Genomic DNA, 57,671 nt, shown 5'->3' on the forward strand with positions numbered 1-57,671 from the left:
GACGTCGTGTCGAACAACTTCGGCCCCGGCGCGATGGACCGCTTCGGCTTCAGCTACGACGCGCTGCGCGAAATCAAGCCGGACATCATCTATCTGTCGATGCCGATGTACGGCCAGGACGGCCCGCGCGCGGACCTGCTCGGCGTCGGCATGACGATCAGCGCGGTCACCAGCATCATGTGGCAGACCGCGTATGGTCCCGACGATCCCGTCGGCCCCGGCACGCACTATCCGGATCACGCGGCGAATCCGTATCACGCGGCGTTCGCGGTGCTCGCCGCGCTCGCGCACCGGCGCAAGACCGGCCGCGGCATGAAGATCGATCTGTCGCAGGTCGAATCGACGATCAACTTCGTCGGTCCGTCGATCGTCGAGGCGAGCGCGACCGGCCGCGAGCCGCCGCAGATCGGCAACCGCAGCCGCAGCCATGCGCCGCACAACATCTTCCGCGCGCGCGGCGACGACGCGTGGGTCGCGATCGCCGTGACGGACGACGCGCAATGGCGCGCGCTCGCGGCGATCATCGGCCGGCCCGACCTCGCCGCCGACGCATCGCTCGCGACCGCGGCCGGCCGCCTTGCCGCGCTCGATCGCATCGAGCCGGCGGTCGCCGACTGGAGCGCGACGCAGACACCCGACGACATCGTGAACGCGCTGCGCGCGCAGAACATCGCGGTGGCCGAGGTCGCGCATTCGCGCCGGCTGATCGAAGCCGATCCGCAGCTCGCGCACCGCGACTACTGGCAGCACGTGCAGCACCCGGAAATCGGCGCGGTGCTGCTCAATTCGCCGCCGTATCTGATCGACGGCGAACGGGTCGAACTCGAACGCCCGCCGCTGCTCGGCGAGCACACGCGCGAGGTGCTCGGACGCCTGCTCGGCATGTCGGCGAAGCAACTGGACGAACTGAACGATCAAGGAGTGTTCTCGTGAGCGAGTGGAAGGCAGCAAGCCCGTCGAAGGCGTTGCGCCGGGCGGCGGCGGTGGTCGGCGTCGGCAATTCGGACTGGGTCGGCGACTGGAAGCGCGTGCGCAACGGCGAAAAGCCGACGGACAGCTACGGTTATGGCGCGATTGCGTTTCGCGAGGCGCTGGCCGACGCGGGGATCGACAAGAGCGAAATCGACGGGCTGATCGTCGGGCCGACGACCGCGTACGAGCGGATGTCCGAAGTGCTCGGCATCGATCCGCGCTGGGGCGACCAGGCGGACGCGGTGCTGTCGGTCGCGCAGGCGGTGACGGCGGTGCAGGCCGGCCTCGCGGAAACGATCGCGCTCGTGTACGGCAACGACCAGCGTTCCGCGCAGATCCAGTACGGCGGCCCGCAGGCAATGGGCGGCGACGCGTTCCTGTCGTACGTGTATCACTCGCCGTGGGGGCTCACGTCGCAGGGCGCGCTGTATGCGCTGACGTTCCGCGCCTACTGCGAGGCGCGCGGCTTCGATCCGCTCGATCTCGGGCACGTCGCGGTCGCGCAGCGCGCATGGTCGTCGATGAACCCGAACGCGGTGATGCGCAAGACGATCACGCTCGACGAGTATCGCGAGTCGCGCTACATCTGCGAGCCGCTGCGCCTGTACGACTACTGCATGATCAACGACGGCGGCGTCGCGCTGATCGTGACGACCGCCGAGCGCGCGGCGCGCTTCAAGAAGCCGCCGGTGTACATCGAGGCGCTCGGCCGGCGCGACCTGAATCGCGGCGCGACGAGCCTCGAACCGCGGCTCACCGACTTCTATCTGTCCGCGCAGCAGGACTGCGCGCGCCAGGCGTACGAGATGGCGGGATTCGGCCCGCAGGACATGGACCTGTTCCAGGTGTACGACAGCTTCTCCGTGCACGTGCCGCTCGCGCTCGAAGGCTACGGCTACTGCGAGGTCGGCGAGGCCGGCCGTTTCCTGCGCGAAGCAGGGATCGGGCCGGGCGGCAAGCTGCCGACCAACACCGGCGGCGGCCACCTGTCCGAAAGCTACATGCAGGGCTGGGCGCACCAGCTCGAATGCGTGCGCCAGCTGCGCGGCGAATGCGGCGAGCGCCAGGTGCCGGACTGCCGCCATGCTCACTACACGTCGGACGTGGCCGGCAAGGCCGTTTCGATCATCTATAGCCGATAGGAATTCAACATGACTGAAACACGAGCCGAAGCGCCGCGCACGCCGCAGCCGGTGATGGGTCTGTACGACACGATGATGTGGCAGACCATTCGCGACGGCGCATTGCAGTTGCAGCACTGCGAGTCGTGCGGCACGACGCTTTATCCGCCCGCGCCGGTCTGCCCGCACTGTCTGTCGGACAAGCTCGAATGGCGCGCGGTGTCAGGGCGCGGCACGGTGCTGTCGTGGGTCGTTTTCCACAAGAGCTACCTCGACGCGTACCCCGCGCCGTACAACGTGATCGCGGTGCGTCTCGACGAAGGCGCGGTGATCGTGTCGAACCTCGAACCGCCGCTGCCGGACGCCGGCAGCTGGATCGGCAGGAAGGTGAAGATGATCTACAAGACGATGCCCGACGGCCTGGTGCTGCCGAAGTTCGTGCTCGACACGGACGGCGGCGCATAAGCTGGCGCGCTCGCCAGCGTGGCGCATGGTTTACCCCCATTGAAACGGTTCATCGAACCCCGGAGGCCAGCCGGTCGGACGGCCATATATTTTATTCCCCGTACAATGTCGTGCTCGCCGGGGCGGTGGTTTCGTCCCGGCGGACTGGACATCGTGCTCCGGCCCACGCCGCCAGCGACTGGCGGCGCGGCGCGCGAGTGGAATGCAGGCTGGAAATTCTGGGGTTCATATGGTGTTTCGGACGAAGCTGGATCAGGTGGCCGAGCGGCTGCGCGAGCGGATCATCTCGGGCGAGTACCAGCGTGGGGAGAAGCTGAAGCAGGCGGAGATCGCCGAGGAGTTCGGCGTCTCGATCACGCCGGTGCGCGAGGCGCTGAAAGCGCTGGAAATGGAAGGGTTCGTGCTCAGCATCCCGCACAAGGGGCTGGTCGTGCCGGAGATCGACCTGAAGAGCGTGCGCGAGATTTTCGAACTGCGCGTGCTGCTGGAGCGCCAGTTGACCGAGCGGGCGCTCGCGAAGATCACGGAGGCGGAGATCGCCGAGTTGCGGGCGATCCACCGCGAGCTGACCACGCTGACGAAGTCGCGCGAGCCGTACCCGGTGCGCGCGGCGAACGTGCGCTTTCACTTCCGCATTTACGAAATCGCCGATTGCCCGCAGACGTTGCAGTTCGTCCGCGTGTTATGGGCGAAGTATCCGTTCAACTTCCACGACGATCAGGCTGCGCGCTTCCGGCAACTGCTGATCGAGCACGGCGAGATCGTGCGGCGCCTCGAAACCGGCGACCGCGCGGGCGCGCTCGCGGCGATGGTCGAGCATATCGAGGCGGGCTGGCACCGGGTCGAGAACAACGTCACGGAGCCGGCCGGCGATTAGCGCGGCCGCGGCGGGAAGCTGGACCTTTCTTTCTACCCACGTTCAGATGACCCCTTCCCGTCTTTCTTCCTCGCCCGCCGACGCGGGCGTTCGCCGCACGCTGATCGTCACCGGCGGTTCGCGCGGCATCGGCGCGGCGGTTGCCCAGGGCGCTGCCCGGCGCGGCTATCGCGTCTGCGTGAACTACCTGAGCGACGCGCATACCGCGCAGCGCGTCGTCGATGAAATCGTTTCTTCCGGCGGCGACGCGTTCGCATGGCAGGCGAACACCGCGGACGAAACCGCCATCGCCGCGATGTTCGGCGAGACCGCGCGGCGCTACGGCCCGGTCACGGACCTCGTGAACAACGCGGGCGTCAGCGGCGGATCGACCCGCGTCGCCGATCTCGACGTCGCGGTGCTGAACCAGACCTTCGCCGTCAACGTGATCGGCTATTTCCTGTGCTGCCGCGAGGCCGTGCGGCGCATGTCCACGCAGCGCGGCGGCGCGGGCGGCCGGATCGTGAACGTGTCGTCGGTCGCGGCCACCAACGGATCGGCCGGGCGGCGCGTGCATTACGCGGCGTCGAAAGGCGCGATCAACTCGATGACGGTCGGACTCGCGCACGAGGTCGCGCGCGAGGGCATCCGCGTGAACGCGGTGTCGCCCGGCCTCGTGTTCACCGACTTCAACGAGCCCGGCCGCGTCGAGCGGCTTCAGGACGACGTGCCGATCGGGCGCGGCGCATCGCCGGACGAGATCGCGGACGCGATCCTGTGGATGCTGGGCGACGAGGCCGGCTACGTGCTCGGCACGAATCTCATCGTCTCCGGCGGCCGGTAGGCGCGCGGCACACGCCCGCGACCGCGCCTGTCCGGCGCGGGCACGCCGGCTGTCTGCTTCGGATCGCGAATATTCTCCCCGTGGCAAGACGCGGGCACGATTTCCAGACGACTCAGTGCAAACCCTGGATCGGGGCGAACGCCTGTTGTTCGGTGCAAAAATATAAATTATATTCTCATAAGGTTTTACGAAATCGGTCGCCGGCCGGGATGCCCGGCGACCTCATAAGGAGACAAATGTGCGCTGGAAATCTCGCTACTGGGTGTATCTGATGCTGTTCGCGCTGGCCGCGATCAATTATCTGGATCGGGTCGCGCTGTCGGTATCGGCGGGCCGCATCCAGACGGCGCTCGACATCGACAAGGTGCAGCTCGGTTATCTGTTCTCGTCGTTCCTGTGGGGTTATACGCTGTGCCTGATCCCGATCGGCCTGCTCGTCGACCGCTTCGGCTCGCGCACGGTGACGGCGGCCAGCATGGCGCTGTGGTCGGCGGCGACGGCGCTGACCGGCGCGGCCGTGTCGATGGGCGGCATCATCGCGGCGCGCGTCGTGATGGGAATCGGCGAATCGAGCTGCTACCCGGCGGCGTCGCGGATCATCCGCGAATGGGTGCCGAGCGGCGAGCGCGGCACGGCGATGACGCTGTTCAACTCGGGCGCGTACTTCGGTCCGGCGCTCGGCGCGGTCGGTCTGTCGTGGCTCGTGTCGGTGCTCGACTGGCGCTGGTCGTTCGTGATCTGCGGCGTGATCGGCTTCGTGTGGCTCGGACTGTGGCTCGCGTTCTTCCGCCAGCCGGAGCATACGACGTGGCTGTCCACCGAGGAGCGCGACACGATCCGCCGCGAGCGCGAGACCTCGTCGCAGTCGGAGGCCGCGGCGGCGAACCCGGTCGGCCTCGGCCGCCTGATCGCGAGCCGCACGATGTGGGGGCTCATGCTCACGCAGGGCGCCGGCGCGTACACGCAATACCTGTTCCTCACGTGGCTGCCGAACTACCTGCAGGCAGAGCGCGGGATGACGCTGCTGAAGAGCGGCACCGTGATGGCGCTGCCGTACCTCGGCTCGATCGTCGTGTCGGTTGCGCTCGGCATGTTCAGCGACCGCCTGCTGACCGCGCGCGCGGTGGAAGCGGGCCGCCGGCGGCTCGTGCTCGGCGCGGTCGTGCTCGGCGGCGCGGTGATCCTGTTCGTGCCCTGGGTCACGAGCATCGAGGCGATCCTGCTGCTGATCACGGTGGCGCTCGGCAGCGTCGCGACCGGCAACGCGCTGAACATCACGCTGCTCGGCGACCTGCTGCGCTCGAAGGCGGACCTCGGCCGCGCGACGGGGCTGCTGCTGATCGGCGGCAACGTGTTCGGTTTTCTCGCGCCGATCGTCACCGGTTATGTCGTGCAGGCGACCGGGAGGTTCGATACCGCCTTCGCGGCGGCGGGCGGCCTGCTCGTAATGGGCGCGCTGTCGTCGTGGTTCCTGACCCGTTCGCCGATCGGCGAGCGGACCGGCGTGACGCTGCGTGGCGACATGACCGAACAGATCGAGGGTTGAGATGAGCACGACTGCTACCGAACAGAAACACGCGGTTCCGCACATTCCGGTGCGGCCCGAATGGCTCGCGCAGCGCGCCGAGGCCGCGCTGGAGCCGGGATTGCCGATCATCGACGCGCACCACCATCTGTGGGAGTTCCCGGATAAGCGCTACCGCACGCGCGATCTGCTCGACGACCTCGCGAGCGGCCACAACATTCGCGCGACGGTGTTCGTCGAATGCAAGACGCACTACGACACGGACGCGCCGGTCGAACTGGCGTCGGCGGGGGAGATGCGCTTCGCGCTGGCCGAAGCGCGCGAAGCGAAGGCATTGGGCGCGACCGCCGACGTCGGCGCGGCGTTCGTCGGCAACGCGGACCTGTTGCGCGGCGACGCGGTCGGGCCGGTGCTCGATCACCTGATCGAAGCATCGGAAGGGCGGCTGCGCAGCATCCGCAACATCGCGGTGTGGCACGCGGACCCGGACGTGCGTCCGTCCGCGGCGACGCCGCCGGCGCGGCTGCTGCTCGACCCGGCGTTCCGCGCGGGCGTCGCGCAGCTCGCGCCGCGCAAGCTCGCGTTCGACGCATGGCTGATCCACACGCAACTGCCGGAACTGTGCGGCCTCGCGGAAGCGGCCAGCGATACGCCGATCGTGCTGAACCACATCGGCGGCCCGCTCGCGCTCGGCCGTTATCGCGGGCAGCGCGACGCGGTGTTCGCCGCGTGGCGCGACGACATCCGGCGGGTCGCGCAGTATCCGAACGTACATGTGAAGCTCGGCGGCTTCGGCATGCCGCTGTTCGGCTTCGGCTTCGAAAAAACCGCTTTGCCGCCCGACTCGGCGAGCGTCGCCGACGCCATCCGTCCGTACGTCGAGACCTGCATCGACGCTTTCGGCGCGGCGCGCTGCATGTTCGAAAGCAACTTCCCGGTGGACAAGGGCAGCTTCGGATACGGCATCGCATGGAACGCGTTCAAGCGGGTGAGCGCCGGTCTGCCCGACGCCGACCGGGCTGCGCTGTTCCACGATACCGCGGCCCGCTTTTACCGGATCACCGGATAGAGCCGTACCCGCTTTAGCTCCAGACGAATCCTGACTCCTGCGCGCCGCGCCATCCGGCGGCGCGTGGGGAAGCTCGCGCCTGTCGGGTGCATCGGCATTTCATAACAATAAGGAATACTACGAACATGGTAAGGAAGGAGATTTGTGCGCTTGCGTGCCTGGGCGCGCTGTCCGGGACGGCAATGGCGCAGTCGAGCGTCACGCTGTACGGCATCGTCGATACGACGCTGCGTTATACGAGCCACGCCGACGCGTCGGGCGGCTCGCGCTTCCAGATGGCCGACGGCCTCGTGACCGGCGACCGCATCGGCTTTCGCGGCGTCGAGGATCTCGGCGGTGGCAACAAGGCGATCTTCACGCTGGAGAACGGTTTCTCGCCGGCGAACGGCACGCTGTTGCAGGGCAGCCGCGAATTCGGCCGCCAGGCGTTTGTCGGCCTGTCCGGGCAGTGGGGCACGTTGACGATGGGTCGCCAATACACGGTGACGCACGAGATGATCGCGAGCCACGACGTGTTCGCGCTCGCGAACTACGCACCGGACGGCATCGTCGGCGGCAACTATTCTGGCGCGCGGCTCGACAACACCGTCAAGTATCGCGGTGCCTACGGGCCGTTCTATTTCAGCGCGGCGTTTTCGTTCGGCAACGTGCCGGGCGACTTCCATTCCGGGTCGTCGCCGGCGGTCGGCATTGGTTACGGGTCGGGTCCGTGGAACTTCAGCGTGACCTACCAGGTGATGAACGACGTGACGACCGCGTTCTACGGGTTGCCGATCGACCCGAGCCAGCAGAAGGTGTGGTCGGCGACCGGCACCTATACGTTCAGCAACTCGCAACTGTATTTCGGGTATGTCGGCAGCCGCATCGACGTGGCCGACTATCGCGACGACACCGGCTATCTGGCGGTGAACCAGCAGGTGTTCCCGTGGCTGCACTTCATCGCGGCGGGCTGGTTCGACCACATGCGCCATGCGGACCAGAGCGGCAACCGCTGGACCGGCACGCTGATGCTCGATTACCTGTTGAGCAAGCGCACCGACGTGTACGTCGAGGCCGACTATACGAAGCTGTCCGGCGTGTGGACGAGCACCGCGGCGCAGCCGCAATTCCAGACACCGTTCTTCGGTTATAGCTCGCAGGTCGGCGCGAATATCGGGCTGCGCCATACGTTCTGACACGCAGCCAGCAAGAACCGGAAAGCCGCCGGATTTCTTGGCGGCTTTTTTACTGTCCGAAGCCGGGGAACAGCCGCATGAGGTACGATAAAGAATGCAAAATATAAAAAATATAGACAGCACGATAGGCGAATATATAATGCACCCATGCCGCCCGACCCGATCGGAAAGATTCAGGAGACAGATGTGAAAGTGCAAAGAATCGGCAACACTGAAATCCGCAAGGTCGATGAAATCAGCCGCATGCCGCTCGAAGCGCGCTGGCTGTTTCCGTCGATCGACGAAGCGTTCGTCGAGGCGAACCGACACTGGCTCGGCGACAACCTCGTCGAACCCGGCTCGACCCGGCTCTACATGAGCTTCCACAGCTACGTGATCCGCACCCGCCATCACACGATTCTCGTGGACGCGTGCAACGGCAATCACAAGCAGCGTCCGTCGATGCCGGCGTGGAACGATCTGAACACGCCGTACCTCGCGAATCTCGCCGCGATCGGCGTGCGTCCCGAAGAGATCGACATCGTGCTGTGCACGCATCTGCACGCGGACCACGTCGGCTGGAACACGCGGCTCGAAAACGGCCGCTGGGTGCCGACCTTCCCGAACGCGCGGTATCTGATGGCGCGCGTCGAGTTCGACTATCTGCTCAGGCAGCATCGCGAGCATCCGGAAACGCCGGTCAATCGCGGGTCGTTCGAGGACAGCGTGCTGCCGGTCGTCGAGCACGGCCGCGCGGACATGGTCGAACTCGATCACGTGGTCGAGCGCGAACTCGGCGACGGCGTGTGGCTGTCTCCCGCCTGCGGCCATACGCCGGGGCACGTGTTCGTGAACGTCGGCGAACACGGCCGCGAGCGCGCGGTGTTCACCGGCGACGTGATTCATCACGCGGTGCAATTCGCGGACCCGTCGCTCTCGAATCTCGCGGACTTCGACAAGCAGCAGGCGCACGACACGCGTCTGAACCTGATGCGCCGTTACGCGGACACCGACACGCTGTTGATGACCGGGCATTTCCCGTCGCCGACGGCGGGGCGCATCGTGAGCCACGGCGATCTGTTCCGTTTCGCGTTCGACAGCGAATAACGCTTCGAACACGTTTCAATCGGCGCGCAAGAGCGCATCGACGGCGCCGCGAAGCCGCGGCGCCTCGTCGTTCGCAGCAGCGATCCGGGAACGGCGCGTGCCCGGTCGCGACGCAACCCCGGCTTGCCGCACGACGGCAGCTGGACAATTCCAAAGGAGACACCGTATGCGCAGTAAGACGCTGAAGACCATCGCAATCCGTGCGCTGTGCGCGGCCGCCCTGAGCGGCGCCGCGTTGGTCGCGCAGGCCCAGGAGACGATGAAGGTCGGCGTGATCGCGTCGCTTTCGGGCGGCGGTACCGCGTGGGGCCTCGGGCTCCAGCGCGGCGTGCAGATCGCGATCGACCAGCTTAACGCGGCCGGCGGGCTGAAGCTCGGCGGCAAGACGTACCGGCTCGAACTGATCGCCTACGACGACCAGTACAACGCGGCGCAGGCGAAAACGGCCGCCGACCGGCTCGTGAACCGCGATCAGGTGAAGGTGATCTTCGGCCCGGTCGGATCGCCGGGCGCGCTCGGCTCGCTGCCGGTCACGCAGCCCGCGAAGGTGCTGCAGTTCGTCGACGGCTACGCGCCGCAGATTCTGCGCAACCAGTGGAAGGGCGCCTACGTATTCCGGATCAACAACAGCACGCAGGAGTTCTCCGGGCCGATCGTGCAGTGGCTGCACAAGTACGCGCCGAACGCGAAGAAGATCGGCATGATCGCGCCGAACGACGCGACCGGCCAGTCCGGCGTGCCGATTCTCACCGACGCGTACAAGAAAAACGGCTTCGACGTGTGGACCGATTCGTACGAGCGCGGCACGAAGGAGTTCACGCCGCTGCTGCTGCGCATGATGGCGCAGAACGTCGACGTGTTCGACCTGAACGCAAACGCGCCGGGCGAAGCAGGCCTGCTCGTGAAGCAGGCGCGGCAGGTCGGCTACAAGGGGATCATCATCCAGTCCGGCGGCGCGGGCATCGACGAGCTGATCCAGATTGCCGGGCCGCTTGCGAACGGCATGCTGAAATACGACGTGATCGACGAATCGCTGCCGCGCGTGAAGCCGTTCGTCGACGCGTACCACCAGAAGTACACGGGCGTGATGAACGGACTCGCGCCGGTTTACTACAACGCGGCGAACATCCTGTTCGAGGCGATGCGGCGCGCGGGCACGACCGACACGACGCAGGTTCGCGACCAGCTCGAAAAGATGACCGGTTACGACGCGCCGATTTTCGGCAAGGTCGTATGGACCGGCGCGAAGGACTACGGCGTCGACCACCAGTTGCTGCACACGTTCGTCATCAAGGAAGTCGCGAACGGCAAGGCGACGGTGAAGGCGGTCATCACGCCGTAACGGCGGCGGGCGTCGCGCGGCTCGCTTGCCGGGGCCGCGCGGCATCGGTCGTTCGCAGGGTTTCATTGCTGACGAGTTTCAGGAGCGTTTCATGTTCTCTCCCGCAGTTCTGGGCCAGGTTTTCGTGGACGGCATCGGCCTGAGCGCGATCTACATCCTGATCGCGCTCGGATTCACGCTGCTGTTCGGCATCATGCGCGTCGTGAACTTCGCGCACGGCGCATTCGCGATGCTCGGCGGTTATGCGCTGTACTACCTGTACGGCAACCTCGGTTTGCCGTATCTGGTCGCCGCGCCGGCCGCGGCGCTCATCGTCGCGTTCGTTGCGCTGCTGCTGGAGCGCATCGTCTATCGCTTCTTCTATCAACGGATGTTCCAGAGCATGATCGGCCTGCTCGGGCTCGACATGGCGATCATGTACATCGCGGTGATCGTGTGGAACGCGGAGGAGCGTTCGGTGCCGCCGAGCACCGACGCGCTGCTGCAACTCGGCAGCCTCGTGTTTCCCGCGCAGAAGCTGATCATCGCGGGGATCGCGGCCATCGCGCTGCTCGCGTTTTACGTGTTCACGCACTATTCGCGCTATGGGCTCGCGATGCGCGCGGCCGCGCAGGACGTCGACATCGCCGAGGCGCAGGGCGTGAACAGCACCGCGATCTATCGCCTCGCGTTTTTCATCGCGATCTTCATGGCGGCGCTCGCGGGCGGCTTTTATGCGCAGACTTACGCGCTGTCGCCGTTCGTCGGCGAGCCGCAACTGATGATCGCGTTCATCGTCGTGATTCTCGGCGGGATGGGCAGCATTCCCGGCGTCGCGCTCGGCGGGCTGATCCTCGGCTTCGCGAACAGCTTTCTCGGCACCTTCTACGGCAGCGCCGCGTCGATCTTCGTGTCGTTCGGCGCGGTGATCCTGCTGCTGATCTTCCGCCCGTGGGGCCTGCTTGGAGCGAAAGAAGCATGAGCAAACCATCGACTCTCGAATCCACGCTGCCGTCCGCGTTCGCGTCGCAACACGCGCCGCAGGCCGACGCGCTGCGGCCGGCGCGACGCTGGCTTACGCATCCGGCGGTGATCGCGGCCGTCGTCGTCGTGCTGGCCGTGCTGCCGTTTTTCGCGCAGGACAAGTTCGTGCTGTCCGTCGCGGTGACCACGTTCATCACGGCGATCGCCGCCGCGTCGCTGCACCTGATCGTGCGCACCGGCCACGTGTCGCTCGGCCATGCGGCGTTCATGGGCATCGGCGCCTATGTATCGGCGATCGCGACGATGAACTTCAACCTGCCGTTTCCGCTGGCCGTGTGCCTGGCGTTCATTGCGCCGGCCGCGCTCGCGCTGGTCGTCGGGCCGATCCTGCTGCGCCTGACCGGCAAGTACTTCGTGCTGGTCACGCTGCTGTTCGGCGAGATCGTGCGGACCGTGTTCGTGAACTGGACGGATGTGACCGGCGGCTCGAACGGCATCTCGGGCGTGCCAGCGCCGAGCGAGTTCTTCTCGAACCCGGTGCCGTTCTATTACCTCGCGCTCGGTTTCGCGGTCGTCATCATCGGCATCGTCGGGCGGCTGCTCGCGTCGGAGATCGGCCGCACGATCGATTCGATCCGCGAAAGCGAGCCGCTCGCGCGTTGTTCCGGCGTGCCGGTGCTGAGGACGAAGGTCGCGGTGTTCATGCTCGGCTGCGGAATCGTCGGCGTGGCGGGCGCATTGCAGGCGCACTTCGTGCACTACATCGACCCGACTTCGTTCGCGCTCGACCAGTCGCTGAATCTGGTGGTCATCAACGTGATTGGCGGGATGTTCACGCTGATCGGGCCGATCGTCGGCACGCTGTTCATCGTGCTGCTGCCTGAATTCCTGCGCGGGTACGTCGAGTTGCAGCACGTGTTCTTCGGTATCGTGCTGATTCTCGTGATGGCGTTTTTCTCCGGCGGCATTGCGGATGCGGGCGTGCTCCTCAAGCGCATGGGCTTTTCGCGCGCCGGACGCGGAGGTGCGCGATGACCGGGCCGTTGCTTCAGGTCGACAAGCTGTCGCGGCACTTCGGCGGTCTTGCTGCCGTGTCGGAACTGACCTTTCACGTGGACGAGCACGAGATCCTCGGCATCATCGGGCCGAACGGCGCGGGCAAGACCACGGCGATCAATCTGGTGAGCGGCGTAATCCGTCCGAGCAGCGGCCACGTGCGGCTCGACGGCGACGACGTGACCGGTTTGCTGCCGCACGTGCTTGCGCGCAAGGGGCTGGTGCGCACGTTCCAGTCCACGACGGTCTACGGCGAGCGCACGGTGTACGAAAACGCGGTGCGCGGCGCGTACCTCGGCATGTATCCGGGCGCGATGGCCGCGTTCTTCAACACGCGCCGCGCGCGCGAGATGCGCGCGGACAGCGAGCGCCGCGTCGGCGAACTGCTCGAATGGCTGAATCTCGCGGACGTCGCGCATCTGGAGGCCGGCAGCCTGCCGTATGGGTATCAGAAGACGCTCGGCATGGTGATTACGCTCGCCGCGCAGCCGCGTATCGTGATGCTCGACGAACCGGTCGCGGGCCTGAGCGCCGAGGAGGCGGACCACGTGCGCGACACGATCCTGAAGATCCGCGAGCGCGGCATCACCGTGATCGTGATCGACCATAACATCCGCTTCATGAAGGGGCTCTGCGATCGCGTGATGGCGATGAATCAGGGACATGAACTGACGACCGGCGCGCCGCTCGACGTGCTCGCGAATCCAAAGGTTATCGAAGCGTATCTGGGGAGGGGGCATGCCGCAGCTCACCGTATCTGATCTGAACGTGCGCTACGGCCGCGTGATCGGCACGCATGGCGTGTCGTTCTCGGTCGAGGCCGGCGAGATTTTCGCGCTCGTCGGCAGCAACGGCGCGGGCAAGAGCAGCGCGATCAAGGCGATCCTCGGGATGGCGAACTACGCGTCGGGCTCGATCACGTTCGAAGGCGAGAACATGCGCGGGCTGAAAACGAGCGAGATTGTGCGGCGCGGCATCGCGATCTCGCCGGAAGGGCGGCGCGTATTCGGGCAGCTTTCGGTCGCGGAGAATCTTCGGATGGGGGCGTTCACGCGCCCGCGCGACGAAGCGGACGCGCGCATCGAGCAGATCTATGCGTATTTCCCGCGCCTGAAGGAACGCTGGAAGCAGCATGCGGCCAGTCTGAGCGGTGGCGAGCAGCAGATGCTCGCGATCGGCCGTGCGCTGATGTCGAAGCCGAAGCTGTTCCTGCTTGACGAGCCGTCGCTCGGCCTCGCGCCGATCGTCGTCGAACGCATCGGCGACGTGCTCGACGAAATCCGCCGCGCCGAGCAGTTGACCGTGATTCTCGCGGAGCAGAACGCGCATTGGGCGATGCACCTCGCGTCCCGCGCGGTGATCTTCGAACTGGGGCGTTCGGTGAACACGGGGCCGACGGATCAACTGATGCAGGATCCGGCCGTGCAGAGCGCGTATCTCGGGGTTTGAGCGTTCGCGTTGCGAGCAACAAGGGCCGCGTGCATTTCGCACGCGGCCCTTGTGTTTTGGAGCGGCGGCGTGGGAGGACGCCGCCGGGTTCGGATCTTAGGGAAGCTGCGCGCCGCGCTGCCCAACATAAACGGCGATGAGCGACGACGCGGTCGTCACGAACAGACGGTTGCGCTTCGGGCCGCCGAACGTGAGATTGGTCGCGACTTCCGGCAGATGAATCTTGCCGAGCAGTTCGCCGTCGGCCGCATAACAGTGCACGCCGTCGCCGGCCGTCGTCCACACGTTGCCTTCGGTATCGACGCGAAAGCCGTCCGCGACGCCGGGCGAGATCGTCGCGAACACGCGCGGACGCGCGAGCCGCACGCCGTCGATCACGTCGAACGCGACGATGTGGTGAGGCCCGTTCGGATCGTGCGAGACGCCCGAGTCCGCGATGTAGAGAATCGTTTCATCCGGCGAAAACGCGAGGCCGTTCGGCTTCACCAGTTCGCCGGTCGCGACCGTCAGTTCGCGCGTGTCCGGATCGAGCCGGTACACGTTGTTCGCGCCAATCTCGCTTTTCGCCTTGTCGCCGGTGTAGTCGCTGAGGATGCCGTAGTCGGGGTCGCTGAACCAGATGCTGTCGTCGGACTTCACGATGATGTCGTTCGGCGAGTTCAGCCGCTTGCCTCCGAAGCGGTCCGCGAGCACGGTGATCGTGCCGTCGTGTTCGGTGCGCGTGACGCGCCGGCCGCCGCTCTCGCAGGTCAGCAGACGGCCCTGGCGGTCGCGCGTGTTGCCGTTCGCATGGTTCGACGGATAACGATAGACGGTTGCCGGTGCGCCTTCGACCCAGCGCATGATCCGGTTGTTCGGAATGTCGCTCCACAGCAGGTACTCGCCGTCGGCGAACCATACCGGGCCTTCCGGCCAGCGCATGCCGGTGTGCAGCACCTCGATGCGAGCGTTCGCGACGATGCTGTGACGAAAGCGTTCGTAATTGATGATCTCGAATTCCGGGCTCAAGTTTGTCTCCTGCCTCTGGTGGTGATTCGCGCGGCGCATGTTTTCCATGCGGGTCGCGCGATGAATGAAATGGGGCATGCGCTGCCGCGTCAGCGGTCGCCGGTCTTCGCGTTCCACACGTCGACCGGGATCATCGGCAACTCGAACACGTCGGCCGTGCGCAGATATTGATGCCCCTGCATCCGGCCGACGAGTTGCAGCTTTTGCGTGTCGATCCAGCAGCGTTCCGCGTCGAGCACGGCGTCGTCGCGCACGTGCATCGCGAGCACCTCGCCGAGCACGAGCGAACGGCGCGTGCCGAGCGCGACAACCTGCATGAGGCGGCATTCGAACGACACGCGGCTTTCGGCGATGCGCGGCGTGCGGATCGTCGTGGAAGCGGCCGGCGTGAGACCGGCTTCCGCGAACTCGTCGATGTCCGGCCCGAACTCGATCGCGGTGACGTTCATCTTCTCGACGAGATCGGCGCTCACGAGGTTCACGACGAACTCGCGTTGCAGGCGCACGTTTTCGCCGGTGTCCTTGCGGTCGGTGTCGGAGCGGTGATTGATCGCGAAGCCGAGCGTGGCCGGGTCTTCCGCGAACACGTTGAAGAACGAGAACGGCGCGGCGTTCGGCTTGCCGGTTGCGTCGATCGTCGATACCCATGCGATCGGACGCGGCGTGACCGTCGAGGACAGCAGCTTGTAACGTTCGAGCGGGCTGAATCGGGAGAAGTCGAAGTACATGGAGTCTTCTTTTAGAGAGGCAGAAGGCCTGTTCGTGCTTCGCCTTCCGTGAAAATATAGACTATATAATGCATTATATTATTTCCATCGGTCAACGCGGGGCGTGGCCGGCAAGGTTGTCGCGGGCTTTGGTCCGCGTTGCCATGCGACGCGAGGAGGGCTGATGCGGCCAGTCGCAGAGAACAACACAGATGAACAGGAGACGAGATGACGACGCCGTTCGACGACGTGAAGATACTGGACCTGACGTGGGATCTTGGCCGTTATGTGGGACGGCTGTTTGGGGATCTGGGTGCGCAGGTGACGCGCATCGAGCCGCCGGGCGGCCTGCCGGACCGTCGCGCGGCCACCGCCGCGGACGCGACGCAGCGCGAGCCGGCGATCTACGAATTCGAATTCCTGAACGCGGGCAAGGACAGCCTGACGCTCGATCTCGCATCGGCCGAAGGGCGGGCTGCGTTCGCGTCGCTCGCGCATGACGCGAAGGTGATCCTGCTCGAACGCGGCGGTCCGCTGTATGACGAACTCGCATGGGTGAAGCAGCAGGCGCCGTCGGCGGTGGTGACGTCGGTGTCGCCGTTCGGCCGCAGCGGCCCGTGGGCGGATGCGCCGGCGAACGACCTGACGTTGCAGGCGGCGGGCGGCATCGCGTGGCTGTCGGGCCGCGTGAGCGATGCGCCGCTGCGGCTGCCGGGCGTGCAGGCGACGATGATTACCGGCGCCTATGCGGCGACGGCGACGTCGCTCGCGCTGTACGACACGCTGGCGAGCGGACGCGGCCACGAAGTGGACGTGTCGGCGCAGGAGTGCATCGCGCATTCGCTGCAGAACTCGATCCAGATGTGGGACTTCGAGAAGAAGGTGTCGATGCGCGGCGGGGAAGGCACGCGCGACGCGAGCGAGGACATGTTCGCGTGCCGCGACGGGTTGATCTTCCTGGCGGCGCCGCGTTCGCTGGGGGTGTCGTGGAATGCGCTGGTCGCGTGGATCGTGGAGACGGGCCACGCGGCGGGCGACGAACTGACGAAGGAGCGCTGGTCGGACCGCGTGTGGCGGCTGACGGGCGAGGCGAAGCGGATCTTCCGGGAGACGCTGGAGTCGTTCACGCGGCAGTACACGCAGGAGGAACTGACGCAGGAGGCGCTGAAGCGGAGGATCGTGATGGGTCCGGTGGCGAAGGTGTCGGACGTGCTGGAGGACCCGCAACTGAAGCATCGTGCGTACTTCGAACGGCTGGAATTGAACGTGGCGGGCGTGCCGGTGCGGTTCCCCGGCGCGCCTTACCGGATGTCCGAGCCGGTGTGGGGGATCCGGAGCGCACAGTTGGGCGATTGAGGCGCGGCGGCCGTATATCGCCATAAAATATGTAACGTTATTTCTAGATAGTTGGAAGGTCGTCCAGAAATTTGTCGGAAAATTTAGCGGTAGAAGCATGGTCGTGTTTCCCGGTGCGTCGATTTTCAGAACAAGAAATGAAACGTTTTATTGACCTGATGTCCGTCGCGATCTATCTTGACGGCAGATGGCGCTGTCGCTTGCGGCCGCACCTCGTACAAGTCGAACGAACAAGGAGACGAGCATGGAAGGGTTGACCCGGCAGGTAGGCGCGTTTGCGGCATCTGTGCGCCGCGAACGGATTCCGGATAGCTGCATCGAAGGCGCGCGCATCGGCATCGCGGACTGCGTGGGCGTGATGCTCGCGGGCGTGCACGAGGCCGCGCCGCGCATCGTGGCCGCGCAAGTCGCCGGACACGCCGGCGCTGATTCGGCGCCGCAGATTCCGACCGGCCGGATGCTGCCGGTTGCCGACGCGGCGCTCGTCAACGGCGTCGCCGCGCACGTGCTCGACTACGACGACGTTGCGCTCGCCGGTCATCCGAGCGTCGCGCTCGTGCCGGCGATCCTGGCCGAAGGATGGGCGCTCGGTCGAAGCGGCGCGGACATGTTGACCGCCTATGTGGCCGGCTACGAAACGTGGGCGTTGCTCGATGCGCTCGAACCCGGCTCGCTGCATGAACTCGGCTTCCACCCGACCGCCGTGCTCGGCACGGTCGGCGCCGCCGCCGCGTGTGCGAGCCTGCATCGGCTTTCCGCCGACCAGGCCGCGCATGCGGTCGCGATCAGCGCGTCGCTGGCCGGCGGCATGGTCGCGAACTTCGGCTCGATGACGAAGTCGCTGCAGGTCGGACGCGCGGCCCAATCGGGCGTGACGGCAGCACGGCTCGCAAAGGCTGGGTACACCGCGTCGCTCGACGTGCTCGAACACAGAACCGGCTTCATGCGCGCGCATTCGCCGTCGCGCGAACCAGACCTCGCCGCGCGCGACTATCGGCTCGGTTCGGACTGGCGCCTGCCCGATAGCGGCGTGCACGTGAAACGTTATCCGATCTGCTACGCGACGCACCGCTCGATCGACGCGATGCTGGAACTGGTCGAGTCGCACGCGATCGAGCCCGACGACGTGACCGGGATCCACGTGCAGACCGGCGACACGCAACTGCTGATGCTGCGCAACGCGTTTCCGCAGACAGGACTCGAAGCGAAGTTCAGCATGCAGTTCGCGATGGCCGCGGCGATCGTCGCGAAGCGCGTCGGGCTGGCGGAATTAACCGACGAATTCGTCCGTCGCGACGACGTGCGCGCGTTGATGAAGCGCGTGCGCTGCACGACGACGACCGAGCGGGTGCAGGGCTGGGACCAGCCGTTTGCGCCGTTCGACCGCGTCAGCGTCGTTCTGGCCTCGGGCGCGCAGTTGCACAGCCGGCAGGTGGAGCGTCCGAAGGGGAGCTGGCAGCGGCGACTCGGCGAGGACGAATTGCGCGCGAAGTTCATCGATTGCGCGACGCGCTCGTTCGATTCGGAAACGTCCGGCGCGCTGTTCGAGCAGTTGTGGTCGCTGGACGCGCTGGCGTCGGTCCGCGATCTGCGCGTGCTGTCCGAATCGGCGACGCAACAGCCGGCGCACGTCTGAACGGATGCGGGGGAAACCCCGCATCGATGCCGAACACGTAAAAACGAATCAGTTCGGGGAATTTTCTCCGCAATAAATTTCGGTATACGAAGTTGTTCGAATAACTCCTCGTCGAACGAAGAGGAGAGGGCGTCGTTTTGCCCATCGATAAAACATCAAGACTCAGGAGACACTCATGCAACCTGCCGATCCGGCACCGGTCGTCCCGTCACACGTCGTCGCCAGTTCCAGCGTTTCGATCTACGGCCGGATCATGCGCCGGCTTTTGCCGTTGCTGTTCATCTGCTACGTCGCGTGTTACCTCGACCGCGTGAACGTCGGGTTCGCGAAGCTGCAGATGGCGACCGATCTGGGTTTCAGCGACACGGTTTACGGCCTCGGCGCCGGCATGTTCTTCATCGGCTACCTGGCGTTCGAAACCCCGAGCAACATGATTCTTTACCGCGTCGGCGCGCGGTTGTGGCTCGCGCGGATCATGGTCACGTGGGGGATCATCTCGGCGGCCATGCTGTTCGTCCGCTCGCCGGCGATGTTCTACGCGATGCGCTTCCTGCTGGGCGTGGCGGAGGCCGGCTTCTTTCCCGGCGTCGTGCTGTATCTGACCCAATGGTTTCCGTCGCAGCGGCGAGCGGGCGTCATCGCGATCTTCATGACGGGCATTCCGGTGTCGGGCGTGCTCGGCGGCCCGCTGTCGGGCTGGATCATGCAGAACATGTCCGGCACCAGCGGCCTCGCGTCGTGGCAGTGGCTGTTCCTGATCGAGGCGATCCCGTCGATCGTGCTTTCATGGGTGCTGCTGAAGACGCTGCCGGACCGTGTATCGGACGTCGACTGGCTCGACGACCGCGAGAAGGCGTGGGTGAAGTCGCAACTCGATGCGGAGCACGACGCGAAACCGGATGCGTCGCTCAAGCAGATGTTCACGGACGGCCGCGTGTGGCTGTGCGTGCTGATCAACTTCAGCATTGCGACCGGCCAGTACGGCGTCAGCTTCTGGCTGCCGACGCTTGTGAAGCAGCTCGGCCTGCGCGACAACTTCCAGATCGGTTATCTGAGCGCGATCCCGTATCTTGCGGGCGTCGTCGCGATGCTGGTGCTGTCGCGCAGCGGCGACCGGCTGCGCGAGCGGCGCTGGCACGTCGCCGGGCCGGCGCTCGTCGGCTCGGCGGGTTTCGTGCTCAGCACGTTCCTTCAGCACGACACGGCGCTGGCGCTCGCCGCGCTGACGATCGCGACCGGCGGCGTGATGGCGACGCTGCCGCTGTTCTGGTGCCTGCCGACGTCGTTCCTGAAGGGGGCGTCCGGCGCGGCCGGCATCGGGCTCATCAATTCGGTCGGCGCATTGGCCGGCTTCGTGAGCCCGCTGTTGACCGGGCTGCTGAACGACCTCACGCACGATGCGCGTTATGGCGTGTCGATGCTGGCCGCGTGGCTCGTCGTCGGCGCGCTGCTGGTGCTGCGCCTGCCGCGTGCGCTGGTGAACCGCTGACGAGATCCGCTACGACCGCAGCGGCGCGCAGGAGCGCCGCAGGATGATCTCGGTCGGCACGATCACATGACGCGGCTCGCGCCCGCCGGTGGACGGTTTTTCGGCGATGCGGTCCATCACGATCGACGCCGCCTCGCGACCCATCGCCTCCAGGTTCCAGCGGACGGTCGTGATCGGCGGCGACGCAAGCTCGGCGAGATCGGTTTCGCCGACCGCGACGATCGACACGTCCTGCGGCACCTTGATGTCTTTCAGCGCGCACGCGCGCAGCGCGCCGGGCAGCATCAGGTTGCCGCCCATGATGATCGCGGTCGGCGGTTCGGGCATCTCCATCAGACGCTGCACCTCGCGGTACGCATAGGCCGCGTCCATGCTGTCGAGGCGGACGAGCGCGGGATCGAACGCGATGCCCGCGTTGTCGAACGCCTGCACGAAACCCCGGTAGCGTTCGCGGCCCGGCCGGATGCGCTGCTGGCCGGTGACGAGCGCGATGCGCGTATGGCCGATCGACAGCAGATAATCGACAGCCTGCCGGATGCCGTTGCACTGGTTCGACGCTACATAGTCGCAATCGGGCGACAGCTCGCGCTCGATCAGCACGGTCGGCGTGCGGGTCCGTTCGAGCAGGCTCAGGATGCGCGGGTCGTATTCGTCGGACGGCGCGAACAGCAGCCCGTCGACGCGCCGCTGCAGCAGCAGGTTCAGCAGTTCGAGATCGCGTTCGACGTCGCTGTTGCTGTTCGCGAGCACGAACGCATAACCGTGCTCGCGCAGCACCTGCTCGGCGCCTTTGGCGACCGCGACGAACAGCGGGTTGCTGGTATCGGGCAGCACGCAGCCGATCATCTTCGTCGACGCGGTGCGCATGCTCTGCGCGACCGCGTTCGGCTGCCAGCCGGTGGTCGCGATCGCGGCTTCCACGCGCTGGCGGATGCCCGGCTTCACGGCCGGATGCTTGTTCACGACGCGCGATACGGTGCCGAGCGACACGTCGGCCTCGCGGGCGACGTCGCGCATCGTGATCGTCCGCGACGCCGGCGGTTCCACGGTCTTCGCGCTTTTCTTCTGCATCGTTCCATGCTCCGTTCGTGCTGTACCCGCGCACGCGACGCGTGCCAGGCGGTGAACCGGCGTTGGCCGTGTTCATCGCGGCAAAAAGAGCTGATCGGCCCTTCATGCCGGCAGATTTTGTACCACGCGGGCTCACGGACCAGCAAGACAGGCCGGATGGCCAGTCGGCCGGAAGGCGGAGTCGCGGGATTCGCTTAGGATAAAAATGAAACGTTATATTGCGTTGATGGCAGTGAGGCTTTAGCATAAGCACATGCCGGTTCCCATTTGAGCGGGAAAGCATTCGGCATGAGGAGATGAGAAAGAGCAATCAGAAATAAAACGTTTCATATTAGAGAGCCGATCCGGAAGCAGACGGCCAGCCGGATGAATCGATACTGGAGACAACCGTGACTCAATCCGCAGCAAGCGCCGACGCCGTCGCAACAGCGGCATCAACGGACGGCCGGGAGGCGCGTCGTCCGCTCGACGGCATCACCGTCGTCGAAATCGGCACGAGCGTCGCCGCGCCGTATGCGTGCCTCGTGCTCGCGGACCTCGGCGCGCGCATCGTGAAGGTCGAGAACCCGGACGGCGGCGACTACGCGCGCGGCTGGGGGCCGCCGTTCTGGGGCGACACGTCGTCGACGTTCGTCGCGCTGAACCGCGGCAAGCAGAGCGTGGCGCTCGACCTCGCGAGTCCGGACGGCAACGCCGCGCTGCGCGCGCTGATCGTCGGCCTGGCGGACGTCGTCGTGCAGAATCTGCGGCCGGGCCTGCTCGAAAAATTCGGCTTCGACGTCGATGCGCTGCGCCGCGAAAAACCGTCGCTGATCTGGTGCGACATCGGCGCGTTCGGCACGCGCGGGCCGCTTCGCGAGAAGCCCGGTTACGACCCGCTCGCGCAGGCGACCGCCGGCATCATGAGCGTCACGGGCGAGCCGGCGCGGCCGCCGGTGCGCGTCGGCGTGTCGCTCGTCGACATGGGGTCGGGCATGTGGAGCGTGATCGGCGTGCTCGCGCAACTGCTCGAACGCGAACGGACCGGCGCGGGCGGCCGCATCCAGACGTCGCTGTTCGAAACCGCGCTCGCGTGGATGACGATTCCGCTCGCGAACTACGAGGCGTCCGGCGAAGTGCTGCCGCCGCAAGGCTCCGGCACGCAGCAGATCGTCCCTTATCAGGCGTTCCGCGCGCGCGACGCATGGCTGATGATTGCGGCCGGCAACGACAACCTGTTCCGCAAGTTGTGCCGCGTGCTCGGCCGGCCGGACCTCGCGGAGAACGACGTTTACGCGACGAACGCCGGACGCGTGCGCAGCCGCGACGCGCTGATCGCGACGCTGCAACAGACGATCGCGACGTTCGACGCCCAGCCGCTGGCCGAACGGCTCGACGCGGCGGGCGTGCCGAACGCGCCGCTGCTCGGCGTCGAAGACGTGCCGACGCATCCGCAGACGGTCGCGTTGCAGATGCGTGCGCCGTGCGACGGCGACACGCTGCCTTTGATGGGCATTCCGCTGTCGTTCGACGGCCTGCGTCCGCGCTCGACTGCGCGTTCGCCGTCGCTCGGCGAGCACAACGCAACATGGATCGATCAGGACGCGATCCGGGAGAGCACCCATGAAGACTGATTTCGAAACCCTGAAGCTGGACGAGCCGGCCGAACACGTGCTGCGCGTCACCCTCGATCGTCCGCAGAGCGCCAACGCGGTCAACACGCGGATGGGCGTCGAACTGGTCGAACTGTTCGAACAGTTCTCGCTCGGCCCGCACGGGCTGCGCTGCATCGTGCTGACCGGCGCGGGCGACAAGGCGTTCTGCGCGGGCGGCGACCTGAAGGAGCGCAAGGGGATGACCGACGCGCAATGGCTCGCGCAGCACGCGATCTTCGAGCGGATGACGCGGGCGATCATCGCGTGTCCGCTGCCGTTGATCGGCGCGGTGAACGGCGCGGCCTACGGCGGCGGCTGCGAGTTCGCGGGGATGTGCGATTTCGTCTATGCGTCGGCCACCGCGCGCTTCGCGCTCACCGAGGTCACGCTCGGCATCATGCCGGGCGCGGGCGGCACGCAGACGCTGGCGCGCGCCGTCGGCGAGCGGCGCGCAAAGGAACTGATCCTGACCGGTCTGCCGTTCTCCGCGGAGCAGGCCTGCGAATGGGGCTTCGTGAACGCGGTCTGCGAGCCGGCCGAACTGATGCCGCGCGTGCTCGAAACCGCGTCGCGCATCGCATCGAATGCGCCGATCGCCGTGAGACAGGCGAAGCAGTCGATCCATCGCGGGTTGCAGATGTCGCTTGCGGATGGGCTCGCGTTCGAGATCGAGGCGTACAACCGGATGGTATCCACGGAGGACCGGCACGAAGGCGTGCTCGCGTTCAACGAAAAACGCAGGCCGCGGTTTCGCGGCGTCTGAACGGAGGACGCGATGACGGAAACCGTGACCGTTCGCGAAGTCGGCCTGCGCGACGGCTTGCAGATGGTCGGCGCGGTGCTCGACACCGACCGCAAGATCGAATGGTGCCGGCGCGAGGCGGCGGCCGGCGTCGCCGCGATCGAGGCGACGTCGTTCGTGCCGCCGAAGCTGCTGCCGCAGTTCGCGGACGCAGGCCTTGTCGCGCACGCGGCGCTGCGTATCGAAGGGCTGGAAACGAGCGCGCTGGTGCCGAACCTGAAAGGCGCGCAGCGCGCGATCGACGCGGGGCTGCGCAAGATCGACTTCGTGCTGTCCGCGAGCAACGAGCACAACCTGCGCAACGTGCGCCGCACGACCGACGCGTCGCTCGACGACTTTCGCCAGATCGTTGCATCGCGCAACGATGGCGGCCGTCGCGATGTGGCGCTCGGCGCGGGTGTCGCGACGGCGTTCGGCTGCACGATCGAGGGCCGCGTCGCGCCGGCGCGCGTGCTCGCAATCGTCGAGGCGCTGCTCGAAGCGGGCGCGGACGCGATCACGATCGCCGACACCGTCGGTTATGCGAACCCGGCCCAGGTGCGTGCGTTGCTGCGCGACGTGCTCGCGCTCGCCGGCAGCCGGCCCGTGACATGCCACTTCCACGACACGCGCGGGCTCGGGCTCGCGAACGTCTGCGCGGCGCTCGAAGCCGGCGTGCGCGCGTTCGACGCATCGCTCGCGGGCCTTGGCGGCTGTCCGTTCGCGCCGCACGCGACCGGCAACATCGACACCGAGGACTGCGTGTTTTTGCTGGAGTCGATGGGCTTCGACACCGGCATCGACATCGAACAACTGCTCGCGCTGCGCCGCGACGTGGAAACCTGGCTGCCCGGTGAGGCGTTCGCGGGCGCGATTGCACGCGCGGGCCTGCCGAAGCATTTCAGCCGCGCCGCGTCGCGCGTCTCCCCTGTCTTTCACGAAGGAATCCTTTGATGACGACCGAAACGAATCCCGAGTCCGGCGAGGACATCACGATCTCCGCGACCCGCGAAGACTATCCGGACCTGCGCGATGCGGTCCGCCGCATCTGCCGCGACTTTCCCGGCGACTACTGGCGTCGGCTCGACAACGAGCGCGGGTATCCGAGCGAATTCGTCGAGGCGTTGACCGCGTCGGGCTTTCTCGGCGCGCTGATCCCGGAGGAGTATGGCGGCTCCGGCATGCCGCTGCGCGCGGCGGCGGTGATCCTCGAAGAGATCAACGCGAGCGGTTGCGTCGCGAGCCCCGCGCACGCGCAGATGTACATCATGGGGACGCTGCTGCGTCACGGCAGCGAGGCGCAGAAGCGCCGTTATCTGCCGGACATCGCATCGGGCAAGCTGCGCCTGCAGGCGTTCGGCGTGACCGAGCCGACGACCGGCTCGGACACGACGCAACTGAAGACGCGCGCGGAACGGCGCGGCAACGTTTATGTCGTCAACGGGCAGAAGGTGTGGACGTCGCGCGCGCTGTATTCGGACCTGATGCTGCTGCTGGTGCGCACGACGCCGGTCGAGCAGTGCGCGAAACGGACCGACGGCCTGTCGACGCTGCTGGTCGATCTGCGCGAGGCGAAGGGGAACGGCATCGACATCCGGCCGATTCCCGCGATGATCAACCACAACACGACCGAGGTGTTCATCGAGAACCTCGAAGTGCCGGTCGAGAACCTGGTCGGCGAGGAGGGCAAGGGCTTCCGCTACATCCTCGACGGGATGAACGCGGAGCGCATTCTCGTCGCGCAGGAGTGCATCGGCGACGGCCGCTGGCTGCTGAAAAAGGCGGTCGATTACGCGAACGAACGCAAGGTGTTCGGGCGTGCGATCGGGCAGAACCAGGGCGTCCAGTTTCCGCTCGCGCGCGCTTACATGGAACTGGAGGCGGCGGACCTGATGGCGCGCAAGGCGGCGGCGCTGTTCGAGGCGGGCCGGCCGTGCGGGGCCGAGGCGAACATGGCGAAGCTGCTCGCGTCCGAGGCGACGTGGCATGCGGCGGACACCGCGTTGCAGACGCACGGCGGCTTCGGTTACGCGCAGGAATACGACATCGAGCGCAAATGGCGCGAAGTGCGGCTCTATCAGACCGCGCCGATCTCGACGAACCTGATCCTCGCGTATCTCGGCGAGCACGTGCTCGGGTTGCCGCGCTCGTATTGAGCGCGCGGCAAAGAGGCCGGAATCGCGCGGTTCTCCGGCGATTCCGGTCGAAGCCCGCGTCGGTCTACCGGCTCCCTCGCAATATCGCGGCGAGTTCCGCGGACGCATACGGCTTGCGCAGCGCGCGCCACCGGAACCCGGCCGGCTCGGGCAGCGCCACGTTGTCGCCCGATGCGAACAGCACGAACAGATGCGGATATTGCACCGTCGCCTGCCGGGCCAGTTCGATCCCGGACAGCCCCGGCAGATTCACGTCCGTCATCAGCACGTCGAACGTCTGGCTCGCCAGCAGCGCCTCGGCCTCGGTCGCGTTCGCCGCGCCGGCCGCCTGATGGCCGAGCATCACGAGCAGTTCGCACACCGATTCGCGCGACGTCCGGTCGTCCTCGACGACCAGCACCCGCAGCGCGGGCGGTGTCGCCGACGGGTCCGACGCCGGCAGCGGCTCGCCTTCGGTGCCGAGCACGTGACGGACCTTGCGCGCGAGATCCTCGCGGCTGTACGGCTTGCTCAGCAGTTCGACGCCGTCGTCGAGCCGGCCGCCGTGCACGATTGCGTTCTGCGTGTAGCCGGACGTGAACAGCACCTTCATCTGCGGAAGCAGTTGCACCGCGCGCCGCGCCATCTCGGGGCTGCGCAGCGCGCCCGGCATCACGACGTCGGTGAACAGCAGGTCCACCTGCACGCCGCTGCCGAGCACCGCGAGCGCCTGTTCCGCGTTGTCGGCCTTCAGCACCGTGTAGCCGAGTTCGGTCAGCATGTCGATCACGGTGGCCTGCACTTTCAGGTCGTCCTCGACGACCAGCACGGTTTCCCGGCCGCCCATCACCGCCGATATGCGCCGGACCACCGGCTCCAGCGCGTCGCCGGTTGAGCGCGGCAGATAGATGCGCACCGTCGTGCCGTGCCCGACTTCGCTGTAGATCCGGATGTGGCCGCCGCTCTGCTTCACGAAGCCGTATGCGGTGCTGAGGCCGAGGCCGGTTCCTTCGCCTTCGGGCTTCGTCGTGAAGAACGGGTCGAATGCGCGTTCCATCACGTCGGGCGGCATGCCGGTGCCCGTGTCGGTGATGCCGAGCATCACGTACTGGCCCGCCGGCACGTCGGACAGCGAGCGCACGTAGCGGTCGTCGAGCATCGCGTTCGCGAGTTCGAGCGTCAGCCGTCCGCCGCCGGGCATCGCGTCGCGTGCGTTGATCGCGAGATTCAGCAGCACGTTTTCGAGCTGATGGGTATCGACGCAGGTATTCCACAGGCCGCCGGCGACGACCGTTTCGACCTCGATCGTTTCGCCGAGCGCGCGGCGCAGCAGATCGTCCATCCCGCGGACCATCGCCGCGAGGTTCACGACGACCGGCCGCAGCGCCTGGCGGCGGCCGAACGCGAGCAGTTGCGACGCGAGCTTGCCGCCGCGGTCCACCGCGTCGATCGCGCTCGCCAGACGCTCCATGCTCCAGCCGTCGTGACGATGACGGTTCTGCAGCAGTTCGAGATTGCCGCGCAGCACCTGCAGCACGTTGTTGAAGTCGTGCGCGACGCCGCCGGTCAGCTTGCCTATCGCCTCCATCTTCTGCGCCTGGAACAGCGCGGCCTGGGTCTGCTTCAGCAGTTCGTCCGCTTCGCGCTTCTCGGTGACGTCGCGCGTGATTTTCGCGAAGCCGATCAGCGTGCCGGTTTCGTCGCGGATCGCGTCGATGATCACATGCGCCCAGAAAATCGTGCCGTCCTTGCGGACGCGCCGGCCTTCCGATTCGAAATGCCCTTCGCGCGCGGCCGTTTCGAGGCCGCGTTGCGGCAGTCCCGCGGCGGCGTCCTCCGGCGTGTAGAAGCGCGAGAAGTGCGAGCCGATGATCTCTTCCGCCGCGTATCCCTTGATGCGGCGCGCGCCGTGATTCCAGTTGGTCACGTAGCCGTCCGGCGACAGCATGAAGATCGAGTAGTCGGTGACGCCTTCGACGAGCAGCCGGAAACGCCGCTCGCTTTCGATCACCGCGTCGTGGGTCCGGCGCTTGTCGCTGACGTCCCGGACGATTTCCGCGAAACCGATGAAATCGCCGTTCGCGTGGAACAACGCGGTCGTCACGACGCTTGCCCAGAACACGCTGCCGTCCTTGCGCACGCGCCAGCCTTCGGACTCGTGCCGGCCGTCCCCGCGCGCGGCGAGCAGCGCGTCGTCGTGCAGATGCCGCGCGCGGTCCTGTGCGGTGAAGAACACCGAGCAATGCCGGCCGACGATCTCGTCGCCGCGATAGCCGTAAATCTTCACGCCGCCGGGATTCCAGCTACGGACGTGGCCGTCCGGCGTGAGCGCGTACACCGAGTGGTCGCTGGTCGTGTCGGCCCAGATGCGGAGCCACTCGTCATGGAGTCCTTTGCTGCAATCCCCCGGATCTTGCATCGGCTGCTTCCTGTGAGTGATCGACGTGCGTCTACCTGGCGGTGACTGGGAAGTGGAAGCCGGGATTCTAGCAGCTAACAATTTACGTGAGGGGTCGGCCTTTCGTGCGCGAAGGGGCATTGGGGCGGGCGTCTGCGGGGCCGGGTCGGCGGCGGGTATCCGGGCGGATGGGCTTCGCTGGGGCGGCCCCGGTCGGGAACGGTTAATGCTCGGGCGCGCGCCCGGCCGAACTGGAACGCCGGACCGCTCGCATGTCGGGCGTCTTGCGGCGACGTTTTATGCCGTCTTTTGGGGGCTTTCCATCGTTCTCCATCTCGCGGCATCGCGCCGTCGAGGCCTTCACCAGTGCAGCAGGCATGGCCCGAGCAGCGCGCCGGCCGGTCGGTATCGCGATGCCGAGCAGATCCCGCGCGGCCCGGAACGGCATTTCCATCTCCGGGCAGTGCAGGCAGTAACCGAGTGCGCCGAGCGCCCGCCGAGCAACCCCGCCGTGACGCCGGCGACGCGCAGCCGGGTCGGCGCGAGACCGCGCACGTGTGGGCCTTATACCGGCATCTGGTCGAGCGGATCGGCGAGCGTCCGACGTTGATCGGGCGCGACAACAACATCCCCGCGTTCGACGTGCTGCGGGAGGCGCGAGAACGGGCGCAGGCGCAACTCGATGCGGTCGCCGTTGATGCGATCCGATGAACAAGCCTCCCGGCGATTTCCGGCGCGCGTTCATCGCCGCGTTATACGGACGCTCGATGGACGATGCTCGCGAATTTCCCGACCGTCGGGCGGCTAGCGAGCGACGAATGGTTCCGCGCCGCCGCGTTCGAATACGCGTGCCGGTTCCCGCCCGACGATGCGCGACCGCTTCGTTATGGCCGCGAGTTTCCGGCTTTTCTCCGCGCGTTCGAACCGGCGCGCGCGTTGCCGTATCTCGCGAATATCGCGCGGCTCGACTTGATGTGAATCGAAGCGCATGTTGCCGCCGACGATCGAAACATCACGGCGGCCGACATCGCCGTATGGGAGCCGCAACGGCTTGAGCATGCGGTGCGGCGTCCGCATGTCAGTGCGCGCTGGGGCTGGTTCGGCGGTGAACCCGCATCCACGATCTGGCGCGCGAACCGCGAAGGGCTCGACGTGCCGGACGATCTCGCGTGGCAGGGCGAAGGCGCGCTGCTGCTGCGTCCGGTGGGCAGCGTGATCTGGCGGCCGCTGTCGGCGGGCGGCTGCGCGTTCCTCGATGCGTGCGCGGCCGGCGATGCATTCGAGCCAGCCGCGCGGCGTGCGTTGCGTGTGGAAGCGGACGTCGATCTGGGTGTGCCAGCGAGTCATGCAAACGATAGCGGTAAACGGAGGATCGTTTCATTCGGCGAGCACGATGGCAAGCGCGCACACCGAACTAACAGAGCGATCGGTCAGCAATGCGATACACGCGTAGCACCGGCTGCGGGCTGGTTCCCTGTTCAGCTATCCAGGGAGTCGGTTCATGAACGCAATCTTCGAACCGGATTGTTAATGTTGCTTGCTATGTTCGACTGTGCGCTGTGGGGAGCCGCCGCGCAGGCGTGGATCGATGCGAGGCAGGGCGCGCGCACTACGCATCGACCGGCTCCGTTCACGACCTGGACCGCAAAGGGTGTCTGCTCGTCAATTCGGCGCTGGAGGTCGCGCCGCACGAACCCGATCTCCAGAAGACGATCGCCGACGTGCTCGTGAAGGTCGAAGCGTTCTTCCTCGGTTGCGCGAAGGCGGGGCAGAAACCGGCGAGATATCGGCGCGGCAGTCCGCGGACGATCTTGCGCGACTGCTCGGCGCGCATCCCGGCATCCGCGTGCTGGCGCTGCTGGAAGGGATCGTGCGGCCGGCGCTCGCGCTGCTGAAACCAGATCACGCGGAATAGCCGCGGGACTATGCGGACCCGCTTCGTTTTCAGTTCTATTACGTTTTGCTCACGGCGCGAAGTCGCGTGTTCTTCGTATCGAGTGACCTCATGTTGCTTCGGTCCGCGTGCGAGTTGTTCATCGCCCGCTTTAGAGTCCTGTTCGAATCCATCGCAACGATGCCTGTCCATCGAGTGCGATGGGCGCGCAGGCATTGGCTTTCCGTGCGATCGTCCGTAACCGCTGCGCCGAGGTTTCGGGCTGCTCGCCGGATCGTTTTCGCGGGGGTGCGCTGAACGATTTTCTCCACCGGTGTATAGTCGCCGTCCTCGTCGCGCAACGCGGCAATTTGTTTACATTTTCGTTAGGTATCGGGAGGAATCATGGCGTTCGAACATCGGGGCTTTCGGGTAGCTGTCGACGTGGTCCCGGACGAAGCCGACGTGCAGTGGCAATGCCGCGCGGAGATTCACGGCGTCGAAGGCCGCACGGTTGGCGTGGAACTGCCGGGCGTCGAGTTGGCGATCCCGAAGCTGAAGATCGACGTGCTGATGGCGCTCAGCATGGTCGAGCACAGGGCCGTTACGTCGATCGACGAATGGCACGCGGAGCATCTCGAAGCGGTTTGACGGTGGCGGGTCGTTCGACGCTGTTCGAGCTACCGCCCGAAGTCGCGGTGCTGAACGTCGGCCGTCGCCGATGTTCAGGAAGGCGCCCGGAGACACGCCGCGGCGTTATCTGAAAAGACGCGACGGCGCGTAGTCCCCGGGCGTGACGTTGCGCGGAGCGTGCAAGGGCGGACAACCGAACGCGGGACGCCTCGTCGCCGCGACCCGTCACGGCGCGCGATCGAGTCCACCGCCCCCCTCAATTCCTGCACCACCCATACGCGCGAATCACCGAAACCGGTTCGCGCATCGCGACGGCGGCATTGAGCCGCCCCGGCATCGGCAGGTCGATCACGTGCAGATAGTTGCCGCTCGACTCTTCCGCGATCAGCGCCGCGCCGTTCTGCGCGACGAGCCGCGGCAGCCAGTCGGCGGACGGCCGCTTGCAGAGCGCCGCCGCGCTCGACCGGCGCACGAAATCCTGCGCTTCGGCGGGGTCGGCCGGCGCGGATTCGGACGCGTCATTTGCATCGGCCGCATCGGCCGGCGGCCACGCCTGCTGTCCTCGCGTCGGGTCATGACCCGACGGCGTGGCGGCGCTGATGCCGAACTCCGACGCGCCCATGCCGATCAGTATCCAGATGCCCGCATACGCGATCCGGATGCTGAGCTGCCTCGGCGGCAACGGATGCAGCAATTCGGGCTGTCCATCGGGCCGGTCCGTGAACTGCAGATGCTCGGGCGGGCACGCGAGCATCCGCGACAGGATCGCGCGCAGCGATGCGCGTCCGGTCAGATAACGCCGGTTCAGCGCCGAACTGGGACCGCGCCGCGCGCGATGCTGCTCGACGCGCGAAACGATCGGCGGGCTGTCTTCCGGCAGCCCCGCGTGCCGTTGCGCACGAAACCGCCACAGATGCAGTTCTCCCGGCTCGGGCAGCCGTCGCTGGGGCAGCGCGGCTCTTGCGATCGGCAGCGGCTGGAAACTGAGTCCCGGCGTGCGATACACCGGATGCTGCTTCAGATGGCGGGGGATGGCCAGTTCATCCAGAACATGGGCGTGTTTTTCCCGGCGCATGCGTGCCCTCAGTGCATGTAGCAGACGGCGCGCTCGCGCACGCGAATCGGCAGCCCCGCTTCAAGCAGATCCATCGCGAGCCAGCGGATCAGCTTCAGATAGCTGCTCAGCGCGGGCAGCGCGAGCCGTTGCGACAGCAACTGGAACGCGGCGTCTGTGCGGCCGGCCTGCAACAGCGCGATGCCTTGCAGCAGCGTCGCTTCGTCGCCGGCCATTTCGGTCGCGCAGCGGCAGCGCAGGTCCAGCGTTCTCGGCATCACCGTGCGCAGCGAGCGCATCACGATGTCGAAGTGCTCGATGCCGTCCCGCATCAGGCCGGCGCCGCGCAGCAGCGTGCTCCAGTCGAGAACGCCGCGCACCGCGTCGCAGCGCGGGCGCAGCCACGCGCGCATCGCGACCAGCAGCGTGATTTCCGGGCCGTCGGGCTGCTCCAGCCATTGTTCGTCGAAGACTTCTGCGCCGGTCACAAGTCCTGGGTGCAGGTTCATGGTCGCTCCTGATGAGGTGTGCGGAGACGGGCTCCGCAGGGTGTGTCGTTGCGCGGGCGAGGGGCGGCGGCCGATTGATGGTCGATCGGCGGCCGTGTCAGATGGACGATCGCCCGAGCCATTCGCGCACGTGGTTCGTCCGAGGCGGCCGCAGCGCGGCGCGCTCGCGCGACTTCGGCGTGCCGACGAACAGGAAGCCGAGCAGGCGGTCCGACGCCTCGAAATCGAGCGCGGCCTGAAGGTTCGCGTCGTATGCGTCGATGCCGGTGGCCCAGAAGCCGCCGTAACCGAGCGCGTGGATCGCGTTGAGCATGTTCATCGCGGCCGCGCCGGCGGACAGCACCTGCTCGTTCTCGGGAATGCCGGCGCCCGGCGTGATCGACGCGCCGAGCGCGACGATCAGCGGCGCGGCATAGGCTTTCTGACGCCGGTGCTCGTGGTCGGCGCGCGGCGCATGCGGCTCGCGCGCGGCCGCGACGTCGACCAGCACTTCGCCGAGTTCGGCGCGTGCGTCGCCGCGGATGAACGCGAATCGCCACGGCTGCAGGCGGCCATGATCCGGCGCGCGCAGCGCGGCATCGAAGATCAGGTCCAGTTCCGCGTCGCTCGGGCCGGGATCGGTCAGCGGCCAGTGCGACTGGCGGGAAAGCAGCGTATCGATGAAGTTCATGCGTTGTGCATGAGTCGCATTCTCAATATGCGGCTGCACTGCGTTCGTAGCCGTTGAAGTCTCCATGGGGCGTCCACTGGTCGATGAGTACGGTCAGCACATGATGCTCAAAATCCTCTCTATTTGCAAATGATTCTCATTCATTTGCGTTCCACGAACGCGTGCTCTATGCTGCTGTTCAATGGATAGCGGATCGATCAGGCGACGCGGAGGGCGATTTTGATCACATCTCGGGCGGCACTCGTGGCATCGCGCGGCCGCTGGCCGGCCGACGTCCACGTATGGCAGGTGCGGCTGGCGTTGTCCGCGCGAGAAGAGAACTGTCCGCATCTGGACGATGCCGAACGGGCGCGGGCGGCGCGTTATCGGGCGGCGAGCGATCGGGTCCGGTTCGCGACGACGCGTTCGGTACTGCGGGAATTGCTCGGCCATTACACGGACACGTCTGCCGATTCCGTGCGCTTCGTTCTGTCGGCGGCGGGGAAGCCGAGGCTGCCGTCGTCCGACGCGCCGCGTTTCAACGTGTCGCACTCCGGCGAACAAGCGTTGATCGCCGTCTCGCGGACGCGTGAAGTGGGCATCGACATCGAACTGGCCGACGCGGGACTGGACTGGCGCGAACTCGTCGGCCTCGTCTGCACGGACGCGGAACGTGCGGCGCTCGAAAGCGTGCCGTCGCTGCTGCAACACGCGCGGTTTTTCCGCTGCTGGACCGCGAAGGAAGCGGCGCTGAAGGCGCTCGGCATCGGGATTACGGACGGGTTACGCGTGCTGACGATCGATCTGGATAGCGAAACATCCGTTCGGCCGCAAGCCGGCACGCATCCGGCGGTGGCCGACGCCAACCGGCTCACGTGCCACTGGCTCGACGACGTGCACGGTTACGCCGCCTGCGTCGCATACGGACCGACGTGACGAAAGCACCGAATCTTGTGGGGGCCACCTCCCACGAGGTGTCAGGCTAGCGAGCCGCAGTGCGGCCGCCGGTGCAAACGGTCAACAGCAGACTGATGCCAGCCACGCCATCTTTTTCCGGCTCGAACGCCGTCTTTCTTCAGGCCGCCCATGGCCGCCATGGCGCTTTCCCAGCCGGAAAACCCGCCTGTTTGCGTCTTAATAAAAATAAGAATGATTTCTGTCCGTATTAAAGTTCCGGTGTCTGTAATGCGATAGGAATAACCGATCGGATAGTGCGGTCCAATGCGTTAGGATTTCCCGCTTTCGCATGGCCGCCGATGTCCATCGGGATCGCGCGGCGTCCCGTTCTTGCATCGAGGACCGCAGCGGTCCGCCGCCGACCGGTCAGTGTGGGTTGCCGGCGGCACCCATGCTTCCTTCACCGCCTTCCATTCATCCACTTGATGCTGCAACAGGTTCTTGACGAGTTACAGAGCGCAGGACTGCGGGCAACCACGCCGCGCGTGAAGGTGCTGGAGTTTTTCCGGACGTCCGGGCATCGCCATTGCAGCGCGGAGGACGTGTTTCGCCAACTCGTCGACGCGAAGGTCGATATCGCGCTCGCGACGGTCTACCGGGCGCTCGCGCAACTGGTCGAAGCCGGGATACTGACGAGCGGCGTGATCGATTCGAGCAAGGTCGTCTATGAGTTGAACGAAGGGAAGCGGCACGACCATATCGTCTGCATCAACTGCGGGCGGATCGACGAGTTCTCGGATCCGCTGATGGACGCGCGGCAGAAGGCCGTGTCCGACGGACTCGGGTATCTGCTGACCGGGCATCAACTGGTCCTGCACGGCTATTGTTCGAACTGCCGCCCCGAGCCGCAGGGCAAGAAGACGACCCGCAAGCGGTAATCGCCTTTCACCATCCCCCCACCGCTTACCCGGCGCTGCGTTCGTCCGGCGGCCGCATCCATCCCCCACCCAGCGCGCGGTAAAGCGACACCGCGCCGCTCAGGCGCGCCAGTCTCAGTTGAACCTTTTCGTCCTCGGCCGCGTATAGCGTCTGCTGCGCGGTCAGCACGACGACCAGCGGTTCCGCGCCAGCACGGTAGCGGCTCGTCGCGAGCCTGAGCGCCCGCCGGGCCTCGTCGAGCTGTTCGCCGTTCGCGGCGATCTGCGCGTCGACGCCGTCGATCGCGTTCAGCGCGCGCTCGACGTCGGCGAACGCCGCGACGATCGCGGCATGATAGTTCGCGAGCAATTCCTCCTTCTGCGCGACGGCAAGGTCACGGCCGGCCGCGAGCGCGCCGCCGTTGAAGATCGGCGCGGTCAGCCCGGCCGCGACGCTGTACAGCGAGTTGTCGAACAGCGTGTGGATGCGGTCGTTGCCGAAGCCCGCGGTGGCGGTCAGCGTGACGCCCGGCAGCATCGCGGCGCGCGCGGCCGCGATGTTCGCGTCGGCTGCCGCAAGCTGCGCTTCGGCGCGCGCGAGATCGGGGCGCTGCACCAGCACCGCCGACGGCACGCCGGCATCGACGTCGGGAACCTGCATCGCGTCGAGCGACGCGGTCGCCAGATGCAGCGCGGCCACCGGCTGTCCGAGCAGCGCCGCGAGCGTCACGAGGCTCGCATTCGCCTGCTGCCGCTGCGCGCTGAGCGCGCCGCGCTGCGCCGCGACGGTCGCTCTCTGCTGCGCCAGTTCGAGCGACGTCGCTGCGCCGGCGCGGAACCGCGATTCCACCGTATTCAGGATGGCCTGCGCGGTCGCGAGATTCTGCGCGGCGATGTCGGTGCGCTGCCTGAACGCGGCGGTCTGGAGCCACGCGTCGGCGACGTCCGCGCCGACCGTCAACGCGACCGTGTCGCGATCGAACGCCGATGCTTCGAGGCTCGCGCCGGCCGCGCGGCGAAGCGCGCGATTGCGTCCCCAGAAGTCGAGTTCGTAGCTCGCCGCGAGGCCGATGTCGAAGCTCGTGCCTTCCAGTTCGGTGTCCGACACGAGCAGGCCGCCTTGCCGGCTGGCATCGGCGAAGCCCGCCACGGTCGGCAGCAGCGGCGCGCCGGCGATGCGGGCCGCCGCGCGGGCCTGGCGCACGCGTGCGACCGCCGCCGCGACGTCGAAGCTGTCGCGCGCGGCGGTCTCCATCAGCCGGTCGAGTTCGTCGTTGCCGAACGCCGTCCACCAGTCCGCGCGAACCGGCGCGCCGTGACGGTCGGCGCCGGCGTATTGCCACGTCGCGGGCGTCGGCACCGCGCGGCCCTCGGGCGGCGTCACGCTGCATGCGGACAGCGCCAGTATCGCGAATCCCACGGTCCAGTTCTTCATCGGTTCATTCGCTCGCGAGCGCGACGACCGGATCGAGGCGGGCGGCCTGGCGCGCCGGCATGAAGCCGAACACGAGGCCGGTCAGCAGCGCGCAGCCGAACGCGCCGATGATCGCCCGCACCGAGAAGATCGCCGGCACGCCGGCCGCGATCAGCGCCGCGCCGATCAATAGCCCGCAGGCGACGCCGACCCCGCCGCCGACGCCCGACACCAGCGTGGCTTCGGTCAGGAACTGGCGCAGGATGTCGCGCTGGCGCGCGCCGGTCGCGATCCGGATGCCGATCTCGCGGGTGCGCTCGCGCACCGTCATCAGCATGATGTTCATCACGCCGATGCCGCCGACCAGCAGCGAAATCGCCGCGATCAGGCCGAGCATCAGCGTCAGCGTGTCCTGGGTTTCGGTCTGCGCGCGTACCGACGCCGCGCGGTTGTACACCTGGAAGTCGCGCACGTGATGCGCGGTTTCGAGCGTCTGCGTGATCTGCCGCGCGGTGTCGTCCGCGAGATCGAGACGGTCGATCAGGATCGAGATCCACGACAGGTTCGTCGTGCCGACGATGCGGCGGCTGCCGGTCGAGAACGGCATCAGGATCACGTTGTCGTCGTCGGCGTCGCCGGACGTCGCGCCTTTTTCGTCCAGCTCGCCGATCACCTGGAACGGCACGTTGTTCACCAGCACGTAGTCGCCGATCGGGTTCGCGTCGCCGAACAGCTTCTCGCGCACGCGCTTGCCGATCAGCACCACGGTGGCCAGCTGATGTTCGTCCTTCGCGCTGAAGAAAATGCCGCGCGCGGGTTTCCAGTTCAGCACCCGCGACGCCTCGTCGGTCACCGCCCACAGCGGCACCTGCGTATCGACGTTGGCGTGGCGGACCGTGACGCTGCCTTCGAGGAACGGCATCGCGGCGGCGACGTTCGGCACCTCGCGGACGATGTCGGCGTCCGCCTCGGACAGCGTGCCGCCCGGCCCGCGCGGATTGTCGCCGCCGGGCGTCACGTACATCCGGTTCGTGCCGAAGCTCGCCATCTTCTCGACGACCTGGCGTTCCGTGCCGGCGCCGATCGCCATCATCACGATCACCGACGCGACGCCGATGATGATGCCGAGCAGCGTCAGCAGCGTGCGGGACCGGTTGACCCACAGCACGCGCCACGCGGCGCGCAGCGCCTCGCGCGTGTCCGCCGCGAACGACGCGGTGCGCTCGACGCCCGCGGCCATCGAACCGATGAGCGCCGCCGCGTCGAGCGACGCGCGGCTGCCCGCCGCCGCGGACTTTCCGGAGTCCGCGACCACCTGACCGTCGCGCACTTCGATCGTCCGATGCGCGCGCGCGGCGACGTCGCGATCGTGCGTGATGAGAATCACGGTGTGGCCGGTCGCGGCCAGTTCCTCCAGCAGACGCATGACTTCCGCGCCGCTGTTCGAGTCGAGCGCGCCGGTCGGCTCGTCGGCGAGCACGATATGGCCGCCGTTCATCAGCGCCCGGCTGATCGACACGCGCTGCTGCTGGCCGCCCGACAACTGGCTCGGGCGATGGTCGAGCCGGTCGCCGAGGCCGAGCCGTTCGAGCAGCGCCGCCGCCCGTTGTTCGCGTTCCGCGACCGGCATGCCGGAATAGATCGCAGGCACCTCGACGTTCTCGCGGGCCGATTCGGTCGCGATCAGGTGATAGCCCTGGAACACGAAGCCGAACGCCTCGCGGCGCAGCCACGCGAGTTCGTCCGCGCTGAAGCCGGCGATGTCCTGGCCTGCGAACCGGTACTGGCCGGACGTGGGCCGGTCGAGGCAGCCGAGGATGTGCATCAGCGTCGATTTGCCGGAGCCGGACGCGCCGACGATCGCGACGAATTCGCCGGAGTCGATCGACACGCTGATGCCGCGCAGCACGTCGACGACCGGCGTCGGCTGGCCGTCCGGGCCGCGCGTGGTGCCGCCGTACGACTTGCGGATGTCGCGCAGTTCGATCAGCGGCGGCGGCACCGCCGCCGCCGACGCCGCGCGCGCGGACCCGGCAGATGCGATTACCACGTGAATCTCCCGTCGGCCGCGCGCGTGCGGGTCACGCCGGTCACGAGGCGGTCGCCGGGCGCGAGCCCCGACAGCACCTCGCCGCTCAACCGGTCATGCACGCCGATGCGCACGTCGCGCGCGACGATGCGGTCGTCTTCAAGCACGCGGGCGGTGTACTGGCCGGGCTTGCCTTCGACCGGCGTCATCGCGGCGAGCGGCGCGGCGATCACGCCGTGCGTGCGCGCGGCGACGAAGAACACCTGCGCGCTCATCTGCGGCATCAATTCGCGATCGGGATTCGCGACGTCGAACAGCACCGTGTACAGCACGACCTTGCCGGTGGTCTGCGCGCTGGCCGGCGTCGCGGCCTGCTGGCCGCTGCTGTCCGGCGACGTCGCGGGGTTCGGCGGCGCGGGCAGAATCTGCCGCACGACGGCCGTCCAGCGCCGGTCGGCCGAGCCGAGCGTCGTGAAGTAGACGGGCATGCCGGGCTTCACACTCAGGATGTCCGCCTCGGACACCTGGGTCCATACGGTCATCGTCGACAGGTCGGCAATGCGCAGGATGTTCGGCGTCTGGTACGTCGCGTTGAGCGTCTGGCCTTCGCGCGCATCGAGCGTGACGACCGAGCCGCTCATCGGCGCATAGATGCGCGTGTAGCCGAGCTGCGCTTCGTCGCCGCTCAGGTTCGAATGCGCGCCGGCGATCTGCGCGCGCAGATTGTCGAGGGTGGTGCGCGCCTCGACGAGCGCGGCATACGCGGTCTGCACGTCCTCGTCGCGCGTGGAGCCGTCGGCCGCCATGCGCTTCTGCCGGTCGTACTGCTGTTGCGCGAGCACCTGTTGCGCCTGCGCGCCCGCCAGTTGCGCGCGCAGGCTCGCGAGCGTCGCCTGGTCCACGTCCACCTTCGACTGCTGCACGCTCGGATCGATCTCCACGAGCAGGTCGCCGCGATGCACGGTGTCGCCGGGCTGCACGCGAATGCGGCGGATCTCGCCGGACGCCTGCGAGCCGACGTCCACGTAGCTGTGCGGCTGCACGGTGCCGAGCGCGGTGACGCTCGATTCGATGTCGCTGCGCCCGATGGTGACGGTCGTCACGTGTTCGGTCACGCGAAAGAAGAATGCCCAGACGATCCACGCGAACAGCAACAGGACGATGGCAAGGACAACAGTGCGCCGGTGTCGTCGGGCAATTTTTCTCATCGAGCGGTCAAGGGCAAAGGCGCTGCGTTCCTGGAAATGGGCGGATGCGAAAAGCGCGGGAAGGAGCGCTGCCGCGTGCGGCCCGCCTGCTTCCGAGGCCTGTGTTCCGGCCCGCGCTTCGCAGCGGAGTATAAGAGATTCTCATTACTCTGCGAACAGCGTCCCTGTCATTCGCAGGTCATGCGAGCGCCGTCGAATGCAGGCTCGGACTGGCCGCGCAGGGCTTCGCATGGTGATCGCCACGACTGTTTTCATGCGGCGTAAATACTTGCGGGGCGTGGGGTCTTTGCGAACGGCTCGCAAGGTCGCAAAACCCGCGCGGGGCGGGAACCGGCGCATGACGTCGATGCGTTTGCGGCTCCGGACCACGCCTTGACAAGTTCACAGCGGCAGCCTATTTTTCTCCATCGTTTGCGAATAATTCTCATTACGTATGCGTAATGGGCAGTCCGGTGAGCCATCGGGCGAGCGGGTTCGCGACGCGATGACAGGACTGCCGACGAGGTCTCGCCGGGCAGTGGCCGTAGCCGAACATTGACAGGGGATGCGAATGAGCTGGGACGACGACAACGCGGAATTCGAGGTGGTGATCAACCACGAAGAGCAGTATTCGATCTGGCCGGGCTACAAGCCGATTCCGGGCGGCTGGCGCGCCGTCGGCAAGAAAGGCCCGAAGGCCGAATGCCTCGCGTACATCGAGGAACACTGGACCGACATGCGTCCCGCGAGCCTGCGCCGCGCGATGGACGGCGCGGCCGATGCGCAGCCCGGTTCGCAACCCGGCTCGCAAGCTGGCTTGCAACCCGGCTCGCAACCTGGCTCGCAGCCGCATTGACCGCGTGCGGCATGGCTTCTGAGTCCGGGCATGGCGTGACGGTTTTCTGCCTGCCGTACGCCGGCGGCAGCGCCGCGATCTATCGCGACTGGCCCGCGCGCGTGCCGTCGTGGCTGAAGCTCGTCGCGCTCCATCTGCCGGGCCGCGGGATTCGTCACGCGGTGCGGCCGATCCATCGCTGGCCGCCGCTGCTGGACCTGCTGATCGAGGACGTGCAGCCTTACGTCGGCCGGCCGTTCGCGATCTTCGGGCACAGCATGGGCGCGCTGATCGGCATCGAACTCGCGCATGCGATCCGCGAGCGGTTCGGCGTGTCGCCGGTGTGGGTCGGCGCGTCGGCCTGCAAGGCGCCGTCGCGGCGCGAGCAGCAACTGCACTGGCTCACGTGCGGCGAGTCCCACTTCATCGACGAGATCCGCTCGCTCGGCGGCATGCCGGACGAACTGCTCGGCAACCGCGAGTTCATGGAACTGGTGCTGCCGACGCTGCGTGCGGACTTCCATCTATGCGGCAGCTACGAGCACGACGCGTCGCGGCGTCCGCTGGACTGTCCGCTGCTCGCGATCGGCGGCACCGAAGACCGCGAAATCGCCGCGCATCCGCCGCATCTCGCCGCGTGGTCCGCCGAATCGGCCGGCCCGTTCGAGCTTAAGAAGATTCACGCAGGTCACTTCTTCATCAACACGCATCGCGACGAGGTCATCGGCCTGATGGTCGACAGCCTCGCGCGGGCGCTTTCTTCGCGCGGACCGTCCGGCGAATCGCTGCTGAAGCGTTCGCCTGCATGACCGTCCGCATCACTCGTGGAGATAGGCACAAATGGACACGTCGTCTGCGCTCTTTGACTTTTCGCCGTACCTGACCCAGCGCGATGAAGTATTGCGGCTGATCCGGGTCTTCGCGTCGCATCATGCGTTTCGCAGCGCGACCGTGGACGAGCTGGAACTCGCGGACGACGAGTTCTATCGTCGCCCGCTGCGTCCCGAGGACCTCGAATTCCTGCAGTTCAGGAAGGCGGTGCCGGCGGAGAACGTGAGCCGGCTGCCGTCGCTCGCGACGCAGCGCATGCTGATGAGCCTGAACGAAGCGGGCATCGCGCGGATGCCGCGCACCGGCGCGGCCGGCGAGTTCGACCGCTTCGACGCGTTCTACGGCGAGCAGAACCAGGTGCTTGGCGCGCGCATCCGGCCGTTCCTCGAACACTACGGGTTCACGTTCCTCGGCCGCGAGGCGTCGCGCGGCGATGGTCCTGCCGTCTACGCCGAACGCCTGCGCGCGCTGCTCGACGCCGAAAAGGCGTTCTGGGCGCGCATGTTCGCGCTCGTGATGCGCAACGACTATCTGCCCGAAGGGCTGCGCTTCATCATGATCCAGCGCTGGAGCCTTGCGCCGTCGCGGCGTTTCGCCGTCGCGCGCGCGGCCGCGTCCGGCTACTTCGACAGCGTGTCGCCCGACGCGCGGCCGCAACTCGACACGCAGGCGACCGACCCGGTGCTGGCGGCCGTCGCGCAGTTCGTCGGCGTGACGAAGCGCGAGCATTCGTACTGGCAGTTCTATCTGCCGACCAGCATGGCGAAGTGCAATCTGCTGTACGCGCTCGGCTCGCGTCCGGACCGCGCGTTCGCGCTGCTCGGCGCGGCGTTCGCAGCCGAAGCGGAAGCGGTGGCGTTCTCGGCGGCGCTGGCGATGGCGTGCCCGCATCTCGTGCCGAACCGCGACCCGGCCGCCACGACGCCGAACCCGGAACACGAACTCGCGGCGCGTTTCGCGGCGGCGCTCGCGCAGGTGGATGCGCAGTGGGGCGCGGAAGGCGTGTTCCGCGTCGGGCAGGGCTGGGGCGCCGGCGAGAGGATGGCCGAACGCGCGCGCTGGGACCTCGGCGAGCAGTTGAAGTGGCTGTCGTCGATCGACCGTTACGTGCAGTTCGCGCAGCAGATCGAGAAGCGCATCGACGCGGAGTGCCCGGACATCGACCGCGAGACGTTCGTCGAGCCGCAGGACATGTGCTCGACCACGCACGTGCACAACGATCACCGGCTCGTCGTGATCGCCGAAGGGCAGATGCATTTCTGGGGCAACCTCGGCATGCGGCTCGAAATGAATCGCGGCGACAAGGTGCTGATTCCCGATGGCCGGCTGCATGGCTCGACGGTGTTGTCCGGCGAATGCACCTATCATCAGCCGATCATTCCCGAAGCGTGGTTGAGCGAACTCGGCGTCGATATCGACGTGCGGCAGCCGGCGGTTGCCGCATGACCGGAGCGGCAGCGAACAACAGCCGCCGAAGCAGGGCTTCGGCGCAACGGGGCGTGCGGTTCGGCGTCGTCATCGCGGCGGCGAGCGTGCTCGCCGCGTGCCATATGCAGGATCTTCGCGAGGAACCGGCTGCCGATGCGAACGGGCCGTATCGCGCGCAGATCAGCCGCACGACGTACGGCATTCCGCACATCAAGGCGAACGACTGGGGAAGCCTCGGCTACGGTTACGGTTATGCGCAGGCGCAGGACAGCCTGTGCACGCTCGCCGACGCGTTCGTCACGTATCGCGGGCAACGCTCGCGTTATTTCGGCGCGGACAAGCCGGTGCCGGTGCGCTCGACGACCGGCCGTCCGCTCAACGTCGATTCGGATTTCTATTACCGGTTCGTCGCGGACGACCGCGCGGTCGATGCGTTCGCCCATGCGCAGTCGGCGTCGATCCGGGCGACCGTGCGCGGGTATGCGGCCGGTTACGACCGCTACGTGCGCGACCTGAAGGCGGACCCGTCCGCGACCGCGCAGGCGGAATGCCGTGGCGCGCCGTGGCTCGCGGACATCACCGAACGCGACGTCTATCGGCGGATGTATGCGGCGATGCTCGCGGGCGGTTATGCGAACTTCGTGCATCCGATCGTATCCGCGCGGCTGCCTTCCGGGCAGGCGGCGTCGCGCGACGATGGCGCGCCGCCGCCGCTCGCGCAGGCCTACGTGCAGGCCGGCGGCGCGGAGGGCGTCGGCAGCAACGCGATCGCGTTCGGCGCGGACGCGACCGGCACCGGCCACGGGCTGCTGTTCGGCAATCCGCACTGGTTCTGGCGCGGCGCGGATCATTTCTATCAGGCGCAGTTGACGATCCCCGGCAAGCTCGACGTGAGCGGCGCGTCGTTTCTCGGCGTGCCGGTCACGATGATCGGCTTCAATCGCGACGTCGCATGGAGCCTCACCGTTTCGTCCGCGCGGCGCTTCGGCATCTTCCGCCTTGCGCTCGCGCCGGGCCGGCCCGACGCGTATCTGCTCGACGGCAAGCCGGTCGCGATGGACGCGGTCACGATCAGCATCGACGCGTTGCAGCCCGACGGTTCGCTGAGCCCGATCACGCGCACGCTGTACCGCACGCGGTTCGGCCCGCTGATCGACCTGTCCGGCTTTTCGCCCGCGCTGGCCGCGACTCCGCAGGCGGCCTACGCGATCCGCGACGTGAACGCGGACAACTACCGGACCTTCGCGACGTTCGTGCGCTGGTCGCAGGCCGATTCGCTCGACCGCTTCATCGACGTCGCGAAGCGCGACGCGTCGATGCCGTGGGTCAACACGCTCGCGATCGGGCGCAACGACCGGCGCGCATGGTACGGCGACGTCGGCGCGATTCCCGACGTGCCGTCCGCGCTGACCGACCGTTGCGCGCCGCAGCCGCTCGCGTCCGCGTTCGCGAAGAGGGTGCCGGGCGTGCCGCTGCTCGACGGCTCGCGCACCGAATGCGACTGGGCGAGCGCGCCGGGGCAGGCGCAGCCCGGCACGCTGCCGTCGCGCGCGCTGCCGGCGCTCGCGCGCACCGATTACGTCGCGAACATGAACAACAGCTACCGGATCGCGAATCCGTCGCAGCCGTTGTCCGGTTTCCCGCCGATCTTCGCGGAGGAACCGTCCGCGCTGTCGCTGCGCGCGCGGCTCGGGTTCATGCTCGTGCAGCAGCGGCTGGCGGGGACGGACGGTTACGGTGCGGGCGGCGCGAACGTCGATTCGGTCGGCCGGATGGCGCTGAACAGCCGCGTGCTGTCGGCGGAGTTGTCTCGCGCCGATGCGCTGGCCGCCGCGTGCGCGCAGCCAGACGTTCTCGTGCGCAACGACCCCGCGTCCGGCAAGCCGCTGCCGACGCCGCAGGCCGTCGATCTGGCCGGCGCGTGCGCGGTGCTCCGCGCGTGGGACGGCACCGGCACGGCCGACGCGCGCGGCGCGAACCTGTGGAGCGCATTCTGGACCGCGCTGACGCGCGCGCAGCCGAAGCCGGTCTACCGGATTCCGTACGACCCGAACGATCCGGTTCATACGCCGTCCGGTCCCGTGATCGACGCGGCGCTCGCGCGCGAGGCGCTGGGCGAGGCGGTGCTGGCGCTGCGCCACGCGTCGCTGCCGCTCGACAGCCGGCGCGGCGACGCGCTATACGTGACGCGCGACTCGCGCCGCATTCCGCTGTACGGCGGCTGCTCGCAGGAGGGGTACTTCACCGCCGCGTGCTCGGGCGAGGAGATCGACGGCCCGGACGGCTACACGATGAACGGCAATGCGAACGGCAACACGTACATGCAGATCGTGACGTTCGACGACGGCGGGCCGCAGGCGTACACGCTGCTCGCGAGTTCGGAGTCGGACGATCCCGCGTCCGCGCATCGTGCGGACTATACGGATGCCTATGCGAAGCAGCGGTGGCTGCGCGTGCCGTTCACCGATGCGCAGATCGGCAGCGATCCGAATCTGTCGGTGACCACGATCGAAGGGCGCTGACGCGACGGTCCTGAAAGTGATGGCGGGCGTCCGGCGAAACGGCCGGACGCCCGTTCGCGTTTTCCATGTTGGCCTCGCGGCGCGGATAGCGCAGCGGCTATCGCGTCCTGCGCATCAGCCACATGAAATACGGGCCGCCGATCAGCGTCGCGATCAGCCCGGCCGGAATCTGGAACGGAAACAGCACGTTCCGTCCCGCCCAGTCCGCGCAGACCATGATGAGGCCGCCGATCAGCGCGGAGCCGGCCATGTGGCCGAGCGCCCGGCGATAGCCGAGCATCGTCGCGATGTGCGGGGCCATCAGGCCGACGAACGTCAGCGGGCCGACCAGCAGCGTCGAGAACGCGGACATCGCCGCGCTCAGCACGAGCAGCGCCAGCCGCGTCCTGCCGGGCGACAGGCCGAACGCCTGCGCGACGGTCGAGCCGAGCGGCAGCAGATCGAGCCAGCGCGTGCACAGCAGCGACAGCGCGACCAGCACGACGGCCGCGACCACGGCGACGAGCGTTTCGGCCGGGCCGACGTTGTACGTCGAGCCGGCGAGCCAGTCGAGGATCATGCGCGTGTACGGGCTGCCGCCCGCCGTCGCGAGCGTCACCAGCGCATTGCACAGCGTGCCGATGATGACGCCGGCGAGCAGCGTGCGCATCGGCGTGAAGCCCGCGCGGCGTCCCGGCAGCAGCGTCGCGGCGAGCGCCGCGCCGGCGCCCGCGGCCGCCGCGACGAGCTGCATCGCCCGGCCGCCGCCCGGCGCGAACAGCACCGCGATCACGAGGCCGAGCGCCGCGCCCGACGACACGCCGAGCACTTCGGGGCTCGCCATCGGATTCGCGGTGAGGCGCTGCACCAGTACGCCCGCGGTCGCGAGCATCACGCCGGCCGCGAGCGCCGCGAGCGCGCGCGGCGCGCGCCACGGCAGCAGGTTCGCGAGCGCGTCGCCGTGCGCGTAGAACCAGCCGTGGCTGCCGCGCCCGACCGTCAGCGCGGCCCACAACGCGGCCGCGAGCACGACCAGCGTGACGACGCTCAGCCACGGGCCGGGACGATGGCGATGCGGCCCGGCGGGCCGGTCCTCGTGGAACGATGCGCCGTCGCCATGCAGGCGTTTGAGCAGCAGATACAGCACGGGCGCGCCGAGCACGGCGGTGACGGCGCCGGTCGGCACCGGCGGCAGAAACGCGACGGGCGCCTGCGCGACCTGGTCGGCAAGCCACAGCAGCGTCGCGCCGGTCAACGGCGCCCACAGCAGCTGGTCCTTCAGGCGTCGCGCGCCGGTCAGCCGCGCGAGCGCCGGCGCGAGCAGCCCGACGAACGACACGATGCCGACCGCCGCGACGACGACCGCGCCGAGCCCGACCGCGATCACCAGCGCGAGCATCCGCATCCGGCGCGGCGACAGGCCGAGGTTGCGCGCGTTGTCGTCGGCCAGGCTCATCGCGCCCAGCGGGCGCGTCAGCAGCGCCGCAAGCGCCGCCGCGATCGCGACGCGCACGGCGAGAAAGCGCGCGACGTCCCAGTTGTCCTGATTCAGCGAGCCGCTGGCCCAGATGAAGAGGTCGGATAACGACTGCCCGTGAAATAGCGTCAGCGTCGCGCCGAGCGTGCTCGCATACAGCGTGATGACGAGCCCCGCGAGGATCAGCGTGAGCGGCGCGAACACCTTGTTCCAGGCCAGCGCGAGCGCGAGGCCGGTCGCCAGCGCCGCGCCGGCGATCGCGATCGGCTCGCGTCCGTGCGCGAGCAGCGACGGCGCCCACAACGTCGCGCAGGTCAGCGCGAGCGCCGCGCCCGCCGACGTGCCGAGCGTCGTCGGTTCCGCGAGCGGGTTGCGCAGGATCTGCTGGAAGATCGTGCCCGACAGCGCGAGCGCCGCGCCGCCCAGCAGCGCGACCGCGATTCGCGGCAGCGCGCTGAAATGGAACACGAGTTCGGGCACGCGGTCCGCGTTCGGACTGACGAGCGCGGCGAGCCAGCGCGACGCCGGCAATACGTTCGCGAGATTGAGCGCGGTGAGCACGGCGGCCGGCACGGCGAGCGCGAGCAGCAGCCATGCCGGATGAGCGGAGCGGCGCAGGCCGCGCGAATGAGGAGCGGAAAGCGGTTCAGCCATGGAGATCGGCGTTCGGGCCGGCGAGCCGCGACAGGTCCGCCAGCATCTGTTCGGCGACGGGCAGGCCGCCGAACGGGTAGATCGCGCGCAGCGGCGCGACGCGCGCCGCCTTCACGAACGCGAGGCGCGACCACAGCGGGTTCGTGCGCAGACTCGCGAGCGCCTGTTGCGTCGGCACGCCGCGATCGAGATAGAGGAGCCGCGCATCGCCGGCGTCCGCGAGCGCCTCGACGCCGGTCGTCACGAAGCCCCACGCGTTCGACGGGCCGGACCACGCGTTCGGGATGCCGAGTTGTTGCAGCACGTCGTCGAGGATGCTGTTGCTCGCGTAGATCGACACGTGGCGCGCATCCGCGCCGAGATCGACGACGAAGGTCGGCCGCGTGTCGAGGTCGCGTAATGCGGCCTTCGTCTGCGCGACCTTGCGGTCCAGCCGCGCGAGGTAGTCGCGTGCGGCCGGTTCGCGGTGGAACTGCCGGCCGAGCGCGAGCGTCAGTTCGCGCGCGCGTTGATACGGGCGGCCCGCGTCGGTGTTGATCGAGAACACCTGGACCGGCGCGATGCGCTCGAAGAGCCGCGTCATCGCGGACTGGTCCGTGTCGATCAGGATCAGGTCCGGTTTTAACGTGCTCAGCAGTTCGAGGTTCGGCTCCGCATAACGGCCGAGTTCGATCGTCGACGCGGGCAGGTCGGGCTGAAGCCGCTGACGGCTGTATTCGCCGCGATCGACGGTTGCGACCGGCGCGATGCCGAGCGTCAGCAGGGTCTGTGCGGCAGGCCACGTGAGGGCGACGATGCGGGGCGGCTCGCCGGGCGCGCCGTTGCCGCGCGCATAGCCCGAGACGGCGAACCACGCAAGACAGGCGATGCATTGACGCCGGGTCAATCGGCTCATTGAGTGTTCGCGAACGATGGAGGGTAACTAACGACGGAGTGCGGACCGTGCCGGCATTCGCCGGCGGCGAACGGATCGCGCACGCGACCTGCACGATCGGCAGATTATACAAACGATTTTCATTTATCTACATCGACCCCGATACGATTTCCTGTGCCCATGGCCGTGATGCGTTGCGGTTGTGTGGAACCCCTGCACAGCGGCTGTCATACGCATGACACCGCTGCAAAGCGATGCTGACGTACCGTATTTTCCGTTGCCCTACACGTTTCGTCGCGCGATTGCGATGCGACGTGCATCGACCATTGGAGATGACCCTGATGGCGAGCAGGGTTGCTGGACGCGCTGCGATTTTTTTTGTAGTCTTTTGAGAATAATTCTCGTTCATAGCCATCGTCGGGCCGGAATCTCGCTTCGACATCGGCGCGCGTCGGGTCACACAGGGAACCGTTCATGCAAGAGGCACTGAGCACTGAGGTACTGGAGCAGCGCGCGACGCGTCTGCTCGTGGCATCGCCGGTCGGGCGCGCCTCGATGGACGACAGCCTGCCGGCGATTCACGCGCTCGTGTCGCGCAGCCTCGATGCGTATGGCGGCATCCTGCTGCGCGGCTTCGACAAGCTCGCACCCGCCGGCTTCAACGCGTTGGCCGCCAGTTTTGGCCGCCAGTTGTTGCGCTACGAATTCGCGTCCACGCCGCGCACGAAGATCGAAGCCGCCGTTTATTCGTCGACCGAATACCCGGCGCATCAGTGGATCGATCAGCATAACGAGCAATCCTATACGCGCGAATGGCCGCGATATATCTGGTTTTTCTGCGATCGCAGCGCAAAGGAGGGCGGCGCGACGCCCGTTGCCGATAGCCGCGAGGTGTACCGGCGCCTCTCGCCGGACATTCGCGAACGGTTCGCACGCAAGCAGGTGAGGTACGTGCGCAACTACGGCAACGGTCTCGACGTTCCGTGGCAGCAGGTGTTCGGCACCGAAGCGCGCGACGCGGTCGAGGCGTTCTGCCGCCAGCGCTCGATCCAATACGAGTGGCGCGGCGACGACGGGTTGCGCACGTGGCAGGTGTGCCAGTCCGAGACCGCGCATCCGCTGACGCAGGAAACGGTCTGGTTCAACCAGGCGCATCTGTTCCACGTATCGGGATTGCCGCCGGCCGTTCGCGACGCGCTGCTCGCGGTCGTCGACGAGGACGAACTGCCGCGCAACGCGTATTACGGCGACGGCTCGCCGATCGAAGCGGACGTGCTGGACGAGATCCGCGCCGTTTATCAGGAATCCATGCTGTCGTTTCCATGGCGCGAAGGCGACGTGATGATGCTGGATAACGTGTTGATGTCTCATGGCCGCGCGCCGTTCACCGGCGAGCGCCGGGTGCTCGTCGCGATGTCCGGCTAGCTGCGCGAATCGATGCGGACGCCGGTTCGCTGAATGGCGCGCGGTCGCCGCCGGTTCGTTCCGCAGGCTTCACTACCACACTGCCCTCGACGCAAGGGCAGCGAAATCCCCCGCATAACAACAGAGTCAATCCGGCCGCACGCGGCCGGAGGTTCGGGCCGCCGATGCGTCGGCGGCCGGCCGCTTGTTGCCCGCAACCCGCCCCGGCGCTCGTTGCGGACCCTTGGGAATTCGAGCAGAACAGTGAGAACGGAGCCTCCGATGCAGTTTGAAAACGATGCGAACGCCTCGACCGCCAGTCAGACCGCCGATCCGCAGGACTGGCGCGCGCGCGTCATTCACGGCAGCGAGCTGGGTCCGTCCTCGTTGCCCGGCTGGCTCGACGGCTCGTACCAGACGTTGCGCGAGCACGTGCTCGACGATGCGTATCCGTGTTTCTTCGGCACCCAGGCCGAGCGTCGCGGCGAGATGTTCTATGCGTTCGTCGAAGGCCGGGACATCGCGATGCTGCCGCAGACGATGGCGAAGTTCGCGGAACTGGCGAGCCAGCCCGAGTTCGAGAAGAACAACGTCGCGATCTTCTTCGAACCCGATCCGCAGCCGCTCACGCACGACGAATACCGCGAGCACTTCTGGCAGGTGCTGCAACATCTGCACGATCACGATCCGCATCCCGCCGCCGATCATCAGCACGCGCCGTCGGACCCGCAATGGGAGTTCTCGTTCGGCGGCGTCGAGATGTTCGTCGTCTGCGCGTGTCCGTCGTTCCAGCAGCGCGTGAGCCGCAATCTCGGGCCGGGCATGGTGCTGCTGTTCCAGCCGCGCAGCGTGTTCGTCGACAAGATCACGAACCGCGTGATCGGCAAGCAGGCGCGCCAGCAGGTGCGCAAGCGGCTCGACGTGTGGGATCGGATTGCCGCGCACCCGGACCTCGGTTTCTACGGCGAGCCGGGCAATCTCGAATGGAAGCAGTATTTTCTGCCGGACGACAACGCGCCCGCCGCGGGCCTGTGTCCGTTCCTGAGCCGCGGGCAGCGCCGCCAGGCGAAGCCGGCCGCGCCGGCCCCGGTTGCCGATCCCGACGCCGACCCTGCCGGAGACGGCGCGACGCCGCCGACGATTCTTCATGCGCTCGCGCATCACGTCGCCACGCGGCCCGATGCGACGGCCATCACGTTTCTCGCGGACGGCGAAAGCATCGAGCAGACGCTGACCTATGCCGAACTCGACGCGCGCGCGCGAAACCTCGCGGCGTCGCTCGCGGCGCAGGCCGACGCTGGCGAACGCGCGTTGCTGCTGCTGCCGAGCGGACTCGACTACGTGGTGTCGTTTTTCGCGTGCCTGTACGCGGGCATCATCGCGGTCCCCGCCTATCCGGCGGAGACGTCGAACGCGCAGCACTTCGCGCGGCTGAAGGCGATGCTGGCCGATTGTGGTCCGCGTCTTCTGCTGACCGATGAAAAGCACGCATCGCTGCTCGGCAACTTCGGTCCGGACGCGCTGGCCGGCGACGCGAAAGTGGTCGTCCCGTCGCGCTGCGCCGAGCCGCAGGCCGATGCCGCGTCGCCGCGTTTCGACGCCGCCGAACCGCAGACGATTGCGTTCCTCCAGTACACGTCCGGTTCGACCGCGCTGCCGAAAGGCGTGATCGTCACGCACGCGAACATCGCGGCGAACGAGGAAGCGATTCGCGAGACGATGCAGTTCACGCGCGACGACGTGATGGTCGCGTGGCTGCCGCTGTATCACGACATGGGAATGATCGGCGGCCTGCTCGCGCCGCTGTATTGCGGCTTTCCGGTGGTGCTGATGGCGCCGCAGGCGTTTCTCGCGACGCCGCGCCGCTGGCTCGCCGCGATCGCGCGTTATCGCGCAACCGTCAGCGGCGGGCCGGACTTCGCGTACCAGTTGTGCGTCGATCGCATCCGCGACCGGCAACTCGCGGACCTCGATTTGAGCAGCTGGCGCGTCGCGTTCTGCGGCGCGGAGCCGATCCGTCCGAAGACGATGGCGTCGTTCGCCGAACGCTTCGCGCCGGCCGGCTTCAGCCGCCACGCGCTTTATCCGTGTTACGGGCTCGCGGAAGCGACGCTGCTCGTGACGGGCGTCGTGCGGATGGCGGGCGCGGCGGCGGTCGGCTTCGATGCGCATGCGCTCGCGCGTGGCCGCGCCGAGCGGACGCCGGACGGCACGCCGCTGATCGATTGCGGCCGCACCGCGCGGCGCCATCGAGTGCGGATCGTCGATCCCGCAACCGGAGAACCGGTCGCGGACGGGGCGGTCGGCGAAATCTGGTTCGGCGGTCCGAGCGTCACGGCCGGCTACTGGCGTAACGATGCTGCGACCGCCGACACGTTCGTCGAAGTCGCCGACGCGGCGGACGGCCCCGGACGCTGGCTGCGAACCGGCGACCTCGGTTTTCGTTCGGGCGCGCGCGTGTTCGTCAGCGGCCGCCTGAAGGACGTAATCATCGTCCGCGGGCAGAACCTGTATCCGCAGGATATCGAAGGCACGCTGGCCGAGCGCGTGGACGGCTTCCGCAAGGGGCGCATCGCGGCGTTCGCGGTCGAGCACGACGGCGTCGAGGGGATCGGCGTCGCAGCGGAGATTCCGCGCGGGCGGACCGGCGCGGAAGATTTCCGCGACCTGTACGACGCGGTGAATCGCGCGGTGGCCGACGTGTACGGCGAGCCGGTGCAGCTCGTGCTGCTGCTCGCGCCAGGCGACCTGCCGCGCACGTCGAGCGGAAAGCTGCGGCGGCGCGCGTGTCTTTCGGCGTGGCGCGACGGCGCGCTGACGCCGCTCGCGGTGCTCCAGCGTGACGGCGCACTGGCGGCGCTGCGCCGGCGCACGCCGTACCGGCCGTGCGCGGACGACCGGCAACGGCGCATCGCGCGGATCTGGGAAGCGGTGCTGGGCGTCGACGCGATCGGCATCGACGACGACTTCTTCGAACTCGGCGGCGATTCGCTCGGCGCGGCGCGTGTCGCGGCGCGACTGGCTGTCGAGTTCGCGACGGATGCGGAGCCGGGATTCGTATTCGCGGCCCGCACGATCGCGACGCAGGCGAGCCGGCTGCAAGCAGGTGAAGCCGCTGAAGGGGCGCGGCTGTCGATTCACGCGCGCCGTCCGGACGGCGATGCCGTCCGCGAATTCCCGCTGACCGGCGGACAGCAGGCGCTATGGTTCCTGTGGCAACTCGATCGCGACAGTCACGCGTACAACGTCACCGGCCGCGCGCGGCTCACGGGGCCGGTCGATGTCGATCGACTGCAACGGGCTGTCGCGGCGGTGGTCGGCCAGCATGAGGTTTTGCGCACGCGTTTCGTCGAGATCGACGGCGAGCCGTGCCAGCGCGTGACGGACCAAGTCGCGTATGGATGGCGGACCGGCGACGTCCGCGCGAGCGACGCGAACGGGCGCGCCGCATCGGTCGATGCGTTTCTTGCGGACGATGCCGCGACGCCGTTCGATCTGGAAGCCGGGCCGCTGCTGCGCGTCGGGCTCGTGCGCGAGACGGCGGATGCGTGGACGCTCGGCATCGCGACGCATCACATCGTGTCGGATGCGGCTTCGTTCGGCCTCGTGCTGTCCGCGATGGTCGCGTGGTACGAGCATCTGGGCGGGTTGCGGGCCGCGCCGGCGCAGCCGGCCGTGCAGTTCGGCGACTACGCGCGCTGGGAGCGCGCGGCCTCCAACGTCGAGCGTGCTGATAAGCAACTCGATTACTGGCGACAGCAACTGGGCGTCGATCACACGCCGCTCGAATTGCCGTTCGATCGCGCGCGGCAGCCGCAGCGCGGCGGTTCGGCGGGACAGGTTGCGACGCGGCTGGCTCCGGCCTCGCACGACAGGCTGGCGCGTTTCGCGCGCGAGCACGGCACGACACTGCCGGCCGTGCTGCTGGCGGCCTATGCGATCGTGCTGTATCGCTACAGCGGGCAGCCGGCGGTTCGCATCGGCGTGCCGGTGTCGCTGCGGCGTCACGTCGAGACCGAGCAACTGATCGGCTATCTGATCAACACGGTGGTGGTCAGCGCGCAACTGAACGGCGGCGCGCGGTTCGCTGACGTCGTGCGTGACGTCCACGCGCGGCTCGCGGATGCGCAGACGCATTGCGACGTGCCGTTCCATCAGGTCGTCGCCGCGCTGCAACCGGAGCGGATCGCGGGTGTCACGCCGCTGTTCCAGGCGATGTTCAACATGGAGCGGCCGGACGACGCGACGCCCGAGCGCTGCGCCGATCTCGCGCTATCGGACGTGTCCGGGCAGAGCGAGGCGAACCGCTTCGATCTCGTGCTGAATGCGATCGAGTCGCGCGACGGGCTGCGTTTTGCGTTCAACTTTCCGGCCGACCTGTTCGATCCGGCGACGGTCGAGCGGATCGCCGCGCACTTCGTCGAGACGCTCGATCAACTGACCGCGACGCCGGCCCGCGCGATCGGAAGCTGCGGATTGACGATCGACTATGCGGAGCGCGAGCGCGTGCCGGCGGCGCATCCGTTCGACCCGGTGCCGCTGCGGATCGCGCGGCGCGCGGCGTTGCAGCCGGCCGCGCCCGCGCTTCAGTGCGAGGACGATGCGCTGACCTACGGCCAGCTCGACGCGTGGTCGAGCGACATCGCGCGCCGGCTCGCCGCCGCGGGCGCGGCGGCTGACGTGCGCGTCGGCCTGTGCGTCGAGCGTTCGCCCGGGCTCGTCGCCGGGCTGCTCGGCATCCTGCGCGCCGGCGCGGCCTTCGTGCCGCTCGATCCGGACTATCCGGCCGCGCGCCTGCGGGACATGCTCGACGACGCGGGCGTCGCTTGCGTGCTGAGCGACGAACGTTCGGCGGCGCGGCTCGCGACGCTGTTCGACGGACGTTCGCGGGTCGACATCGGCACGCTGCCGCCTGCGGGGCAACCGGCGGTCGGCTTCGCGACGCCGGCCATTCATCCGGATCAACTCGCGTATGTGATTTACACGTCGGGTTCGACCGGCAAGCCGAAGGGCGTCGCGATCTCGCATCGCGCGTTGAGCCTGCATCTCGACGATTTCCTCGCGACCTATGCGCTCGACGCGAGCGACAGGCAGCTTCATTCGTCGACGGTCAACTTCGACGTCGCGCTTCACGAGATTTTTCCGGCGCTGATCCAGGGCGGCCAGGTGCTGATGCGCGGCGCGCAGATGTGGGACCTGGAGACGATGAGCCGGCGGCTGGTCGACGGCCGGGTCACGTTCGCGCGCATTCCGACCGCGTACTGGCGGCAGTGGCTGCGCAATCCGCCGGCCGCCGACGCGCTGGCGGCGCTGCGGCAGATCACGGTCGGCGGCGAGGCGCTGCCCGGCGACGCGCTCGCGCAGTGGCGCGGCGGCGCGCTCGCGCACATCCGGCTCGACAACCTGTACGGCCCGACCGAGACGACGATCGCGTGCCTGTACCGGCAGACGGTGGACGACGACGCGCTGCACGCGGCCGCGCCGATCGGCCGGCCGTATCCGTCGCGGACTGCGTTCGTGCTCGACGCAAACGGCAACGAGATGCCGGTCGGCGGACCCGGCGAGCTGTACGTCGGCGGCGATACGCTCGCGCGCGGTTATCTGAACCGGCCGGCGCTGAGCGCCGAGCGGTTCGTGCCGGACCCGTTCGCGCAGGACGGCAGCCGGCTGTATCGAACCGGGGATCTCGTGCGGCGGCGGCTCGACGGCACCGTCGAGTTCCTCGGGCGCGTGGACGATCAGATCAAGCTGCGGGGTTTTCGCATCGAACCCGGCGAGATCGAGGCGGCGCTGCGTCGTCTGAACGGCGTCGCGGATGCGGCGGTGGAAGTGCGCGGCGCCGGCGAAAAGCGCCGGCTGGTCGGTTACGTGGTCGGCGGCGAAACGGCGCCCGGCGTGGACGAGATCAGGCGCAGTCTCGAAGCGCAGTTGCCGGGTTATATGGTCCCGACCGCGTATGTGATGCTCGATGCGATGCCGGTGATGCCGAACGGCAAGATCGATCGGCGGGCGCTGCCGGAGCCTGTGCATACGGTGGGCGAAACGCGGGTCGAAGCGCGCAACGATGTCGAACGCACGCTGCTGTCGATCTGGCATGGCGTGCTGGGGCGCACCGATCATGGCGTCACGGAGAACTTTTTCGAACTCGGCGGCGACTCGATCCTGAGCTTGCAGATCGTCGCGCGAGCGCGTCAGGCCGGGTTGAAGCTGAGCGCGCGCCAGGTGTTCGAGCATCCGACCGTGGAAGGACTGGCGCGTGTGGCTCGGGCTGCACACGGCGAAACCCGGCGCGCGGAGATTCGCACGCCGCTGCCGCTGACGCCGATCCAGCAGATGTTCTTCGAACGTTTCCCGCACGGCGAATCGCACTGGAACCAGACGGTGCTATTGAGCGTGACCGGCGCGCTGGACGTGGCGGCGCTCGAACAGGTGCTAGCCGCGCAGATCGACGCACATGATGCATTGCGCCTGCGCTTCAGTCGCGATGAAGAAGGGCGGTGGCATCAGCAGGTGACGGAGCGCGAGACGCAACCGGTGCTGGCGTTGTTCGACCTGCGCGGCCGCTTGGACTGGAAGGCCGAACTGGAAGCACAGTGCGCACGCCTGCAAGGCGGCCTCGATATCGAACGGGGTCCACTGATCCGGGCAGGTTACTTCACGCTGGAAGGCGAAGCGCGATTGCTGCTGACCGTGCATCACCTGGCGGTCGATGGCGTGTCGTGGCGCGTGCTGCTCGAAGAGCTTCGACAGGGCATCGAGCGGGCGGCGCGGGGCGAACCCATGAACTGGTTCGCCAGTACACCGTGGAGCGCGTGGGTCGAATCGCAGGCGCAGTACGCGCAGCGCGACGCGGTAAAGCAGGAGGCGAAGTGGTGGCGGGAGTCACTGCACGAAGCATCGATTGCATGGCCGGAAGCGCGTGAAAAAACGACCGGAAAAACCGAACCCGTCGTGCTGAAACTGGACCCCATCCGCACCCGCGAATTGCTGCAAGACGTACCGGGCACGTCGCGCATGAGCGTGGAGGAAGTGCTGCTGGCATCGCTGGCCCGAACGCTGGGCGAGTCGTATGGCCCGAACGGCGTACTGATCTCGCTGGAAGGCCACGGCCGCGAGATTCCTGACGACGCACTCGCAACCGAACTGGACCTGAGCCGCACGGTGGGCTGGTTCACGACGCGTTATCCGGTGTGGCTGAAAAGAAGCGACGACACGGGCGCGATCCTGCGCGAAACGAAGTCGCGAATCCGCGCGGCGCCGCATCGCGGGCTGCACTTCGGCCTGCTGCGAGAGGAGCTGAAGGATCTGCCGCAGCCGCAGGTGAGTTTCAACTACCTGGGCCAGTTCGACCAGAGCATCGGCGGCGACAACCGGTTCGCATTCGCCGGAGAGCTGCACGGCGAATCAATGGCGCAGACCGGCGAATCGCCCTACGTGCTGGACCTGAACGCGCTAGTGGCAGGCGGGGAACTGACGCTCGCATGGGACTACGACGCGGCGAGAGTCGACGCGGAGCAGGTCGAACACCTGGTATCGCGCTTCGACGAAAACCTGTCCGCGCTTGTCGCCCACTGCATGAACGCCGGCCCGCTCATCACGGCCGCCGACTTCCCGCTATCCGGCCTGACCGACGCGCAACTCGACGCGCTCGCGCTGCCGCTGCCCGCCGTGGACGATCTCTATCCGGCCACGCCGCTCCAGCAGGGCCTGCTGTTCCACACGCTGCTCGACAAGCGGCCGGGCCTGTACGTGAACCAGAAGCGTCTGACGTTCGAAGGCCGGCTCGACGCGCGCGCGATGCGCGACGCGTGGCAGGCCGCGCTGAATCGCCACGCGGTGCTGCGCACGCGCTTCGAATGGCGGCACGACGGCCCGGCGCTCCAGGTCGTCGATGCGAGGCTGGCATTGCCGTTCGATCCGCACGACTGGTCCGCGCTCACGGCCGACGTCTACGAGACGCGCCTCGCGAACTGGCTGCGCGACGACGCGCGGCGCGGTTTCGATCTCTCCCGCGCGCCGCTCGTTCGCGTCGCGCTGTTCGCGCGTCCGGACGGCGGTCACGATCTCGTGTGGACGAACCATCACATCCTGACCGACGGCTGGAGCGCGGCGCAACTGCTCGGTGAAATCAGCCGCGACTACGCGCTGCGCTGCGCGGGCAGCCGCCTGGATGTTGCGCCGGTGCCGTACCGGAACTACGTTGCGTGGCGCGCGCGGCAGGACGATTCGCTCGACTGGTGGAGCGCGCGCCGTGCCGAAGCCGACGATCCCGCCCAGCTCGCGGACGCGATCGGCGCAAGCGAGCCGAACGAAGCACACGAACCGCGCGAACCGCACGAACAACCGCTGCTATCGGACCGCGAGTTG

The 57,671-nt window shown here is 67.6% G+C and carries 47 protein-coding genes (2 of these 47 running past the window's edge); 34 read left to right on the forward strand and 13 right to left on the reverse strand.

The genetic code is table 11. The features are described from left to right. From BLV92_RS29300 to BLV92_RS29365, 14 genes are all read left to right on the forward strand, one after another. Positions 1 to 933, forward strand: partial view of a CaiB/BaiF CoA transferase family protein gene (locus BLV92_RS29300; RefSeq protein WP_090552460.1) — the 3' portion only. It extends 285 nt beyond the left edge of the window; the window shows 933 of its 1,218 coding nt (coding positions 286-1,218); its start codon lies beyond the left edge, outside the window; the stop codon is at positions 931 to 933. Further along, positions 930 to 2,114 (forward strand): thiolase family protein, encoded by a 1,185-nt coding sequence (locus tag BLV92_RS32985; RefSeq protein ID WP_090552463.1) that lies wholly within the window; start codon positions 930 to 932, stop codon positions 2,112 to 2,114. The genes BLV92_RS29300 and BLV92_RS32985 overlap by 4 nt, the downstream gene beginning before the upstream one ends. A gap of 9 nt (positions 2,115 to 2,123) precedes the next feature. Continuing rightward, positions 2,124 to 2,558: a Zn-ribbon domain-containing OB-fold protein gene (locus tag BLV92_RS29310; RefSeq protein WP_243843898.1), complete on the forward strand. Its 435-nt coding sequence runs from the start codon at positions 2,124 to 2,126 to the stop codon at positions 2,556 to 2,558. Positions 2,559 to 2,787: 229 nt separating this feature from the next. Further along, a complete protein-coding gene (locus BLV92_RS29315; RefSeq protein ID WP_090552465.1) occupies positions 2,788 to 3,435 on the forward strand; it encodes a GntR family transcriptional regulator in 648 nt (215 codons plus the stop codon). 46 nt (positions 3,436 to 3,481) lie between these two features. Then, on the forward strand, positions 3,482 to 4,258 hold the full coding sequence (locus BLV92_RS29320) for an SDR family oxidoreductase (protein WP_090552467.1): 777 nt from the start codon (positions 3,482 to 3,484) through the stop codon (positions 4,256 to 4,258). 238 nt (positions 4,259 to 4,496) lie between these two features. Further along, complete coding sequence (locus BLV92_RS29325) at positions 4,497 to 5,804, forward strand: MFS transporter (RefSeq protein ID WP_243843897.1); 1,308 nt, start codon at positions 4,497 to 4,499, stop codon at positions 5,802 to 5,804. Position 5,805: 1 nt separating this feature from the next. Further along, a complete protein-coding gene (locus BLV92_RS29330; protein ID WP_090552469.1) occupies positions 5,806 to 6,852 on the forward strand; it encodes an amidohydrolase family protein in 1,047 nt (348 codons plus the stop codon). A gap of 125 nt (positions 6,853 to 6,977) precedes the next feature. Further along, positions 6,978 to 8,027 carry a porin gene (locus BLV92_RS29335; RefSeq protein ID WP_090552472.1) on the forward strand — a complete coding sequence of 350 codons (1,050 nt, stop codon included), beginning with the start codon at positions 6,978 to 6,980 and terminating at the stop codon, positions 8,025 to 8,027. Between the two features lie 186 nt (positions 8,028 to 8,213). Continuing rightward, positions 8,214 to 9,113 carry an MBL fold metallo-hydrolase gene (locus BLV92_RS29340; RefSeq protein WP_090553157.1) on the forward strand — a complete coding sequence of 300 codons (900 nt, stop codon included), beginning with the start codon at positions 8,214 to 8,216 and terminating at the stop codon, positions 9,111 to 9,113. 166 nt (positions 9,114 to 9,279) lie between these two features. After that, positions 9,280 to 10,455: an ABC transporter substrate-binding protein gene (locus tag BLV92_RS29345; RefSeq protein ID WP_090552474.1), complete on the forward strand. Its 1,176-nt coding sequence runs from the start codon at positions 9,280 to 9,282 to the stop codon at positions 10,453 to 10,455. A 91-nt stretch (positions 10,456 to 10,546) separates the two neighbouring features. Next, positions 10,547 to 11,416, forward strand: coding sequence for a branched-chain amino acid ABC transporter permease (locus tag BLV92_RS29350; protein ID WP_134042349.1), 870 nt, complete (start codon positions 10,547 to 10,549; stop codon positions 11,414 to 11,416). Further along, positions 11,413 to 12,453, forward strand: a complete 1,041-nt coding sequence (locus tag BLV92_RS29355) for a branched-chain amino acid ABC transporter permease (RefSeq protein WP_090552479.1) — start codon at positions 11,413 to 11,415, stop codon at positions 12,451 to 12,453. The genes BLV92_RS29350 and BLV92_RS29355 overlap by 4 nt, the downstream gene beginning before the upstream one ends. Next, complete coding sequence (locus tag BLV92_RS29360) at positions 12,450 to 13,235, forward strand: ABC transporter ATP-binding protein (protein ID WP_090552481.1); 786 nt, start codon at positions 12,450 to 12,452, stop codon at positions 13,233 to 13,235. The genes BLV92_RS29355 and BLV92_RS29360 overlap by 4 nt, the downstream gene beginning before the upstream one ends. Beyond that, a complete protein-coding gene (locus tag BLV92_RS29365) occupies positions 13,213 to 13,923 on the forward strand; it encodes an ABC transporter ATP-binding protein (RefSeq protein ID WP_090552484.1) in 711 nt (236 codons plus the stop codon). Before BLV92_RS29360 ends, BLV92_RS29365 begins: the two co-directional genes overlap by 23 nt. Positions 13,924 to 14,019: 96 nt before the next feature. Here BLV92_RS29365 and BLV92_RS29370 read toward each other — a convergent pair whose 3' ends face one another. Both BLV92_RS29370 and BLV92_RS29375 read right to left on the reverse strand, forming a co-directional pair. Continuing rightward, positions 14,020 to 14,931: an SMP-30/gluconolactonase/LRE family protein gene (locus BLV92_RS29370; protein WP_090553159.1), complete on the reverse strand. Its 912-nt coding sequence runs from the start codon at positions 14,929 to 14,931 to the stop codon at positions 14,020 to 14,022. Positions 14,932 to 15,020: 89 nt separating this feature from the next. Continuing rightward, a complete protein-coding gene (locus tag BLV92_RS29375; protein ID WP_090552485.1) occupies positions 15,021 to 15,659 on the reverse strand; it encodes a flavin reductase family protein in 639 nt (212 codons plus the stop codon). Between the two features lie 207 nt (positions 15,660 to 15,866). Between BLV92_RS29375 and BLV92_RS29380 the strand changes: the two genes are divergently transcribed. The 3 genes from BLV92_RS29380 (at position 15,867) to BLV92_RS29390 (ending at position 20,119) form a co-directional block, all read left to right on the forward strand. Next, complete coding sequence (locus BLV92_RS29380; RefSeq protein ID WP_090552488.1) at positions 15,867 to 16,994, forward strand: CoA transferase; 1,128 nt, start codon at positions 15,867 to 15,869, stop codon at positions 16,992 to 16,994. A gap of 244 nt (positions 16,995 to 17,238) precedes the next feature. Continuing rightward, positions 17,239 to 18,630 carry an MmgE/PrpD family protein gene (locus BLV92_RS29385; protein ID WP_090552489.1) on the forward strand — a complete coding sequence of 464 codons (1,392 nt, stop codon included), beginning with the start codon at positions 17,239 to 17,241 and terminating at the stop codon, positions 18,628 to 18,630. Positions 18,631 to 18,805: 175 nt separating this feature from the next. Then, positions 18,806 to 20,119 (forward strand): MFS transporter, encoded by a 1,314-nt coding sequence (locus BLV92_RS29390; RefSeq protein ID WP_090552492.1) that lies wholly within the window; start codon positions 18,806 to 18,808, stop codon positions 20,117 to 20,119. Positions 20,120 to 20,128: 9 nt separating this feature from the next. Here BLV92_RS29390 and BLV92_RS29395 read toward each other — a convergent pair whose 3' ends face one another. Then, positions 20,129 to 21,190, reverse strand: coding sequence for a LacI family DNA-binding transcriptional regulator (locus BLV92_RS29395; RefSeq protein ID WP_090552494.1), 1,062 nt, complete (start codon positions 21,188 to 21,190; stop codon positions 20,129 to 20,131). A gap of 389 nt (positions 21,191 to 21,579) precedes the next feature. Here BLV92_RS29395 and BLV92_RS29400 point away from each other — a divergent pair, with 389 nt between their 5' ends. The 4 genes from BLV92_RS29400 to BLV92_RS29415 are packed head-to-tail and all read left to right on the forward strand — an operon-like array spanning position 21,580 to position 25,761. Beyond that, complete coding sequence (locus BLV92_RS29400) at positions 21,580 to 22,803, forward strand: CaiB/BaiF CoA transferase family protein (RefSeq protein ID WP_090552496.1); 1,224 nt, start codon at positions 21,580 to 21,582, stop codon at positions 22,801 to 22,803. After that, complete coding sequence (locus tag BLV92_RS29405; RefSeq protein WP_090552498.1) at positions 22,793 to 23,587, forward strand: enoyl-CoA hydratase/isomerase family protein; 795 nt, start codon at positions 22,793 to 22,795, stop codon at positions 23,585 to 23,587. Before BLV92_RS29400 ends, BLV92_RS29405 begins: the two co-directional genes overlap by 11 nt. Before the next feature lie 12 nt (positions 23,588 to 23,599). Beyond that, positions 23,600 to 24,559, forward strand: a complete 960-nt coding sequence (locus BLV92_RS29410) for a hydroxymethylglutaryl-CoA lyase (RefSeq protein ID WP_090552501.1) — start codon at positions 23,600 to 23,602, stop codon at positions 24,557 to 24,559. Beyond that, positions 24,559 to 25,761, forward strand: coding sequence for an acyl-CoA dehydrogenase family protein (locus BLV92_RS29415; RefSeq protein ID WP_090552503.1), 1,203 nt, complete (start codon positions 24,559 to 24,561; stop codon positions 25,759 to 25,761). The genes BLV92_RS29410 and BLV92_RS29415 overlap by 1 nt, the downstream gene beginning before the upstream one ends. Positions 25,762 to 25,825: 64 nt before the next feature. On the opposite strand, the gene BLV92_RS29420 is transcribed toward BLV92_RS29415, so the two are convergent. Both BLV92_RS29420 and BLV92_RS33045 read right to left on the reverse strand, forming a co-directional pair. After that, positions 25,826 to 28,159: a PAS domain S-box protein gene (locus BLV92_RS29420; RefSeq protein WP_090552506.1), complete on the reverse strand. Its 2,334-nt coding sequence runs from the start codon at positions 28,157 to 28,159 to the stop codon at positions 25,826 to 25,828. A 202-nt stretch (positions 28,160 to 28,361) separates the two neighbouring features. Further along, positions 28,362 to 28,592 (reverse strand): hypothetical protein, encoded by a 231-nt coding sequence (locus tag BLV92_RS33045; RefSeq protein ID WP_143040751.1) that lies wholly within the window; start codon positions 28,590 to 28,592, stop codon positions 28,362 to 28,364. Positions 28,593 to 28,618: 26 nt separating this feature from the next. On the opposite strand from BLV92_RS33045, the gene BLV92_RS29425 reads away from it, so the two are divergent. From BLV92_RS29425 to BLV92_RS29440, 5 genes are all read left to right on the forward strand, one after another. Then, positions 28,619 to 28,849 (forward strand): multinuclear nonheme iron-dependent oxidase, encoded by a 231-nt coding sequence (locus BLV92_RS29425; RefSeq protein ID WP_090552509.1) that lies wholly within the window; start codon positions 28,619 to 28,621, stop codon positions 28,847 to 28,849. Positions 28,850 to 28,912: 63 nt separating this feature from the next. Then, positions 28,913 to 29,116 (forward strand): HvfC/BufC family peptide modification chaperone, encoded by a 204-nt coding sequence (locus tag BLV92_RS33145; RefSeq protein WP_090552511.1) that lies wholly within the window; start codon positions 28,913 to 28,915, stop codon positions 29,114 to 29,116. Positions 29,117 to 29,200: 84 nt separating this feature from the next. Next, positions 29,201 to 29,869: a hypothetical protein gene (locus tag BLV92_RS32260; protein ID WP_167627152.1), complete on the forward strand. Its 669-nt coding sequence runs from the start codon at positions 29,201 to 29,203 to the stop codon at positions 29,867 to 29,869. Between the two features lie 22 nt (positions 29,870 to 29,891). Continuing rightward, positions 29,892 to 30,053, forward strand: coding sequence for a hypothetical protein (locus BLV92_RS32420; protein ID WP_177197902.1), 162 nt, complete (start codon positions 29,892 to 29,894; stop codon positions 30,051 to 30,053). 363 nt (positions 30,054 to 30,416) lie between these two features. Next, complete coding sequence (locus BLV92_RS29440; protein WP_090552513.1) at positions 30,417 to 30,662, forward strand: hypothetical protein; 246 nt, start codon at positions 30,417 to 30,419, stop codon at positions 30,660 to 30,662. A gap of 238 nt (positions 30,663 to 30,900) precedes the next feature. Here BLV92_RS29440 and BLV92_RS29445 read toward each other — a convergent pair whose 3' ends face one another. The 3 genes from BLV92_RS29445 to BLV92_RS29455 form a co-directional block, all read right to left on the reverse strand. Next, positions 30,901 to 31,719 carry a 4'-phosphopantetheinyl transferase family protein gene (locus BLV92_RS29445; protein ID WP_143040752.1) on the reverse strand — a complete coding sequence of 273 codons (819 nt, stop codon included), beginning with the start codon at positions 31,717 to 31,719 and terminating at the stop codon, positions 30,901 to 30,903. An 8-nt stretch (positions 31,720 to 31,727) separates the two neighbouring features. After that, on the reverse strand, positions 31,728 to 32,207 hold the full coding sequence (locus tag BLV92_RS29450; RefSeq protein WP_090552517.1) for a hypothetical protein: 480 nt from the start codon (positions 32,205 to 32,207) through the stop codon (positions 31,728 to 31,730). Between the two features lie 97 nt (positions 32,208 to 32,304). After that, the gene (locus BLV92_RS29455) at positions 32,305 to 32,877 is read right to left on the reverse strand and encodes a nitroreductase family protein (protein WP_244283972.1); all 573 of its coding nucleotides are present in this window, start codon (positions 32,875 to 32,877) and stop codon (positions 32,305 to 32,307) included. A gap of 243 nt (positions 32,878 to 33,120) precedes the next feature. Between BLV92_RS29455 and BLV92_RS29460 the strand changes: the two genes are divergently transcribed. Together BLV92_RS29460 and BLV92_RS29465 are read left to right on the forward strand one after the other, a co-directional pair. Then, positions 33,121 to 33,792, forward strand: coding sequence for a 4'-phosphopantetheinyl transferase family protein (locus BLV92_RS29460; RefSeq protein ID WP_167627162.1), 672 nt, complete (start codon positions 33,121 to 33,123; stop codon positions 33,790 to 33,792). Positions 33,793 to 34,238: 446 nt separating this feature from the next. Further along, complete coding sequence (locus BLV92_RS29465; protein ID WP_090552523.1) at positions 34,239 to 34,691, forward strand: Fur family transcriptional regulator; 453 nt, start codon at positions 34,239 to 34,241, stop codon at positions 34,689 to 34,691. A 25-nt stretch (positions 34,692 to 34,716) separates the two neighbouring features. Here BLV92_RS29465 and BLV92_RS29470 read toward each other — a convergent pair whose 3' ends face one another. The 3 genes from BLV92_RS29470 to BLV92_RS29480 are packed head-to-tail and all read right to left on the reverse strand — an operon-like array spanning position 34,717 to position 39,321. After that, positions 34,717 to 36,105, reverse strand: a complete 1,389-nt coding sequence (locus BLV92_RS29470) for an efflux transporter outer membrane subunit (protein WP_090552526.1) — start codon at positions 36,103 to 36,105, stop codon at positions 34,717 to 34,719. A 4-nt stretch (positions 36,106 to 36,109) separates the two neighbouring features. Beyond that, entirely contained in the window at positions 36,110 to 38,134 is a 2,025-nt protein-coding gene (locus BLV92_RS29475; RefSeq protein ID WP_280141519.1) for a MacB family efflux pump subunit, read from the reverse strand. Beyond that, positions 38,128 to 39,321, reverse strand: coding sequence for an efflux RND transporter periplasmic adaptor subunit (locus BLV92_RS29480; protein WP_090552528.1), 1,194 nt, complete (start codon positions 39,319 to 39,321; stop codon positions 38,128 to 38,130). Before BLV92_RS29480 ends, BLV92_RS29475 begins: the two co-directional genes overlap by 7 nt. 550 nt (positions 39,322 to 39,871) lie before the next feature. Between BLV92_RS29480 and BLV92_RS29485 the strand changes: the two genes are divergently transcribed. The 4 genes from BLV92_RS29485 to BLV92_RS29500 are packed head-to-tail and all read left to right on the forward strand — an operon-like array spanning position 39,872 to position 44,916. After that, on the forward strand, positions 39,872 to 40,156 hold the full coding sequence (locus BLV92_RS29485; RefSeq protein WP_090552531.1) for an MbtH family protein: 285 nt from the start codon (positions 39,872 to 39,874) through the stop codon (positions 40,154 to 40,156). A gap of 11 nt (positions 40,157 to 40,167) precedes the next feature. Further along, the gene (locus BLV92_RS29490) at positions 40,168 to 40,944 is read left to right on the forward strand and encodes a thioesterase II family protein (protein ID WP_110332516.1); all 777 of its coding nucleotides are present in this window, start codon (positions 40,168 to 40,170) and stop codon (positions 40,942 to 40,944) included. A gap of 31 nt (positions 40,945 to 40,975) precedes the next feature. Beyond that, positions 40,976 to 42,412: a cupin domain-containing protein gene (locus BLV92_RS29495; protein ID WP_090552535.1), complete on the forward strand. Its 1,437-nt coding sequence runs from the start codon at positions 40,976 to 40,978 to the stop codon at positions 42,410 to 42,412. Then, positions 42,409 to 44,916: a penicillin acylase family protein gene (locus tag BLV92_RS29500; protein ID WP_167627163.1), complete on the forward strand. Its 2,508-nt coding sequence runs from the start codon at positions 42,409 to 42,411 to the stop codon at positions 44,914 to 44,916. The genes BLV92_RS29495 and BLV92_RS29500 overlap by 4 nt, the downstream gene beginning before the upstream one ends. A gap of 97 nt (positions 44,917 to 45,013) precedes the next feature. Here the strand turns inward: BLV92_RS29500 and fhuB are convergent, their stop codons facing one another. Then, the gene (gene fhuB, locus BLV92_RS29505; protein WP_090552540.1) at positions 45,014 to 47,026 is read right to left on the reverse strand and encodes a Fe(3+)-hydroxamate ABC transporter permease FhuB; all 2,013 of its coding nucleotides are present in this window, start codon (positions 47,024 to 47,026) and stop codon (positions 45,014 to 45,016) included. After that, a complete protein-coding gene (locus BLV92_RS29510) occupies positions 47,019 to 47,921 on the reverse strand; it encodes an ABC transporter substrate-binding protein (protein ID WP_090552543.1) in 903 nt (300 codons plus the stop codon). The genes fhuB and BLV92_RS29510 overlap by 8 nt, the downstream gene beginning before the upstream one ends. Before the next feature lie 453 nt (positions 47,922 to 48,374). Between BLV92_RS29510 and BLV92_RS29515 the strand changes: the two genes are divergently transcribed. Continuing rightward, entirely contained in the window at positions 48,375 to 49,325 is a 951-nt protein-coding gene (locus tag BLV92_RS29515; RefSeq protein WP_090552544.1) for a TauD/TfdA family dioxygenase, read from the forward strand. A 261-nt stretch (positions 49,326 to 49,586) separates the two neighbouring features. Beyond that, positions 49,587 to 57,671, forward strand: partial view of a non-ribosomal peptide synthase/polyketide synthase gene (locus BLV92_RS29520; protein WP_208862152.1) — the 5' portion only. It continues 10,155 nt past the right edge of the window; 8,085 of the gene's 18,240 nt are visible here — the first part of the coding sequence; the start codon lies at positions 49,587 to 49,589; the stop codon falls past the right edge of the window.

It is taken from the genome of Paraburkholderia caballeronis, from assembly GCF_900104845.1.
In the GTDB taxonomy this organism is placed as follows: domain Bacteria; phylum Pseudomonadota; class Gammaproteobacteria; order Burkholderiales; family Burkholderiaceae; genus Paraburkholderia; species Paraburkholderia caballeronis.

Coding starts and splice junctions, on each gene's coding strand:
- BLV92_RS29310 (WP_243843898.1), top strand. CDS start 2,124: ATGACTGAAACACGAGCCGAAGCGCCGCGCACGCCGCAGCCGGTGATG.
- BLV92_RS29315 (WP_090552465.1), top strand. CDS start 2,788: ATGGTGTTTCGGACGAAGCTGGATCAGGTGGCCGAGCGGCTGCGCGAG.
- BLV92_RS29320 (WP_090552467.1), top strand. CDS start 3,482: ATGACCCCTTCCCGTCTTTCTTCCTCGCCCGCCGACGCGGGCGTTCGC.
- BLV92_RS29330 (WP_090552469.1), top strand. CDS start 5,806: ATGAGCACGACTGCTACCGAACAGAAACACGCGGTTCCGCACATTCCG.
- BLV92_RS29335 (WP_090552472.1), top strand. CDS start 6,978: ATGGTAAGGAAGGAGATTTGTGCGCTTGCGTGCCTGGGCGCGCTGTCC.
- BLV92_RS29345 (WP_090552474.1), top strand. CDS start 9,280: ATGCGCAGTAAGACGCTGAAGACCATCGCAATCCGTGCGCTGTGCGCG.
- BLV92_RS29350 (WP_134042349.1), top strand. CDS start 10,547: ATGTTCTCTCCCGCAGTTCTGGGCCAGGTTTTCGTGGACGGCATCGGC.
- BLV92_RS29355 (WP_090552479.1), top strand. CDS start 11,413: ATGAGCAAACCATCGACTCTCGAATCCACGCTGCCGTCCGCGTTCGCG.
- BLV92_RS29360 (WP_090552481.1), top strand. CDS start 12,450: ATGACCGGGCCGTTGCTTCAGGTCGACAAGCTGTCGCGGCACTTCGGC.
- BLV92_RS29365 (WP_090552484.1), top strand. CDS start 13,213: ATGCCGCAGCTCACCGTATCTGATCTGAACGTGCGCTACGGCCGCGTG.
- BLV92_RS29375 (WP_090552485.1), bottom strand. CDS start 15,659: ATGTACTTCGACTTCTCCCGATTCAGCCCGCTCGAACGTTACAAGCTG.
- BLV92_RS29380 (WP_090552488.1), top strand. CDS start 15,867: ATGACGACGCCGTTCGACGACGTGAAGATACTGGACCTGACGTGGGAT.
- BLV92_RS29385 (WP_090552489.1), top strand. CDS start 17,239: ATGGAAGGGTTGACCCGGCAGGTAGGCGCGTTTGCGGCATCTGTGCGC.
- BLV92_RS29390 (WP_090552492.1), top strand. CDS start 18,806: ATGCAACCTGCCGATCCGGCACCGGTCGTCCCGTCACACGTCGTCGCC.
- BLV92_RS29395 (WP_090552494.1), bottom strand. CDS start 21,190: ATGCAGAAGAAAAGCGCGAAGACCGTGGAACCGCCGGCGTCGCGGACG.
- BLV92_RS29405 (WP_090552498.1), top strand. CDS start 22,793: ATGAAGACTGATTTCGAAACCCTGAAGCTGGACGAGCCGGCCGAACAC.
- BLV92_RS29410 (WP_090552501.1), top strand. CDS start 23,600: ATGACGGAAACCGTGACCGTTCGCGAAGTCGGCCTGCGCGACGGCTTG.
- BLV92_RS29415 (WP_090552503.1), top strand. CDS start 24,559: ATGACGACCGAAACGAATCCCGAGTCCGGCGAGGACATCACGATCTCC.
- BLV92_RS29420 (WP_090552506.1), bottom strand. CDS start 28,159: ATGCAAGATCCGGGGGATTGCAGCAAAGGACTCCATGACGAGTGGCTC.
- BLV92_RS33045 (WP_143040751.1), bottom strand. CDS start 28,592: ATGGAAATGCCGTTCCGGGCCGCGCGGGATCTGCTCGGCATCGCGATA.
- BLV92_RS33145 (WP_090552511.1), top strand. CDS start 28,913: ATGCTCGCGAATTTCCCGACCGTCGGGCGGCTAGCGAGCGACGAATGG.
- BLV92_RS29440 (WP_090552513.1), top strand. CDS start 30,417: ATGGCGTTCGAACATCGGGGCTTTCGGGTAGCTGTCGACGTGGTCCCG.
- BLV92_RS29445 (WP_143040752.1), bottom strand. CDS start 31,719: ATGCGCCGGGAAAAACACGCCCATGTTCTGGATGAACTGGCCATCCCC.
- BLV92_RS29450 (WP_090552517.1), bottom strand. CDS start 32,207: ATGAACCTGCACCCAGGACTTGTGACCGGCGCAGAAGTCTTCGACGAA.
- BLV92_RS29455 (WP_244283972.1), bottom strand. CDS start 32,877: ATGAACTTCATCGATACGCTGCTTTCCCGCCAGTCGCACTGGCCGCTG.
- BLV92_RS29465 (WP_090552523.1), top strand. CDS start 34,239: ATGCTGCAACAGGTTCTTGACGAGTTACAGAGCGCAGGACTGCGGGCA.
- BLV92_RS29470 (WP_090552526.1), bottom strand. CDS start 36,105: ATGAAGAACTGGACCGTGGGATTCGCGATACTGGCGCTGTCCGCATGC.
- BLV92_RS29480 (WP_090552528.1), bottom strand. CDS start 39,321: ATGAGAAAAATTGCCCGACGACACCGGCGCACTGTTGTCCTTGCCATC.
- BLV92_RS29485 (WP_090552531.1), top strand. CDS start 39,872: ATGAGCTGGGACGACGACAACGCGGAATTCGAGGTGGTGATCAACCAC.
- BLV92_RS29490 (WP_110332516.1), top strand. CDS start 40,168: ATGGCTTCTGAGTCCGGGCATGGCGTGACGGTTTTCTGCCTGCCGTAC.
- BLV92_RS29495 (WP_090552535.1), top strand. CDS start 40,976: ATGGACACGTCGTCTGCGCTCTTTGACTTTTCGCCGTACCTGACCCAG.
- BLV92_RS29500 (WP_167627163.1), top strand. CDS start 42,409: ATGACCGGAGCGGCAGCGAACAACAGCCGCCGAAGCAGGGCTTCGGCG.
- fhuB (WP_090552540.1), bottom strand. CDS start 47,026: ATGGCTGAACCGCTTTCCGCTCCTCATTCGCGCGGCCTGCGCCGCTCC.
- BLV92_RS29510 (WP_090552543.1), bottom strand. CDS start 47,921: ATGAGCCGATTGACCCGGCGTCAATGCATCGCCTGTCTTGCGTGGTTC.
- BLV92_RS29515 (WP_090552544.1), top strand. CDS start 48,375: ATGCAAGAGGCACTGAGCACTGAGGTACTGGAGCAGCGCGCGACGCGT.